This window comes from Ruegeria sp. BHSA118 (assembly GCF_059613405.1).
The window spans coordinates 1-53929 of the sequence record NZ_JBXWSM010000016.1 but is presented as its reverse complement, the minus strand read 5'-3'; the positions used below and the strand labels follow the sequence as shown (position 1 = coordinate 53929).

67 protein-coding genes and 1 tRNA gene (1 of these 68 cut by a window edge) are annotated in these 53929 nt (G+C 57.9%); 34 read left to right on the top strand and 34 right to left on the bottom strand.

The features are described from left to right. Positions 1 to 470: the start of an amidohydrolase family protein gene (locus AC2FNN_RS07260; RefSeq protein WP_171169065.1), read on the bottom strand. 928 nt of this gene lie to the left of the window's left edge; the window shows 470 of its 1398 coding nt (coding positions 1–470); the start codon lies at positions 468 to 470; the stop codon falls past the left edge of the window. A 142-nt stretch (positions 471 to 612) separates the two neighbouring features. Here AC2FNN_RS07260 and AC2FNN_RS07255 point away from each other — a divergent pair, with 142 nt between their 5' ends. Together AC2FNN_RS07255 and AC2FNN_RS07250 are read left to right on the top strand one after the other, a co-directional pair. Continuing rightward, entirely contained in the window at positions 613 to 1614 is a 1002-nt protein-coding gene (locus tag AC2FNN_RS07255; protein ID WP_480901197.1) for an AraC family transcriptional regulator, read from the top strand. A 536-nt stretch (positions 1615 to 2150) separates the two neighbouring features. Then, positions 2151 to 3149, top strand: a complete 999-nt coding sequence (locus tag AC2FNN_RS07250; protein ID WP_496757575.1) for a LacI family DNA-binding transcriptional regulator — start codon at positions 2151 to 2153, stop codon at positions 3147 to 3149. Here the strand turns inward: AC2FNN_RS07250 and AC2FNN_RS07245 are convergent, their stop codons facing one another. After that, on the bottom strand, positions 3150 to 4283 hold the full coding sequence (locus AC2FNN_RS07245; protein ID WP_496757573.1) for a Gfo/Idh/MocA family protein: 1134 nt from the start codon (positions 4281 to 4283) through the stop codon (positions 3150 to 3152). Positions 4284 to 4321: 38 nt separating this feature from the next. Beyond that, complete coding sequence (locus tag AC2FNN_RS07240) at positions 4322 to 5425, bottom strand: Gfo/Idh/MocA family protein (RefSeq protein ID WP_496757571.1); 1104 nt, start codon at positions 5423 to 5425, stop codon at positions 4322 to 4324. Between the two features lie 124 nt (positions 5426 to 5549). On the opposite strand from AC2FNN_RS07240, the gene iolC reads away from it, so the two are divergent. The 3 genes from iolC to AC2FNN_RS07225 are packed head-to-tail and all read left to right on the top strand — an operon-like array spanning position 5550 to position 8200. Then, on the top strand, positions 5550 to 6518 hold the full coding sequence (iolC, locus tag AC2FNN_RS07235) for a 5-dehydro-2-deoxygluconokinase (RefSeq protein ID WP_496757608.1): 969 nt from the start codon (positions 5550 to 5552) through the stop codon (positions 6516 to 6518). A gap of 9 nt (positions 6519 to 6527) precedes the next feature. Continuing rightward, a complete protein-coding gene (locus AC2FNN_RS07230; protein ID WP_496757570.1) occupies positions 6528 to 7364 on the top strand; it encodes a 5-deoxy-glucuronate isomerase in 837 nt (278 codons plus the stop codon). Continuing rightward, the gene (locus AC2FNN_RS07225; RefSeq protein WP_496757568.1) at positions 7361 to 8200 is read left to right on the top strand and encodes a class II fructose-bisphosphate aldolase; all 840 of its coding nucleotides are present in this window, start codon (positions 7361 to 7363) and stop codon (positions 8198 to 8200) included. The genes AC2FNN_RS07230 and AC2FNN_RS07225 overlap by 4 nt, the downstream gene beginning before the upstream one ends. A gap of 42 nt (positions 8201 to 8242) precedes the next feature. Here AC2FNN_RS07225 and AC2FNN_RS07220 read toward each other — a convergent pair whose 3' ends face one another. The 13 genes from AC2FNN_RS07220 to AC2FNN_RS07160 form a co-directional block, all read right to left on the bottom strand. Further along, positions 8243 to 8659 (bottom strand): VOC family protein, encoded by a 417-nt coding sequence (locus AC2FNN_RS07220; protein ID WP_496757566.1) that lies wholly within the window; start codon positions 8657 to 8659, stop codon positions 8243 to 8245. 90 nt (positions 8660 to 8749) lie between these two features. Beyond that, positions 8750 to 9508 carry an SDR family NAD(P)-dependent oxidoreductase gene (locus tag AC2FNN_RS07215; protein WP_496757565.1) on the bottom strand — a complete coding sequence of 253 codons (759 nt, stop codon included), beginning with the start codon at positions 9506 to 9508 and terminating at the stop codon, positions 8750 to 8752. Then, positions 9505 to 10311 carry a 5-deoxy-glucuronate isomerase gene (iolB, locus tag AC2FNN_RS07210; RefSeq protein WP_496757563.1) on the bottom strand — a complete coding sequence of 269 codons (807 nt, stop codon included), beginning with the start codon at positions 10309 to 10311 and terminating at the stop codon, positions 9505 to 9507. The genes AC2FNN_RS07215 and iolB overlap by 4 nt, the downstream gene beginning before the upstream one ends. Before the next feature lie 48 nt (positions 10312 to 10359). Next, on the bottom strand, positions 10360 to 11541 hold the full coding sequence (locus tag AC2FNN_RS07205) for a phytanoyl-CoA dioxygenase family protein (protein ID WP_496757561.1): 1182 nt from the start codon (positions 11539 to 11541) through the stop codon (positions 10360 to 10362). A gap of 47 nt (positions 11542 to 11588) precedes the next feature. Further along, entirely contained in the window at positions 11589 to 12488 is a 900-nt protein-coding gene (gene iolE / locus AC2FNN_RS07200; protein WP_496757559.1) for a myo-inosose-2 dehydratase, read from the bottom strand. Next, entirely contained in the window at positions 12485 to 14317 is a 1833-nt protein-coding gene (gene iolD / locus AC2FNN_RS07195) for a 3D-(3,5/4)-trihydroxycyclohexane-1,2-dione acylhydrolase (decyclizing) (RefSeq protein ID WP_496757558.1), read from the bottom strand. The genes iolE and iolD overlap by 4 nt, the downstream gene beginning before the upstream one ends. A gap of 151 nt (positions 14318 to 14468) precedes the next feature. Next, on the bottom strand, positions 14469 to 15290 hold the full coding sequence (locus tag AC2FNN_RS07190) for an ATP-binding cassette domain-containing protein (protein ID WP_496757556.1): 822 nt from the start codon (positions 15288 to 15290) through the stop codon (positions 14469 to 14471). A gap of 1 nt (position 15291) precedes the next feature. Beyond that, positions 15292 to 16398 carry an ABC transporter permease gene (locus AC2FNN_RS07185; RefSeq protein ID WP_496757555.1) on the bottom strand — a complete coding sequence of 369 codons (1107 nt, stop codon included), beginning with the start codon at positions 16396 to 16398 and terminating at the stop codon, positions 15292 to 15294. Positions 16399 to 16467: 69 nt separating this feature from the next. After that, positions 16468 to 17388 (bottom strand): sugar ABC transporter substrate-binding protein, encoded by a 921-nt coding sequence (locus tag AC2FNN_RS07180; RefSeq protein WP_496757553.1) that lies wholly within the window; start codon positions 17386 to 17388, stop codon positions 16468 to 16470. A gap of 124 nt (positions 17389 to 17512) precedes the next feature. Continuing rightward, complete coding sequence (iolG, locus tag AC2FNN_RS07175; RefSeq protein WP_496757551.1) at positions 17513 to 18526, bottom strand: inositol 2-dehydrogenase; 1014 nt, start codon at positions 18524 to 18526, stop codon at positions 17513 to 17515. A gap of 381 nt (positions 18527 to 18907) precedes the next feature. Then, a tRNA-Arg gene (locus AC2FNN_RS07170) sits at positions 18908 to 18984 on the bottom strand. A gap of 21 nt (positions 18985 to 19005) precedes the next feature. After that, positions 19006 to 19482: a GNAT family N-acetyltransferase gene (locus AC2FNN_RS07165; protein ID WP_496757549.1), complete on the bottom strand. Its 477-nt coding sequence runs from the start codon at positions 19480 to 19482 to the stop codon at positions 19006 to 19008. Next, positions 19483 to 19794: an ETC complex I subunit gene (locus tag AC2FNN_RS07160; protein ID WP_152459136.1), complete on the bottom strand. Its 312-nt coding sequence runs from the start codon at positions 19792 to 19794 to the stop codon at positions 19483 to 19485. Positions 19795 to 19950: 156 nt separating this feature from the next. Here AC2FNN_RS07160 and AC2FNN_RS07155 point away from each other — a divergent pair, with 156 nt between their 5' ends. After that, on the top strand, positions 19951 to 20208 hold the full coding sequence (locus AC2FNN_RS07155) for a hypothetical protein (protein WP_496757547.1): 258 nt from the start codon (positions 19951 to 19953) through the stop codon (positions 20206 to 20208). A 14-nt stretch (positions 20209 to 20222) separates the two neighbouring features. Beyond that, positions 20223 to 22409 carry an excinuclease ABC subunit UvrB gene (uvrB, locus tag AC2FNN_RS07150; RefSeq protein WP_496757546.1) on the top strand — a complete coding sequence of 729 codons (2187 nt, stop codon included), beginning with the start codon at positions 20223 to 20225 and terminating at the stop codon, positions 22407 to 22409. A 33-nt stretch (positions 22410 to 22442) separates the two neighbouring features. Here the strand turns inward: uvrB and AC2FNN_RS07145 are convergent, their stop codons facing one another. Then, positions 22443 to 23174 carry a hypothetical protein gene (locus tag AC2FNN_RS07145; protein ID WP_496757544.1) on the bottom strand — a complete coding sequence of 244 codons (732 nt, stop codon included), beginning with the start codon at positions 23172 to 23174 and terminating at the stop codon, positions 22443 to 22445. Between the two features lie 182 nt (positions 23175 to 23356). Between AC2FNN_RS07145 and AC2FNN_RS07140 the strand changes: the two genes are divergently transcribed. Both AC2FNN_RS07140 and AC2FNN_RS07135 read left to right on the top strand, forming a co-directional pair. Then, complete coding sequence (locus AC2FNN_RS07140) at positions 23357 to 24064, top strand: ORF6N domain-containing protein (RefSeq protein ID WP_496757543.1); 708 nt, start codon at positions 23357 to 23359, stop codon at positions 24062 to 24064. Positions 24065 to 24107: 43 nt separating this feature from the next. After that, positions 24108 to 24536: a hypothetical protein gene (locus AC2FNN_RS07135; protein WP_496757541.1), complete on the top strand. Its 429-nt coding sequence runs from the start codon at positions 24108 to 24110 to the stop codon at positions 24534 to 24536. Positions 24537 to 24541: 5 nt separating this feature from the next. On the opposite strand, the gene AC2FNN_RS07130 is transcribed toward AC2FNN_RS07135, so the two are convergent. Together AC2FNN_RS07130 and AC2FNN_RS07125 are read right to left on the bottom strand one after the other, a co-directional pair. Beyond that, positions 24542 to 24775, bottom strand: a complete 234-nt coding sequence (locus AC2FNN_RS07130) for a TFIIB-type zinc ribbon-containing protein (protein WP_496757539.1) — start codon at positions 24773 to 24775, stop codon at positions 24542 to 24544. A 157-nt stretch (positions 24776 to 24932) separates the two neighbouring features. After that, on the bottom strand, positions 24933 to 25355 hold the full coding sequence (locus AC2FNN_RS07125; protein WP_496757538.1) for an excalibur calcium-binding domain-containing protein: 423 nt from the start codon (positions 25353 to 25355) through the stop codon (positions 24933 to 24935). Between the two features lie 143 nt (positions 25356 to 25498). On the opposite strand from AC2FNN_RS07125, the gene AC2FNN_RS07120 reads away from it, so the two are divergent. Continuing rightward, a complete protein-coding gene (locus AC2FNN_RS07120; RefSeq protein WP_496757536.1) occupies positions 25499 to 25981 on the top strand; it encodes a HugZ family pyridoxamine 5'-phosphate oxidase in 483 nt (160 codons plus the stop codon). A 3-nt stretch (positions 25982 to 25984) separates the two neighbouring features. Here the strand turns inward: AC2FNN_RS07120 and AC2FNN_RS07115 are convergent, their stop codons facing one another. From AC2FNN_RS07115 to AC2FNN_RS07095, 5 genes are all read right to left on the bottom strand, one after another. Continuing rightward, a complete protein-coding gene (locus tag AC2FNN_RS07115) occupies positions 25985 to 26392 on the bottom strand; it encodes a universal stress protein (protein ID WP_496757534.1) in 408 nt (135 codons plus the stop codon). A gap of 65 nt (positions 26393 to 26457) precedes the next feature. After that, entirely contained in the window at positions 26458 to 26784 is a 327-nt protein-coding gene (locus tag AC2FNN_RS07110; protein ID WP_152459145.1) for an antibiotic biosynthesis monooxygenase family protein, read from the bottom strand. 143 nt (positions 26785 to 26927) lie between these two features. Then, positions 26928 to 29216 carry a glycosyl hydrolase family 28-related protein gene (locus tag AC2FNN_RS07105; protein WP_496757533.1) on the bottom strand — a complete coding sequence of 763 codons (2289 nt, stop codon included), beginning with the start codon at positions 29214 to 29216 and terminating at the stop codon, positions 26928 to 26930. A 138-nt stretch (positions 29217 to 29354) separates the two neighbouring features. Beyond that, on the bottom strand, positions 29355 to 29756 hold the full coding sequence (locus tag AC2FNN_RS07100; protein ID WP_496757532.1) for a DUF4864 domain-containing protein: 402 nt from the start codon (positions 29754 to 29756) through the stop codon (positions 29355 to 29357). A 48-nt stretch (positions 29757 to 29804) separates the two neighbouring features. Continuing rightward, positions 29805 to 31379, bottom strand: a complete 1575-nt coding sequence (locus AC2FNN_RS07095; RefSeq protein ID WP_496757531.1) for a lysine--tRNA ligase — start codon at positions 31377 to 31379, stop codon at positions 29805 to 29807. Positions 31380 to 31742: 363 nt separating this feature from the next. Between AC2FNN_RS07095 and AC2FNN_RS07090 the strand changes: the two genes are divergently transcribed. The 3 genes from AC2FNN_RS07090 (at position 31743) to AC2FNN_RS07080 (ending at position 33350) form a co-directional block, all read left to right on the top strand. After that, positions 31743 to 32468: a class I SAM-dependent methyltransferase gene (locus tag AC2FNN_RS07090; protein ID WP_496757529.1), complete on the top strand. Its 726-nt coding sequence runs from the start codon at positions 31743 to 31745 to the stop codon at positions 32466 to 32468. Next, entirely contained in the window at positions 32465 to 32839 is a 375-nt protein-coding gene (locus tag AC2FNN_RS07085) for an EamA family transporter (RefSeq protein ID WP_496757528.1), read from the top strand. Before AC2FNN_RS07090 ends, AC2FNN_RS07085 begins: the two co-directional genes overlap by 4 nt. An 88-nt stretch (positions 32840 to 32927) precedes the next feature. After that, complete coding sequence (locus tag AC2FNN_RS07080) at positions 32928 to 33350, top strand: tellurite resistance TerB family protein (RefSeq protein WP_152459150.1); 423 nt, start codon at positions 32928 to 32930, stop codon at positions 33348 to 33350. A gap of 19 nt (positions 33351 to 33369) precedes the next feature. On the opposite strand, the gene dacB is transcribed toward AC2FNN_RS07080, so the two are convergent. The 3 genes from dacB to AC2FNN_RS07065 all read right to left on the bottom strand — a co-directional run bounded on the left by dacB (position 33370) and on the right by AC2FNN_RS07065 (position 36038). Further along, positions 33370 to 34848: a D-alanyl-D-alanine carboxypeptidase/D-alanyl-D-alanine endopeptidase gene (gene dacB, locus AC2FNN_RS07075; RefSeq protein WP_496757526.1), complete on the bottom strand. Its 1479-nt coding sequence runs from the start codon at positions 34846 to 34848 to the stop codon at positions 33370 to 33372. A 66-nt stretch (positions 34849 to 34914) separates the two neighbouring features. Further along, positions 34915 to 35535, bottom strand: a complete 621-nt coding sequence (locus AC2FNN_RS07070; RefSeq protein WP_496757606.1) for a nicotinate-nucleotide adenylyltransferase — start codon at positions 35533 to 35535, stop codon at positions 34915 to 34917. A 32-nt stretch (positions 35536 to 35567) separates the two neighbouring features. Beyond that, on the bottom strand, positions 35568 to 36038 hold the full coding sequence (locus AC2FNN_RS07065) for an MOSC domain-containing protein (protein ID WP_496757525.1): 471 nt from the start codon (positions 36036 to 36038) through the stop codon (positions 35568 to 35570). A 136-nt stretch (positions 36039 to 36174) separates the two neighbouring features. Here AC2FNN_RS07065 and ettA point away from each other — a divergent pair, with 136 nt between their 5' ends. The 8 genes from ettA (at position 36175) to AC2FNN_RS07025 (ending at position 43011) form a co-directional block, all read left to right on the top strand. Beyond that, the gene (gene ettA / locus AC2FNN_RS07060) at positions 36175 to 37842 is read left to right on the top strand and encodes an energy-dependent translational throttle protein EttA (protein WP_010442471.1); all 1668 of its coding nucleotides are present in this window, start codon (positions 36175 to 36177) and stop codon (positions 37840 to 37842) included. Positions 37843 to 37962: 120 nt separating this feature from the next. After that, positions 37963 to 38820, top strand: a complete 858-nt coding sequence (locus AC2FNN_RS07055; RefSeq protein ID WP_496757524.1) for a glycosyltransferase family 32 protein — start codon at positions 37963 to 37965, stop codon at positions 38818 to 38820. A 690-nt stretch (positions 38821 to 39510) separates the two neighbouring features. Then, positions 39511 to 40353 (top strand): 50S ribosomal protein L2, encoded by an 843-nt coding sequence (gene rplB, locus AC2FNN_RS07050; RefSeq protein ID WP_170356688.1) that lies wholly within the window; start codon positions 39511 to 39513, stop codon positions 40351 to 40353. 3 nt (positions 40354 to 40356) lie between these two features. Next, complete coding sequence (rpsS, locus tag AC2FNN_RS07045; protein WP_068348022.1) at positions 40357 to 40635, top strand: 30S ribosomal protein S19; 279 nt, start codon at positions 40357 to 40359, stop codon at positions 40633 to 40635. 3 nt (positions 40636 to 40638) lie between these two features. Beyond that, positions 40639 to 41019 carry a 50S ribosomal protein L22 gene (rplV, locus tag AC2FNN_RS07040; RefSeq protein ID WP_039538267.1) on the top strand — a complete coding sequence of 127 codons (381 nt, stop codon included), beginning with the start codon at positions 40639 to 40641 and terminating at the stop codon, positions 41017 to 41019. Next, the gene (rpsC, locus tag AC2FNN_RS07035; protein ID WP_496757522.1) at positions 41019 to 41729 is read left to right on the top strand and encodes a 30S ribosomal protein S3; all 711 of its coding nucleotides are present in this window, start codon (positions 41019 to 41021) and stop codon (positions 41727 to 41729) included. Before rplV ends, rpsC begins: the two co-directional genes overlap by 1 nt. 12 nt (positions 41730 to 41741) lie before the next feature. Next, entirely contained in the window at positions 41742 to 42155 is a 414-nt protein-coding gene (gene rplP, locus AC2FNN_RS07030; RefSeq protein WP_117872242.1) for a 50S ribosomal protein L16, read from the top strand. A 235-nt stretch (positions 42156 to 42390) separates the two neighbouring features. After that, positions 42391 to 43011, top strand: a complete 621-nt coding sequence (locus AC2FNN_RS07025; protein WP_496757521.1) for a 2OG-Fe(II) oxygenase family protein — start codon at positions 42391 to 42393, stop codon at positions 43009 to 43011. A 77-nt stretch (positions 43012 to 43088) separates the two neighbouring features. Here the strand turns inward: AC2FNN_RS07025 and AC2FNN_RS07020 are convergent, their stop codons facing one another. Further along, positions 43089 to 43532, bottom strand: a complete 444-nt coding sequence (locus AC2FNN_RS07020) for a GFA family protein (protein WP_496757519.1) — start codon at positions 43530 to 43532, stop codon at positions 43089 to 43091. A 339-nt stretch (positions 43533 to 43871) separates the two neighbouring features. Between AC2FNN_RS07020 and rpmC the strand changes: the two genes are divergently transcribed. The 12 genes from rpmC (at position 43872) to AC2FNN_RS06960 (ending at position 48762) form a co-directional block, all read left to right on the top strand. After that, positions 43872 to 44078 carry a 50S ribosomal protein L29 gene (gene rpmC / locus AC2FNN_RS07015; protein WP_010437082.1) on the top strand — a complete coding sequence of 69 codons (207 nt, stop codon included), beginning with the start codon at positions 43872 to 43874 and terminating at the stop codon, positions 44076 to 44078. Positions 44079 to 44082: 4 nt separating this feature from the next. Beyond that, positions 44083 to 44313: a 30S ribosomal protein S17 gene (gene rpsQ, locus AC2FNN_RS07010; protein ID WP_171092001.1), complete on the top strand. Its 231-nt coding sequence runs from the start codon at positions 44083 to 44085 to the stop codon at positions 44311 to 44313. A 75-nt stretch (positions 44314 to 44388) separates the two neighbouring features. Then, complete coding sequence (gene rplN / locus AC2FNN_RS07005) at positions 44389 to 44757, top strand: 50S ribosomal protein L14 (protein ID WP_008757934.1); 369 nt, start codon at positions 44389 to 44391, stop codon at positions 44755 to 44757. 2 nt (positions 44758 to 44759) lie between these two features. Beyond that, the gene (gene rplX, locus AC2FNN_RS07000; protein ID WP_039523375.1) at positions 44760 to 45071 is read left to right on the top strand and encodes a 50S ribosomal protein L24; all 312 of its coding nucleotides are present in this window, start codon (positions 44760 to 44762) and stop codon (positions 45069 to 45071) included. Next, positions 45064 to 45624, top strand: coding sequence for a 50S ribosomal protein L5 (rplE, locus tag AC2FNN_RS06995; protein ID WP_496757518.1), 561 nt, complete (start codon positions 45064 to 45066; stop codon positions 45622 to 45624). Before rplX ends, rplE begins: the two co-directional genes overlap by 8 nt. A gap of 19 nt (positions 45625 to 45643) precedes the next feature. Continuing rightward, positions 45644 to 45949, top strand: a complete 306-nt coding sequence (gene rpsN / locus AC2FNN_RS06990; RefSeq protein ID WP_010437098.1) for a 30S ribosomal protein S14 — start codon at positions 45644 to 45646, stop codon at positions 45947 to 45949. Positions 45950 to 45962: 13 nt separating this feature from the next. Continuing rightward, positions 45963 to 46355: a 30S ribosomal protein S8 gene (gene rpsH / locus AC2FNN_RS06985; RefSeq protein ID WP_068340741.1), complete on the top strand. Its 393-nt coding sequence runs from the start codon at positions 45963 to 45965 to the stop codon at positions 46353 to 46355. Between the two features lie 11 nt (positions 46356 to 46366). Further along, positions 46367 to 46900: a 50S ribosomal protein L6 gene (gene rplF, locus AC2FNN_RS06980; RefSeq protein ID WP_170456135.1), complete on the top strand. Its 534-nt coding sequence runs from the start codon at positions 46367 to 46369 to the stop codon at positions 46898 to 46900. A gap of 11 nt (positions 46901 to 46911) precedes the next feature. Then, a complete protein-coding gene (gene rplR / locus AC2FNN_RS06975) occupies positions 46912 to 47271 on the top strand; it encodes a 50S ribosomal protein L18 (protein WP_039523386.1) in 360 nt (119 codons plus the stop codon). 116 nt (positions 47272 to 47387) lie between these two features. Continuing rightward, a complete protein-coding gene (gene rpsE, locus AC2FNN_RS06970) occupies positions 47388 to 47954 on the top strand; it encodes a 30S ribosomal protein S5 (protein WP_170328768.1) in 567 nt (188 codons plus the stop codon). 12 nt (positions 47955 to 47966) lie between these two features. Continuing rightward, a complete protein-coding gene (gene rpmD, locus AC2FNN_RS06965; RefSeq protein WP_050605831.1) occupies positions 47967 to 48155 on the top strand; it encodes a 50S ribosomal protein L30 in 189 nt (62 codons plus the stop codon). Positions 48156 to 48549: 394 nt separating this feature from the next. Then, positions 48550 to 48762 (top strand): DUF1127 domain-containing protein, encoded by a 213-nt coding sequence (locus AC2FNN_RS06960; protein WP_496757516.1) that lies wholly within the window; start codon positions 48550 to 48552, stop codon positions 48760 to 48762. Between the two features lie 1509 nt (positions 48763 to 50271). Here the strand turns inward: AC2FNN_RS06960 and AC2FNN_RS06955 are convergent. The 5 genes from AC2FNN_RS06955 to rpsJ all read right to left on the bottom strand — a co-directional run bounded on the left by AC2FNN_RS06955 (position 50272) and on the right by rpsJ (position 52861). After that, on the bottom strand, positions 50272 to 50742 hold the full coding sequence (locus tag AC2FNN_RS06955; protein WP_496757515.1) for a Panacea domain-containing protein: 471 nt from the start codon (positions 50740 to 50742) through the stop codon (positions 50272 to 50274). A gap of 153 nt (positions 50743 to 50895) precedes the next feature. Continuing rightward, the gene (locus AC2FNN_RS06950) at positions 50896 to 51192 is read right to left on the bottom strand and encodes a 50S ribosomal protein L23 (protein ID WP_008757532.1); all 297 of its coding nucleotides are present in this window, start codon (positions 51190 to 51192) and stop codon (positions 50896 to 50898) included. Beyond that, positions 51189 to 51806: a 50S ribosomal protein L4 gene (rplD, locus tag AC2FNN_RS06945; protein ID WP_155148664.1), complete on the bottom strand. Its 618-nt coding sequence runs from the start codon at positions 51804 to 51806 to the stop codon at positions 51189 to 51191. Before rplD ends, AC2FNN_RS06950 begins: the two co-directional genes overlap by 4 nt. Beyond that, positions 51803 to 52528 carry a 50S ribosomal protein L3 gene (gene rplC / locus AC2FNN_RS06940; protein ID WP_171638102.1) on the bottom strand — a complete coding sequence of 242 codons (726 nt, stop codon included), beginning with the start codon at positions 52526 to 52528 and terminating at the stop codon, positions 51803 to 51805. The genes rplD and rplC overlap by 4 nt, the downstream gene beginning before the upstream one ends. Before the next feature lie 18 nt (positions 52529 to 52546). Further along, a complete protein-coding gene (gene rpsJ / locus AC2FNN_RS06935) occupies positions 52547 to 52861 on the bottom strand; it encodes a 30S ribosomal protein S10 (protein WP_008756422.1) in 315 nt (104 codons plus the stop codon). Positions 52862 to 53175: 314 nt separating this feature from the next. Here rpsJ and AC2FNN_RS06930 point away from each other — a divergent pair, with 314 nt between their 5' ends. Next, positions 53176 to 53715, top strand: coding sequence for a hypothetical protein (locus AC2FNN_RS06930; RefSeq protein WP_496757514.1), 540 nt, complete (start codon positions 53176 to 53178; stop codon positions 53713 to 53715). Between the two features lie 111 nt (positions 53716 to 53826). On the opposite strand, the gene AC2FNN_RS06925 is transcribed toward AC2FNN_RS06930, so the two are convergent. Continuing rightward, a partial coding sequence (locus tag AC2FNN_RS06925; protein WP_480918583.1) for an EF-Tu C-terminal domain-related protein occupies positions 53827 to 53929 on the bottom strand: 103 nt, incomplete at its 5' end.

The following is a 53929-nucleotide window of genomic DNA, read 5'->3' as shown; positions in this document are numbered from 1 at the left end:
CGCGGTCCGACGATCTGGCCAGCGTCGATTGCGCGGCGCAAACCGCCATTGGCCCCACCTGCATCCCTGACCGTGGTGAAGCCCTGCATGAGATACATTTCCGCCATCAAGGCACCGTGAATGGCGAAATCTTCCCATGTCGTATTGGCTTCCATGGCGCCGAGGCTCGGACCCATCAGCATCAGGTGCGCGTGGTTCTCGATGAAGCCCGGCGTAAGTGTACGTCCACCGCCGTCGATCATCGTTGCGTTCGGCGCATCGATCGCCTCGGTTGAAACCGTTTTGATGAGGTTGCCTTCGACGAGCACGCTTGCGTTCTCGATGCGGGCTTCGTTAACGCCATCAAAGACGTGCACATTGGTAAACAGCGTTTGGGGTTCTTCTTGATCCTGAGCCAGCGCAGCCGCCGAAAAACCAACACTTGCCGCGACAATGACCGCCGGGCAAAGGGACATTCGCATATTGGTCATAGGGTCTCCCTTCATATTCACGTTTTGCCAAGTGTAGCCCAAAAACTCTTGGGCGGGTTGCCACTTTTGGACTAACATGTGCGAATGTGACCGCAAAAAAGGCCACTGAACGAAACCATTGGTTCAAACAAGGGTGACGGGCGTGCCACTCAACTCCACTTCCGAAGCGCATAGCGAAGGCTTTATCCGCCTCGCGCTGGCCGCCCCGTTTCTGCAATATCTCACCGACCGCAGGATCAATCCGCAACCGGCCTTGGATCAGGTCGGCTTGAAAGCCGCCCTGCTGTCCGACCCATCCGTCTATGTCCATTCAGAATTGGTCTATGGCCTGTTGAATGCCTTCTCCGAATTGTCAGGGGATCGATACCTTGGCCTGAATGTAGGAGAGACGTTTGACCTGCAAGGATGGCCGCCATTCGCCCGCTCGCTGCAATCCTCGAACACTCTGTTCGAGTTTTTTGCCCGGTTCGTCAGGCTTGTGCCACAAGAGTCAAACGCCGTCCGGCACAGCCTTGTCGTGGAAGCGGACAAAGCGATCTATCGGATCGAGCGGCAACAGGAACCAACTGTTCCGCCTGTTCAGGTTACCGGGTTTGGGGCTGCCATCTATGTGCGCCTGCTGCAAAGCGTGGTCGGAAACGCGTGGGATCCATCCCGAGTGCGATGGGAAGGCAGATACATCCTTGGCTTGCCTCGCGGTTACAAGGGTATCGAAGTTGGCCTTGGAACCAACCCCGGAATGCAGATCAGTTTTCCTGTGGACTGGCTGTTTTTACACCATGCGGCAGAGGAGACCGAAGCGCCAACAACCACGATTCGGCACAATGAAGACGTCACCGTGGTGGCCGCTTTGCGGTCTGTCTTGCGTGGAAAACTGGATGAGTCAGAACTGGGGCCGGAGGTTGTGGCCGGATTGCTGGGCATCCAGCCCGAGCGGTTTCTGAAAGCACTTCAGAAGCAACAGACAACACTTCCCCGAGAGGTAAGGCGGTTGCGGGTCGATGTCGCCAAGGAGCACCTCAGAGAAAGCAAAATGACAGTTGCCGAGATCGGTCTCATGCTTGGCTATTCCGACAAGTCCCACTTCACTCGGTTTTTTCGAAGACAGACCGGTGTGACGCCAACCGAATTCCGCCTTGGATAGCAACTGCGCTGCGAATGGGCGGGTTGGCGTTCCACTGCTTCTCTCATGTGTGTTCACCAAGGGATGGCAAGAGTTTTTGCCACGGTCATGGAGCCAATGCCAAGGGTTGAAAAAGCTATTGCCCCACCGCCCTTTTGGCAACGCATGTGCCGTCACGCATGCCTGTTGTGGCTCGGTCGGACGTGACTTTGAATACGGCAAGAAAGGATATGCCCTTGAACCGTTCCGCAGTTTATGCAACTTCAAATCGCTGACAACGCCAGGCATTTCTGAGAAATCGTGCGCTTGGCGGTAATGCAAGACGGCGTCTTGGTGCATCTGCGGATTGGAAAATGCGCTTCGGTTATGCCGAAGATGTCAGGAGTTCGAGTGTCTCATCACCCACCTTTTTGCCTCCAAAGTTTCGACATGCAAACACGGTTGAATCGTCGCGGCAGAATTGCAACCGGTTGCAAATTAAGGTCGATGATGCATAATGCTCGGGCAATGCCAGACTTATCTGTTTTCCTGCGACGTTGTTATCGGAGTCCCGCAGCGTGAGCGTGACCCTGAAAGACGTGGCCGCCTTGGCCGGTGTATCGCGATCTGCAGTGTCGCGCACCTTTACCGAAGGTGCCTCGGTTTCCGCAAAAACGCGCAGCAAGGTTGAAAAGGCCGCGCGAGAGCTGGGCTACAGCCCCAATGCTCTGGCTTCATCTCTGACGACCGGGCGCACCAAACTGATCGGATTGATTTCGAACAACTTTCACAACCCGATCTTTCTGGAAGTCTTCGACCAGTTTACCCGCGCCTTGCAGGAACGCGGCCTGCGTCCTTTGATCGTGAACCTGACCGACGAGACCGAGCCCGCCAATTCCGTGCGCATGCTGCGCCAATATTCGGTGGATGCGGTGATCGTCGCCTCGTCAACCTTGCCGCCCAGCTTTGCCAAAGCCTTCCACGATGCGAGTGTACCGGTGGTGCACACGTTCGGGCGCTCGGCCACCTCGCCCGAGGTGCATGTGGTCGGGATCGACAATGTGGAATGCGGGCGCATGGCCGCGCGAGAGCTGGTCGCGCGGGGTTATGCCAGCGTGGGTTATCTGGGTGGGCCGCAGGATGCGACCTCGTCCCTGGACCGTCAGCGGGGCTTCATCGAAGAAATGGCCAACCATCCGCAGATTCCGGTCAACCACTCCTTCGCCGGGGCTTATTCCTTCGAAGCCGGCCGCGCCGAGATGCTGCGCCTATTGGCCAACAGCCCGTCCGAGGCATATTTCTGCGGCGATGACATCCTGTCTGTTGGCGCATTGTCCGCACTGGTTGATCATGGGCTGAAACCCGGTCAGGACATTGGAATTATCGGTCTGAACGACATGGAAATGTCGCGCTGGGAAAGCGTTAACCTGACAACGATCCACCAGCCGATCAAACAGATCATCACCTCATCCGTCGATCTGGTTGTCGAGATGCTGAAAGAACCTCAGCGCTATCCCGAGGCCCGCATTTTCCCCTGCCGCGTGATCGAACGGGGCACATTGCGGCCCCGCCCCTGATCAGCGAAACATCGGCGGGCGGGCGTCCTGCCAGGCACCATCTGCTTTGCCCGACGCGACAGCCGCGTGGACGGCCGCAATGGACCGCAGCCCATCTGCCGCACCGGGCAGACCGTCGCGCCTTTCACCGCGGATCGCATCCGCCAGATCGCAATAGATATTGGCTACGGCCAGCGGGAAGCCTTCGGGGTGCGCGATAGCGACCCGAGACAGGCGTTGCACCTCGTCGTGCAGACCCCCCTCGCCCTTTTCGATGATCTGCGTACGCCCACCGACCGGAGTGTAGATCAACTGGTTGGGTTGCTCTGACGCCCAGCGCAGCCCACCGGTTTCGCCAAAGACCTGAATATCAAAGCCATGCTGGCGCCCGATCGCCACAGAAGATGTCCAAAGACGCCCGACTGTGCCGCTTTCCATCCGGAAGTTGATCATTGCATCGTCTTCCAGTTCCCGGCTTGCGATCGTCGAGGCCATATCAGCCGAAAGCGTCTTCACCTCATCATCGCAGATAAAACTGGCCATATGCAGGGCGTGGATACCACAATCGGCGAACTGCCCGGAAACCCCTGCCATCGCAGGGTCATAGCGCCAGCGTACGCGCGGATTGTCCGCGTCGGTGGCATCCCCATGATGGCCGTGGCTGAAATTAGTGACGACCAGACGCACCTTGCCGATTTCGCCTGCGCGCACCATCGCGCGGGCCTGACGCACCATGGGATAGGCGGAATAGCAGTAGTTCACCGCGCAGATCTTTCCCGATGCTTCGGCGACGCGGACAATTTCCTCACCCTCTTCCACAGTCATTGTCATTGGCTTTTCACACAAGACATTGAAGCCCGCCTCAAGATACGCCTTGGCGATCTCGAAATGTGTCGAATTCGGAGTGGCGATTGTCACCAGATCAATTCGATCATCCCGGTCTTTCTCGCCCGCCAGCATCTCTTGCCAGTCGCCATAGGCGCGATCGGCGGCAACGCCCAATCGCTGCGCGTATTCGCGGCCCACCTCGGGCCGGTGATCCAGCGCGCCAGCGGCAAATTCAAACAGCCCGTCAGCCTGTGCCCCCAAGCGGTGCGCGGGGCCAATCTGGCTGCCTTCACCACCCCCGATCATGCCCCATCTCAACTTAGCCATGGTCATTGTCTCTCATTAGAACTTTTTTGTTTGAGCGATCAGAAATCGCGGATGTCTTTCCACTGCCGCTGCTCTGACGAAGCCAAGGCGGCAGCAAGCACGCGGTTGACCTCATGCCCGTCGCGAAAGGTCGGCCAAGTGGCTTTCCCGGTGTGGATGGCCTGAAGAAAGTCTTTGGCCTCGATAATGATCTGGTCCTGATAGCCGGTTCCGTGGCCCGGACCCTGACAGAAGGGCTGGTAATCCGGATGCGCCGGGCCGGTCAGGATTTTTGTGAATCCACGGGACGCTTCGGGCCCTTCCCGCTTATACAGCCACAGCGCGTTCTGGTCTTCCTGATCGAACCGGATGGCGCCCTTTGTTCCCGATATTTCATAAGCATAGCCCATTTTCCGCCCCGTCGCGACGCGGCTGAAATACAGGTTGCCCATAACCCCGTTTTCAAAACGGCACATCATCTGGGCGTGGTCGTCATTTGTCACCTCACCACCCGGTCGGGTTTTGTGAACCGTTTCAACATCCGCCATCACCTGCGCGATCGGACCAACCAGCGCCAATGCACCGTTGACCATATGCGGGGCAAGATCTCCGATGGTGCCATTGGCCATGCCCGTCGCACGCCAGGAGGCAGGGGCGTGCGGGTCGGCATAGAAATCCTCGGTGTGTTCGCCCCGGAACCACGTGATGTCACCAATCGCGCCATCGGCAATCAACTGGCGGGCATATTGGCTGGCGGGTGTGCGGATATAGTTGAACCCCACCATGTTGACCGCGCCAGAAGCTTCGGCAGCAGCAACCATCGCCCGACTGTCTTCAAGCGATGCGCCCAATGGTTTCTCACACAAAACCGGTTTTCCCAGTGCAAAAGCTGCTTCGGCAATCTGACGATGTGTCGATTGAGGCGAGGCGATCACGATTGCCTCGACCCTGGGGTCTTCAACCAACATGCGCCAGTCATCGGTTGCCCGCTGAAATCCATAGGCCGCCCGGTAGCGTTCGGCACTGTCCGGGCTCGACGCGCAGATGACCTCAAGCCGGGGGCGCAACGCCGTGTTGAACACCGCACCGACGGCCAACATGGCAACGGAATGGGCCTTGCCCATATAACCGCCACCCACGATTCCCACTCCGATTTCAGGCATCTGCCATGGCCTCGCACATTGTGTTTGCAACCGGTTGCAAAATCAGTATCGTGTGAATCGATTCAACGCAAGGTCCAAACTTTGCCCACCCCACTTTGCCGGAGGATATGACGTGAGCGCTTTGATGGAGGGTATCAAAGGAAACCGCTTTGCCGTTCTGGGGCGTGCGGGTATGGACCTTTACGCAGACCCGATCGGTGTCAAAAGCGAAGAGGCCGATACGTTCCATGCAGATCTTGGCGGTTCGTCCGCGAATATCTGTGCCGGTCTGGTCAAGCTGGGCAGTCAGGCATCCTTGGTCACCTCCGTCTCGGACGATGCAATTGGTCGATTCTGCCTCAACCGGTTGCAACATTACGGGGTAGACACCGCTTATATCCGCGTGTTGGTGGGCGAGTATCGCACCTCTCTGGCCCTGTATGAAAGCCGGACCGAGAACTTTCAGAATGTCATCTACCGCAACGGTGCGGTCGATTTTCAGGTTACTGACGCGGATGTGGACAGGGTTGATTATTCGTCCTTCTCGGCCCTGATCTCGGCTGGCACCGTCTTTGCATCCGAACCCTCGCGCAGCGCCACGTTCCGAGGGTTTGAAAACGCGCGCAAAGCTGGTCTTCCGATCATTTTCGATGTTGATTACCGCCCCTACAGCTGGCCGTCGCCAGAAATTGCCGCTGACGTTCTGTCCCGTGCGGGCGAAGCCAGTGACCTGATTGTCGGCAATGATGAAGAGTTCGGGTTCATGGCCGGCGGCATGGAAAAGGGCTTTGCCAAGGCACAGGAGCTAGCCAGGAAACCGGGCCGGGTTGTCATTTACAAGATGGGCGAGAAAGGCGCCGTGACGCTGGCGGATGGGCAGGAAATCAAAACCGGGATTTACCCAGTGGACGCTATCAAGCCCGTCGGGGCCGGTGACAGTTTCATGGCAGGGCTTCTGGCTTCGATCGCGGCGGGGTACGCGCTGAAAGAATCGGTGATGCGCGGTTCTGCCTGCGCATCCATTGTCGTTTCCAAACCCGGCTGCGCCCCCGCCATGCCCACGACCCCCGAACTGAACGCGTTCCTCGCCACTCACCCCGGTCCGACCACATAGGAGTATCCCATGCATATCGCGCCCTATGACAATCAGAACAAGCCCATCGTTGACGCCGGTGATCCGACCGTTCCGCTGAACTATTTCAACATCGTCAAACTGAAAAAAGGCGAGGCGTTCGAATACCAGGTGCCGGGCTACGAGACGTGCATCGTCCCTGCAACCGGCAGCGTTGATGTGGATGTCGAAGGCGTTTCCTTCCCCAGGCTGGGCAACCGGGGTGAAGATGTCTGGGATGGCGAGCCCGAAGGTGTCTATGTGCCCGTCGGCGCAAAGGTACAGATGGTCTGCGTTTCTGATGCGACCGAGGTGTTTATTGCCGGCGCAAAGTATGACAAGGTGCTGGATCCGTTCGACGTGCGCGAGCACGACCTGGTGCAATACGGCAGCGACGACACCAAGACCCACCGCAAAATCAAGCACATCCTCGGCCAGAAACAGCACGACAAGGTCGGTCGCCTATTGGTGAGCGAGCTGTTCACCGTCGGTCAGGGCGGCTGGTCGGGCTTTCCCAGCCACAAGCACGACACCAACCGCCTGCCGGGTGAAACCCGCCACGATGAGACCTATAATTTCCGGTTCAAGCCCAACTGGGGCGCGGGCCTTCAGATGTTACAGCGCGAAGATAACCAGCCGGGCGACGCCTATCACATCGTGGATGGATCGACCGTTTGCATCGACAAGGGCTATCACCCCTGCTGCGTTTTGCCGGGGTACGAGATGTATTATTTCACCATCCTCGGCGGCCTGACCCAGCGTTCTCTGGTGCAGTATTTCCAGCCCACACATGCCTATCAGATCGAGACCATTCCCGGCATCAAAGACATGATTGCGAAATTCAAATGACCCTCGCTACGCTGAAAGACGTCCTGCAACCCGCTTATGAACAGGGCTATGCCGTAGGCGGGCTGGTCACACTCGGCTGGGAAGATATGCGCGCCTATGTGGCCGCAGCCGAGGCCGAGAACGCCCCGGTGATCCTGCAAGCCGGACCCAGCTGCCGCGAGCACACGCCGCTGCCGATCCTGGGCAAGATGTTCCGGTATCTGGCCGAATACGCATCGGTTCCGGTCGTTGCACATCTGGATCACGGCTATACCTTCGAGGACTGCAAGATCGCGCTCGACAGCGGGTTCACCTCGCTGATGTTCGACGGGTCGCGCAAACCCCTGCAGCAAAACATCGATGAAACCGCCGCGATTGCCGAAATGGCCCATGCCGCCGGGATCTCGTGCGAGGGCGAGATCGGCTTCGTCGGCTATTCCGGCGGTGAGGGTTCAAACGGCACGGACCCCGAGGAAGCCGCGAAGTTTGCCCGCGACAGCGGCGTGGACGCGATGGCAATCTCGGTCGGAAACGTCCACCTTCAGCAGAACAAGGAAGGTGGTCTGGACGAGGCCCGCATACGCCAGATCGACTCCATGACCGAGGTTCCACTGGTGATCCATGGCGGTTCAGGCGTGCCGGTCGAACAGCGCGCGCGGCTGGCGCGCGAGACCTCCATCTGCAAATACAACATCGGGACCGAGCTGCGCATGGCCTTTGGCAATGCGCTGCGCGAGGCCGTCAACCGCGATCCCGACAGGTTCGACCGGGTGACGATCCTGAAGGAAACGCATGACCCGGTTGAGGCTGCTACCCGCACCGTGATCCGCGCCTTCGGAGCACCGCCGCAGCGCTAATCACCCCGTCCTGAGGCGTTTTGCAAAATGCGCTGGCGGGTCCTAGTCGTCGCGCCCCGGTTCGTTGGGATTGCTGGAAAACAGCGCAATCTTGTTGCCCTGTGGGTCCCGCAGATAGCCGACATAGAAACGCGGCCCGTATATGGCGCGAAAGCCCGGCTGGCACTCGTCTGCTCCGCCGGCCCGCAGCGCGGCGGCGTGCAGATCGCTCACCTGCTGCTGATTGCGCGCCTCGAAGGCGACCATCGCACCATTCCCGGCCGAGGCAGCCGCCCCGTCAAAAGGCGGTTTGACGTAGAACTCCGGCAGAACCGGCTGCTGGTCCGGCGACACTGGCAGGGCGAAACTCAGCCCTTCGGGGCCCTCCTTCAGCGCATAGCCGAGATCCGGCAGAAAGGCGCAATAGAACCGTTTTGCGCGCGCGATGTCGTCCGCGCCGACCGTGACATAGGCAATCATGCCGCATCTTTCCTTGCGGGGTGTCGATCCGTCAACCGGCACCAGTGCATCGGTGCAAGTCTATTCCGGACGGGGAGGACCTCATGGCCCTCAGATCGAGCCACCCTCGACCATGAAGTTGCCCGCGCTGCACATGGCGGCGTCGTCCGAGGCCAGAAACAGCACCATGCGCGCGACATAGACAGGCTCAATCGGATCGGGCAGGCATTGGCGGTCGACCTGTTTGGCCAGCGCCTCGGGCGTGACCCACAGGTCTTTCTGGCGGTCGGTCATGATCCAGCCCGGCACAACCGTGTTCACACGAATGCGGTGATCGCCCAATTCGCGCGCCATGGTGCGCGTCAGGCCGTGCACCGCCGATTTCGCGGTGGCATAGGCCGGAAAACCTGCCCCAGCCTCCCACCACGAATTCGATCCGATATTGACGATCGAACCTGCGCTCTTGGCGATCATACCCGGGGCCACAGCCTGAATGGCAAAGAACATATGGCGGATATTGGTCGCCATCCGCTCATCCCAATATTCAGGCGTAACTTCGCGCCAATCATGGCGGTCATCCTGGGCGGCGTTGTTGACCAGCACATCCGCCTCGTCCAGTTCCTCGACCAGTTGCTCCAGCGCGGCCCGCATCGCTTGGATATCGCGCAGGTCGCATTGCGCAAAGACATGCTCTCCGTCCAGCTCGGAAAGCAAAGCAAGCCCGGCATCGGCGTTGAGGTCCAAAAACCCAACCTTTGCCCCCTGTTCGGCAAAGGCCCGAACGGTTTCCGCGCCAATTCCCCCGGCCCCGCCGGTGATGAAAACCGTCTTCCCTGCAAGGCTTGGGTAATTGGCGAAAGTATGGCTCATCCGTCACGCTCCATGATCCATTCGACCTCGGGGGCTGGCACGAACCGCCATTTCCGCAGAGGTCCGGCCATGACGTTCAGATAGTACATCTCGAACCCATAGGGTGCGCCGCAAGGGTGATGGCCGCGCGGGACGGTCACGACGTCGCCATCGGATACGGCCATCGTCTCATCCAACTGGCCATCATCGGTATAGACCCGTTGAATTCCAAATCCGTTCGACGGGTTGAGGCGGTGATAATAGGTCTCTTCCAGATAGGTGATACGGGGATAGTCATCCTCGTCGTGACGGTGGCTGGGATAGGACGACCAGTGCCCATTGGGCGTGAATACCTCGGTCACCAGCAGGCTGTCGGCGTAATCCTCGGCCTCCATCGCGATATTGTTGATGTATCGCGTATTCACACCCTTGCCGCGTTCGGTCAGGGTTATCCCATCAGGGCCAATCCGACGCGCCGGATGCCCGCCCTTGCCCGGCGCTGAGCAGACGGCCAAAACGCAATCGGTCTCGGCGACAGCTTCCCACTCGGTTCCGTTGGGCAGGTACAGGCAATGCGGCGGTGTTTTTTCGAAAACACTCATCCGGTCACCCAGAACGCCCCAATCCTGCCCGGCCCCGGTGATCCGTGCCTTACCTTCGACCATCACCAGAATGACTTCACGATCCGCGTTCACTTCGTTTGCGCGATCCCCGGCCTTTAGATGATAAAGCCCAAAGCCCACATATTCCCATCCAGCACATGACGGAGTGATGTCATGTACCTTGCCGCGGGTTCCGATCGGTTTCTTCAGCAGGTCTGCCATTCTTGTTCTCCTTCTTGGGCGGGCCACGTGTGCCCGCCTGTGTTGAATTCAGGCAGCTTGCCTTTGGTTCCGGGCCGATAGGGACTTGGCCAGCTGCGCCTCGGTCCATCCTTGCGCAACCGCGCGACGCAGAATATCCGCCTGGCTTTCCGGCGCATTGCCCCCGACCGGGGGGTCCGTGTCCAGATTGGTCGGGAAGGGATAGCCCTCGGCCGTGGCCGCTATCGCGGCCTCCACCTGCGCTAACTCCAGCGTCCCGCGCTGTTTCAAGGCGATCAGAGACGGGAACACCGCCACAGACATCGCCCGTCGGTCCACCGACTCCATCGCGCGCCCGAAGGCAGATGAGATTTGCAGCAGGTTTGCCATGCGATTGATGTCGGTGCTGCTGTTCGCGCCCGCCGCATGGAACAGCGCCGGATTGAAGAACACCGCGTCACCCTTTTCCAATGGCAACTGGATGCAGCTGCCTTCGAAATGCGCCCGGTGTGCCTCATCGTGGAACGCCAGATAGCCCGGCGGGTAGAGCTGCGAGAACGGCAACAACTTGGTCGGCCCGCTTTCCACCGGCATGTCACAATGCGCAACCGCCCCTTGCAGGGTCAGCGAGGCCGTCACCAGATGAGCCTGTGCCGGATATCTGGCCGCGCTGTCGGCGGTTTGAAAGCCCAGATGATAATCCCGATGCGCCTGCTGTGCCTTGCCGCCGGGGCGCACCTGATTGATTTGCGCGGTCATTTGATAGTTCGGCCCCAGCCACGCCTCGCAAGCCGCTGCAATGGCCACATTCCCGAAATAGAGCGCAAAGCCCTCGGGATCGCGCAAGCACTGTTTCTGCAATGCGTTCCATATCCGGTCATTCGCGCCCGAGGCCGCGAAGTGGTCACCTTCCCCGGCCCCGCCCTGACGTTCTTCCTCGATGATCTGATGGAACACAGCGGTCGCCCGGTCGATCACGGACGTATCCGCAAATGCGCCTTTTAGAACGATCACACCCGCAGATTTGTCCAACACGCCTGCCCATTCTGCCAGCAGTGCTTTTCTTTGATCCGCATTCTCCAGCGCCGGGCGCAGGGCGTGCATATCATAGATCGGAACGTTCTTTTGCACCGATGCGGCATGAGGCACCGCACCGGTTGTCAGGTATTGCGAGGTCAACACCTTGAACTCATCCAGATCGCAGGATTCCCGGTCAAAATAACCGACGTATCCAAGTTCTTGATGTACCATGACAAACTCCTCTTTCATGGCTTCGGTGTTGCCCCGAGGGGCGGTGATTAAACGGTGATCTCCAACCCTGCCTTGCCGCAAACCTCGACGATGTGGTCATAGCCCAATTTGGAGTACTCATAGGGCGGCGCCTTGGCGGGGTCCTGCTCGGCCTCGACCACGATCCAGCCGCTGTAATCCATTGCTTTCAACGCGTTGGCTACGGCCTGAAAGTCGATGCACCCATCACCCGGCACGGTGAACGCGCCGGCGATCACCGCATCCAGAAAGCTGCGATTGTTCTCGCGCGTGTCCCGCACGATGTCCGGGCGGATATCCTTGAAGTGGACATGGTGCACACGGTCGCCCCAACGGTTCAGTGTGGCCATCACGTCGCCGCCACCAAACAGCAGATGGCCCGTATCGAAGCACAAGCTCAATTCGGGGCCGGAACCCTCCATCAACCAGTTCACATCCTCTTCGCTTTCGATGATCGTGCCCATGTGATGGTGATAGGCCATCGGCATACCCTGATCTGCCATCCATTTGGCAAGCTCGGTCAGTTTGCCCGCATAGGCCAACACATCGTCTTTGGACAGCTTCGGGCGGTCATTGACCGGCGTTCCGATCTGCCCCTGGACGGTATTGGAACACTCGGCGTAAACGATGCAGGGGCTGTTCAGCGCAACAAATTGTTCGACCTGTTCACGCACGACAGCGATTTCGGCGTCCAGGTCATTGACCAGAGTACTACCCGAGCACCAGCCGCCACACAACGCGATGTCATTGGCCTCCAGATAGGCGCGCAACCCTTCGGTGTCGCCCGGCATCCGCTGACCCCGTTCAACACCGGTATAGCCGATCTCGCGCGCTTCTTTCAGCGCCTGCTCCATCGTGTAGGCTGCGGTCAGGTCCGGCAGATCATCATTCTGCCAGGCAATCGGAGAGATACCGATCTTCATGCTCATTTGGTGTTTCTTTCCTTGATGGCGACCTCATAGGCCGCACGTTTTTCATTAACTTCCGGGCGGATGCTGACCTCGGGCACCGCCACTTCCCACCACGTTCCGCCATATTCGGTCGAAGGATAAGGATCGGTGTCGATCACCACCACATAAGGGCCTCTGACCTCGGCGCGTTCGGCCAGTGCCTCCTCAAGCTCGGCGATCGAGCTGACCTTGACCGCGGTCGCCCCCATTGCTTCGGCATGTTTGGCAAAGTCGATCACCGAATTTTCGCCGCCAATTGCGTGATCCAGCAGGTTGTTAAACTCGGCCCCGCCGGTTCCCATCTGCAAACGGTTGATGCAGCCAAAGCCGCGATTGTCGGTGACCACAACGGTGAACGAAATCCCCATCATCGCCGCCGTCGCCATTTCGGAATTCGCCATCATGTAAGTACCGTCGCCGGTAAAGCAGATCACGTCGCGGTCGGGCTGGGCCATCTTGATGCCCATGGCACCGGCGATCTCATACCCCATGCAGCTGAAGCCATATTCCATATGATAAGCACCGGGGCGCGGTGCCTTCCACAGCTTGTGCAGCTCACCCGGCATTGTGCCCGCGGCACACATGGCAACGGTGTTTTCATTGGCCGCCCGCTGCACGGCGCCAATCACCTGCATATCCGTGGGCAGCGCATTGCTGTCCGCTGGCGCGTCGGTCAACGCGTCGACCTTGGCAAACCACTCCGACTTCAGCGTCGCGGGCATATCAGGCGCGCGGTAACCGCCCAACGCACCGCTCAGGTCACCCAGCCCAACGCGGGCGTCAGCCTGCAGCGGCATCGCGCCGTGCTTTGCCGCGTCATAGGCGGCGGTGTTCAAGCTGATCAACTCGCTCTCGGGGTTCGCGAACAAGCCCCATGACCCGGTGGTGAAGTCCTGAAACCGGGTGCCGACGCCCAGCACAAGATCCGCCTTTGCGCAGATGTCATTGGCGGGTTCGCCCCCGGTCACACCAACGGGACCAAGGTTGAGCGGGTGATCCCAGGGCAATGCGGACTTGCCCGCCTGTGTCTCGGCCACCGGGACATTGTGTGCTTCGGCAAAGCGCTGCAACGCGGCGGTTGCGTCCGAATAATGCACACCCCCGCCTGCAACGATAACGGGACGCTTGGCGGCCTTGATCGCGGCAACGGCACGGGCCAGTTCACCCTCATCCGGGCGAATGCGGCGCTGATACCAGACGCGTGGTTCAAAGAAGCTTTCGGGATAGTCATAGGCCTCGGCCTGCACGTCCTGACAAAAGGCCAGCGTCGCCGGGCCGCAATCCGCCGGGTCCGTCATCGTGCGGAAGGCACGCGGCAGAGCCGTCAACAGGTGCTCCGGCCGGGTGATGCGGTCGAAATAGCGGCTGACCGGTCTGAAACAGTCATTCGCACTAATAGTTCCGTCCGAGAACACTTCGGGTTGCTGCAAGACCGGGTCAGGGCCACGCGTGGCGAACACGTCACCGGGCAGCAACAAAACCGGCAGGCGGTTGACATGGGCCAGCGCGGCAGCGGTAACCATGTTGGTGGCCCCCGGCCCGATGGACGAAGTGACCGCCATCGCCCGCCTGCGCCCCAACTGCTTGGCATAGGCAATCGCACAATGTGCCATCGTTTGTTCATTATGACCGCGATAGGTGGGCAGGCTGTCTTTCACACCGTGCAGCGCCTCGCCCAGACCGGCCACATTGCCATGGCCGAAAATCGCCCAGACACCTGCGATAAAGGGCTCTCCAGCCTCGTTCATCTGCGCGCCCAGATAGCGCACCAAAGCTTGCGCCGCGGTCAGTCGGACTGTCTTGCTCATCATGATCCCTTTCAACTCAGCCCCGCCTTTGGCGGCCTGCGGGTTTTCTCATTTGCGAAGGTGCCAGCTTTTGTATCAAAGCTTGAAAACAGAGTGGCGTCACGTGCCACCGCCCGATGGATGCCCCATTGGGGCATCCAAATTCTGTACTTTAAACCGTGCCGCCCAGCGATCCCTCAAGCTCGGCCATTTCCTGACCGCCGGCCATCAGGTCCTGCAACTCTTCGGGTGTGATTTCACCGCGTTTGGCAGTACCCAGGGTTTTGCCGCGGTTCAGTACAGTAAAACGATCGCCCACCGCCAGCGCATGGCGCACGTTGTGGCTGATGAAAACCACGCCGACACCCTGGCTGCGCACCCGATCGATCGTGGCAAGAACATTCGACGTCTGACGCACGCCAAGCGCCGAGGTCGGTTCGTCCAGGATCAGGATCTTGGCGCCGAAATACACCGCCCGCGCGATGGCCACCGTCTGACGTTCGCCGCCGGACAATGTGCCAACCGCCTGATCCGGTGCGCGCAGATTGATGCCCATCTTGCGCATCTCTTCCATGCAGACGTCGTTTGCATGATCCACATCGAACCGCTTGAGCAATCCTTTGCCCTTGGTGGGTTCGCGCCCCATGAAAAAATTGCGCGTCACGCTCATCAGCGGGATCATCGCAAGATCCTGAAACACGGTCGCGATGCCCGCTTCCATTGCATCGCGCGGCGTGTCGAAATGCAGCGGCTGACCTTCGAACAAAATCTCGCCCTTGGTGGGTTTGTGCACCCCGGACATGGTCTTGATGAAGGTGGACTTGCCCGCGCCGTTGTCGCCCAGCAGGCAATGACATTCCCCGGGCTTGACGTCAAAGCTGACGCCAGCAAGTGCGATGATATTGCCAAAGTGCTTTTCGATGTCTTTCATCTGAACGATGGGCGCCTGATCGTCGACGGCATCGCCATGGTGGAACTTGGTGTCCTCGGTCATATCAGCGCTCCCCGGTTACGCGCTTGCGGATCGCGTTGTTGAACAGAACGGCAATCAACAGCATGGCACCCAGGAAGACCTGGAACCAATCCTGATCAAAGTCGGTATAGGTCAGTCCGATGACAACCATTCCAAAGATGATCGAGCCGAAGAACGCCCCGATGGCCGAGCCATATCCGCCGGTCAGCAGACAGCCGCCGATAACCGCGGCGATGATCGCCTCGAATTCTTTCTGGAACCCCCGCCGCGCATCGGTCGAGCCCGCGTCCATGACGGTAATGATCGCCACAAGGGCGGCACAGCAGGCCGTCAGCATGAACAGTGAAACCTTGACACGGTTCACCGGAACACCCGAATTGGATGCAGCCGTGCTGTCACCACCCGAGGCGAAAATCCAGTTCCCCACCGGGGTGCGCAGCAGCACGTAGGTTGCCGCCAGTGTAATGACAATGAACCACAGGATTTCGACCGGAATACCCGGGACCTTGGGCGCGCCGCTTTTGAATGTATCGATCATGCCGTTGGCGGCCAGCCATGCGAACAGACTGCCGAATGCTTCGCCCGAAAAGAAGGGAGCCAGCCAGTCGTTTTCGACCGCGTCGCGCACGCCGCGCAACTGGGTTGAACCGCCTGTCGCCATTTTCAGACCCACCAGTGACAGGCCACGAAGGATGAACAAAAACGCCAGCGTTACAATGAACGAAGGCAGGCCCGAACGGATCACGATATTGCCGTTGACCGCACCGACACAGGCCGCAAATATGAATGTCATTGGGATGGCAAAGATCAGCGGCAATTGCCAGGTCACGACGCAAACGCCGAAAAACAGCCCCGAGAACGCGACCATCGATCCGATCGACAGATCGAACTCTCCACCAATCATCAGCAGTGCTGCACCGATCGCCAGGATACCCAACTGTGCCGCAGGGGTCATGAAGTTCATGACACCGGCCAGAGTGAACATCGATTCATCTGCGGTGATCGCAAAGAACACGAATACCAGAACCGCACCTGCAATGGCACCCAACTCGGGTCTTTTCATCAGTTTGGTCAGGAACGGTTCTTTCTTGACCCTTTCGTCCGACAGGACGGGCGCTGATTCACTCATGGTTTCCTCCCAATTCGGTGAGACCGGCGCGTTAGCGCCGATCCTGTTGTTTGTCGGATCGCGCCGAAATCAGCGGATACCCTGCGCGGACAGTTCGATGACCTGTGCGGCCTTGTCCTGAGTGATCAGGTTCGGGCCCGAAGGCACGTCGCCGCCCGGCATCAGGCCGTATTTGGCGTGCAGACCCATGAAGTTCACCGACAGGTAGCCCTGAAGATACTGCTGCTGGTCGATGGCAAAGGCCGCGTCACCATCCACGATTGATTGGAGGAAGTTGGCCGACAGGTCGAACGAGGCAACATTCACATCCCGCCCCGAGGCTTTGGCCGCAGCGACCGAAGGCTCACCGGCCGAGCTTGCGCCCAGAGCCATAACGGTATCGACGCTTTCGTCAGCGGCCAGTGCCGCAGAAACCTTGGACTCGATCTCAGACGGATCGTTCGAGGTCGGCAGAACGGTTACTTTACCGCCAAACCCTTCAGTGAAGCCTTCACAGCGCAGGTCAAGTGACACGTTGCCGACCTCGTGGTTGACACAGATCGCATTGGTTCCACCCATCGAAGCCAGCTTTTCACCAGCCGCCTTGCCCGCATCATATTCGTCCTGACCCACATGCAGCAGAGCGCCCAGTTCCTTGGCCACTTCCGCACCCGAGTTGATCGAGATCACCGGGATACCGGCGGCAACCGCACGTTCGATCGAGGGGCCAAGCGCATCGGCATCCGGGATCGAGACAATCAGGCCATCGGGTTCCTGGTTCACGGCTGCGTCGATCAGCTGCGACATGGCAACCATGTCAAAGGTTTCAGGTGCACGATATTCCACGTTCACACCAACATCTTTTCCGGCCTGCTCAACACCGTTTTTCACGACGTTCCAGAATGCGTCATTGGCCTGGCCATGCGACACGACCACGATTTCCTGCGCAAATGCAGGTGTGGCCAAGGCCAGTGCCCCCGCAGCAAGCGCGCCTTTAACGAATTTCTTCATTTCAGTTTCCTCCCAATGGTTCAGTCTGATCTTCTGTCGGGGTACCGGCCCCGATCATCCGGCTGTGCCGAATCTCAGTGGCTGCGGCGCTGGGCCGAGCTGATGTTAGTTTGAAGAATTTCGATCATTTTGCAACCGGTTTCAAAATCTCTTCCATCCGAACGGGCTTTCCCGTCTGCGCTGACAGGGTTGCGGCCTCGGCCATCGCCAGCGCTGCAACACCGTCCTTCAGCGTGACAGGAACTTCGGATCCACTTTCAACAGCGTCAACAAATGCGGCCCATTCCACGCGGTATGCAGGCATGTAGCGTTCCAGGAAAAAATAGGTCGGCTTGGCACCCACGACGCCGTCCGCCGTTGACTTTACGACAGTGTTTTCCAGCATGTTGTGAGCCTGTAGCAACCCCTCGGACCCCAGCAATTCGACCCGCTGGTCATAACCATAGGCCGCGCGCCGCGAATTCTTGATGACCGCGATGCGGCCATCCGCGTAAGTCATTGTAACGGCTGCTGTATCCACATCCCCTGCGGCACCAATTTCAGCATCCACAAGCGAGGACCCAACCGCCGAGATTGTTTCGGGAACGTCCCCCATCAGGAAGTTCGCCATGTCAAAATCATGGATCATCATGTCCCGAAACAAACCACCAGACACCTTTACGTAGCTGACCGGTGGTGGCGCCGGGTCAAACGATGTGATCGACAAGAGCTCTGCCTTGCCGATCTCACCCGCATCCAACCCCGCCTTCAAGGTCGCAAAATTGGGATCAAATCGCCGATTGAACCCTATCATGACCGGCTTGCCGCGTTCCGAGACGGTATTCAGACAATCCGAGGCGCGTTTCAGGTCCAGATCAACAGGCTTTTCGCACAGAACGGCTTTTCCTGCGCCTGTCGCTGCTTCAATCAGGTCAGAATGCGTATCTGTTGGAGTTGCAATCAGAACCGCGCCGATTTCCGGATCCGCAATGATCTCTTCGGAACTGCGCGCTTCGGCCCCATGATCGCTGGCAAGGCTGGCCGAGGCCTCGGGCAAGGCATCGGAAACAGCAATGAGCTTGCTGCCCGGATGCGATGCAATCGCCTGCGCATGAACACGCCCGATGCGCCCGGCACCCAACAATCCGACCTTCAACATACAGATCTCCCGAATCTTGTTGTTGCGCGCAACAATGATTCTATTTGCAACCGGTTGCAATATTTTTTTCGCAACCTTGGCACTTTTACCGCCCAGGCCCCAAATCACTCTGGAGAATTCACGATATGGTCCCGGATCCCGATCCGCCGGCTGAAACCCACACGCTGAAATCCGCGCATTGGCCGTCCTACGGGAATCCCCCAATTTCGGAACATGGTGAATCAGGTTAATGTTTGGTTAAGGAACACACACTACCACTCTGTGACCCCTTAGAAGGGCTGGCATGACCCCCTCGTCCAGCCCTTCATACCTTACCCAACAACCGCGAAGAAACAGCCCGCATAGCGGCCTGACGTGTTCATCGAAATCGAAATTCGAGAATGGCGATCCCTGAAGGACTCGAACCCTCAACCTGCTGATTAGAAGTCAGCTGCTCTATCCAGTTGAGCTAAGGGACCGCTGCACCCTTCTTGCGGTTTTTACGAGCGGGGTTCAAGAGCCAAGCGCATGAATGCGCTGTTCGGATCGTCACTGTAGCCAAAGATCGGTCCGCAATAGGAATAACCCAACGCTTCGTAGAGCTTGCGGGCGGCATCATATTCTGGAAGATGCTCTGCCCCGGTTTCCAAAACCAAAGCTTCGACGCCTTCTGCGCGCGCCAGTTCGGCCAGATGAGCCATCATGACACGCGCCAGTCCGCGCCCCCGTTCCTGTGCGAGGATATGCACCGACTTCACCTCGGCCGTACCATCGGGCAACAACTTCAAGGCGCCGCAGCCCAAAGCCTGCTGATCGTCGTAAATCGCACAGAATCGAATACCCGGTCCGGCCAGTGATTCTGTGCTCATCGTATGGTTGCTTTCCGCAGGACCGGCCGCTTCGCTGTGGGCGAAATGAGCTTCGACAATCGGACGCAACACATCCGAGGTCGGGTCGGCCTCGCGAATTTCGATCATTCAGTGAGTCCAGGGCCCACGGCGGTCGGTGGCGAAGTTTTCTCCGTAACCGCGTGCGCGCAGGTTGGGTTTGCGCTTATGCGGCTCGCTGACCTGCGCATCGATACCATTGTCCCTGGCATAATCCATCGCCTCTTTCTTGGTGTCGAATTTCAGGCGTATCTGGGTTTGCGTGTCGTTGGATGACGTCCAGCCCATCAGCGGATCAACCTCACGTGCCGAAGCCGGGGCATATTCCAGAACCCACTTGCGGGTCTTGGCCATCCCTGAAGTCATCGCATTCCTTGCAGGCTGGTAAATCCGTGCGCGCATGTCGCCTCTCCGTACTCACTTGGCTGGACCTGTTTATGCGTCAGAGCGCAGCCCGGGACAAGACAACAATTGTCGCGGATTGTCGAAGCAAACCAATGACAGAAACTGTCATCAGGGCCAACTATGATCTTCGAAAATCAGCCGAAGGATAAACAGATGGTCCATCGTGAATGCACTCTGGGCATCGACGCAAACCCCGGGAACATCCGGGCGATACCCTCGACCGAAGCCCATGCCTTGATTACCGTCAAACCGATGATGGCGAAGGCTCTCATCAGCGAGCTTGCTGCGTTGGCCGGTAAGGTTGGTTCGGATCACAATCCGGATGCGTATCTGCCCAGTATCGAAACTGGGGGATTTGTACCGGATCAACCCTTGCAGTTGGACAAAATAAGAACAAATGTAAGGGCCTGATCCGGAGCCTGCCCATGCCATACGCCCATTCCGACAAGACCCAAATGACAACCGAAGATGTTCGGGCCCGCCTGAAACTCGAGGGCGGCAAACAGTTCGTAATGCACACCGAGTTCGCCCCCGCTGGTGATCAGCCCACGGCGATCAAAGAACTGGCCGGAGGTGTTCTGGACGGCGAGCGTGATCAGGTTTTGCTAGGGGCAACCGGCACCGGTAAGACCTTCACCATGGCCAAGGTGATCGAGGAAACCCAACGCCCGGCGATCATCCTCGCCCCTAACAAGACGCTGGCGGCGCAGCTGTATGGTGAGTTCAAGGGCTTCTTCCCTGAGAACTCGGTCGAGTATTTCGTGTCCTATTACGATTACTACCAGCCCGAGGCCTATGTGCCGCGCTCGGACACTTACATCGAGAAAGAATCGCAGATCAACGAACAGATCGACCGGATGCGCCACTCGGCCACCCGGGCGCTGTTGGAGCGGGACGATGTGATCATCGTCGCTTCGGTCTCATGCATCTACGGTATCGGTTCGGTCGAGACCTACGGCGCGATGACACAGGACCTGAAGGTGGGTCACGAATATGACCAGCGGCAGGTGATGGCTGATCTGGTCGCCCAGCAATACCGCCGCAACGATCAGGCGTTTCAGCGCGGGTCCTTCCGGGTGCGCGGCGACAGCCTAGAAATCTGGCCCGCCCACCTTGAGGACCGCGCGTGGAAGCTGTCGTTCTTCGGCGAGGAACTGGAACAGATCACCGAATTCGACCCCCTGACAGGCGAACGCGCCGCGACGATGGAGCATGTGCGCGTCTACGCGAACTCGCACTACGTGACGCCGAAACCGACGATGCAGCAGGCCATCATTGGGATCAAAAAGGAACTCCGCATCCGGCTCGACCAACTGGTGGGCGAAGGCAAACTGCTGGAAGCGCAACGTCTGGAACAGCGCACTAATTTCGATCTGGAAATGCTCGAAGCCACCGGCGTCTGCAACGGGATCGAGAACTATTCGCGCTACCTCACGGGCCGCGCTCCGGGTGAACCACCCCCAACCCTGTTCGAATTCATCCCCGACAACGCCATTGTCTTCGCCGACGAATCCCATGTTAGCGTGCCACAAATCGGCGGCATGTACCGTGGCGACTATCGGCGCAAGTTCACACTGGCCGAACACGGGTTCCGCCTGCCGTCCTGCATGGACAACCGCCCCCTCAAGTTCGAGGAATGGGACGCCATGCGCCCGCAATCCGTCTTTGTCTCGGCCACCCCGGCGAAGTGGGAGATCGAACAGACCGGCGGCGTCTTCACCGAACAGGTGATCCGCCCCACCGGCCTGCTGGACCCCGAGGTTGAAATCCGCCCCGTGTCGATGCAGGTAGACGACCTGCTGGACGAGGTCCGCAAAGTCGCCGCCGATGGCTACCGCACGCTGGTCACGACGCTCACTAAACGCATGGCCGAGGATCTGACCGAATACCTGCACGAACAGGGAATAAAAGTCCGCTACATGCACTCGGATATCGACACGCTGGAACGCATCGAGATTCTGCGCGACCTGCGTCTGGGCGCGTTCGACGTGCTGGTCGGCATCAACCTGCTGCGCGAAGGACTCGACATTCCAGAATGCGGTCTGGTCGCCATTCTGGACGCGGATAAAGAGGGCTTCCTGCGGTCCGAGACCTCTCTGATCCAGACCATCGGCCGCGCCGCGCGCAACGCTGATGGCCGAGTGATCATGTATGCCGACAAGATCACTGGTTCGATGGAGCGCGCCTTGGGCGAAACCAACCGCCGCCGCGCCAAGCAGCTCGCCTATAACGAGGAACATGGCATCACGCCGGAGACGGTGAAGAAGAATGTCGAGGACGTTCTGGCCGGTCTCTACGAAGGCGACGTCGACATGAACCGCGTCACCGCCACCATCGACAAACCAATGCACGGGGCGAATTTGGAGGCCCATCTGGACGGGTTGCGCGACCAGATGCGCAAAGCTGCTGAGAACCTAGAATTCGAAGAGGCCGCCAACATCCGGGATGAGATCAAACGTCTGGAAGCGGTCGACCTCGCCGTCGCCGACGACCCCATGGCACGCCAATGGGCGGTCGAGAAAGCCTCGGAAGACGCAGTGAAATCGCGTGGTCGGTCGACGGCTGGTCGGCCGGGGCAGAGGGGCGGGAATGTGAAGAGGCGGAAGCGGTAACTCAGACGGTTGAAAGCTACCAGCGACTGGGAACTAGCTTCTTAAGGCCCAAATTCCCACTCCTTTGCCCTCAGGCAAGCAAAACCAATCCTCTCCTCGCACTGCGTCATAAACTTCCGAGTCAGATGATCGCATTTCCAGTTCTTTCCGAACCACTTCCTCTAGACTCTTAGGCGTAGATCTACCTGCACCTTGTCTGATTTCTTCCACTTTCTCGTAAATCTTCGACAGGTGCGCCCTGCCACCCAATTCATTTAAGGCTGACCTAACATCGTCACACCATCTTGCATCGGCCTCCATCATGTCATCATTACTCCTTTGAGGGTTCGCTTTTTTTTGGTTTCTAGTGGTGACAGTATTTGGGTCTCGAAGAACCGAAACAGGTTGGCGTTGACCGGACGCATCAATAAAAAACCAATTGACCCATGCGTTTTCAGTTTTTGTTCCAATCGCGCGGCTTAACTCATTTAGCGTTGAATATCTGCCATTTAATCCGGAAATCTGCCACTGCCCGCCAACGACGATTGCTTGGTACTCTGTTCCCAGATACGTTCTGTGTATCTGGAAGCCTTCGCTGAACTGCACTCCAAATCGACGATCAACCAAACCGTGTCTATCATTAGACTTTTGCTGCGTTGACTCTGGTGATTTGTTATTCTCCCGACTCAAAACCCTTCTGAGAATATCGTCTTCGTTTTCTTCGCCGCAAATTCGCAACGACCAGATCAAGGCAAAGACGTCGATTGATACTTGGATTTCTTTCATCTAGAATCTCCAATCTAAGTTCTAGATAATATAGATAGATCTAGAATTCAAGGACAATCGTGCGTCTGATGAAATCACCATACCGTCACAGTCGCGCTTATACCTGTTCATATTCCACTCTTGCAGCCCAGCGCCCTCTCCTCCACGTTTGAAATCACAAATTGTGATTCCAAACGGTTACCATGACGAACCCCAACACCCTGCCCTCCACGCATGAGGTCGAACGCGCCATTCACCGGGTGCGCGACACACGCGTGGTGCTGGCCGAGGATCTGGCACGGTTCTACGGAAAATCCGTCAGCGCCTTCAATCAGGCCGTCTCGCGCAACAAGGACCTGTTCGAGGGCTACCGCTTTCAGCTGACCGATGCCGAGGTGGCCGATTTGATATCACAGAATGTGATTTCAAAGCCCAAGGGTCGCGGCGGGCGGCGGGTCAACCCGTGGGTCTATACCGATTACGGCGTGGCCATCGCCTCGACCCTGTTCAAGGACCCGCGCGCGATCAAGATCACCCGCATGATCACCGAAGCCTTCGTCGACGGCGCAAACGCATTGGCCGAAACCCCGCGCAGCGCGCCCGAGATCCTGCCGCCCGAGGGCACCCCCGCCCCGCTATTGCCCAATGGCGAGCAGTTGCGCGATCTGGCCGAAAACATCCTCGATTCCGGTCAGCAGAGCCTTGTCGATTACATCGCCAACCCCACCACCAAGCGCCAGCAGGCGGTGGCGGTGATCATGAAAACCCTGGCCGAAACCGCCGGCGAAGAGGTGCGCACCCAGCACGAGCGTCTGCGCCTGCGCATCGCTGAACGGTTGGCCGCGGGCGATTATGCCGATGATGACGACCGCAAGGGGTTGCTGGAGCTGCTGAATGCGATGAAAGGCTGAGGCAGCCCTTGCCCCCGACCTTTCGGCCGCTAGACTCCGCCCCATGCGCGTTGTCCTGTTATCACTGACCCTCGGCACACCCGCCACCGCGTGGGAAGCAACGGTGGGCCAGATCTGCACCCTGTCACACGTGACGGACACGGCAGAGATATTCCTGACCTATGACCCGGCAAAACCGCTCTATACCCTGTCCGTTACCCGCAAGACCGAAGGTTGGACCAATACTCCATGGTTCGCAATGCGGTTCGAGGGGCCGAACCCCATCGAAATCGCCACTCCGCATCATGTCCTGTCTGACGGTTCGTCGTCTCTGACAGTCACTGATACCGGCTTTGGAAACGTGCTGGACGGGCTGGAATACAACCTGACCGCCTATGCGTTTACGCAGGACAGGGTGACCGAATTTCCCTTGGACGGTGCGGCGCCCCAGGTTCGCATTTTCCGCGATTGTGCCGGGGCTCAGCTGTCCTGACCGGGTCAGAAATCGAACAGATCTTCCAGAAAACCGCCACGTTTCTTTTTCTTGCGATAACCGTGATCCGCCCGGTCATCATAGCCGGATTGTGGCGAAGAATACGCCGTCGACCGATCGATGATCTTGTCCAGTTCGCCCCGATCCAACCAGACACCTAGGCATTGCGGGCAATAGTCGAATTCGACCCCGTTTCGGTCCGCGATGACCAGTTGAGTTCCGTCAATCGGGCATTGCATCATACGATATCCAGTTTTGCCATCAGTATGAGATGGGATCGATCCGCTGCATTGCCATCCCTCTGTGACAGGACGCCCGTTCGCTTGGGTCAAGCTGGATGACACAGGCAACCGGCCCTGGCCCGAGCAGATTTTCTGGACATCGCAATTACAACCGTCAGGGGCGCACGAACTTGGCCGTTCCAAGAGACCGCTGTTGCGGTTCGGGACTGTCGTGAACTGGCGGCGCAGTTGACCGCGGCACGCTGGCAGCGCCACAGGCGACCCCGTCGCCATCCGGGTCATTGCGCTTGTGATAACCCGCCTGCCCCTCGTAAAACGGCCCCACCCCCAGCGACTGGGTTGCATCACAACCTGCCAATGCGATCAGGTGAATCACCGCCTCTTCCCGCTCAAATTCAGACAGGCGCAGAAAAACACCCGTGGCGATCAGCACGGTGGTCAGCGGCAACAACAGAACCATGACCAGAATGCGTACCGGAGACAGCGCATGCCTGCGCGTCGCCTCTGCGCGCCGGTGTCGTCTGGACGGCTGCGGCTTCGGATCAGGTGTATTCTGCGAGGGTTTCTTGAACAGCATTGTCTGATCTGTAACGTCGATTTGTGGCAAAGCCGAGGCAATCCCATATCGACTGAGGTAAAACAAATGGTACAATCCATTGCAGACACTTAAGGTGACAGGGAACCATCATCCGCCCGATTTTTTGCTGCCAAACCGATATAGTGACCCAATCCGATCCTTATCAGACGCCCGACGCATCGGCGCGCTCGCAAGCACAGAACCTTCTCTTTCAGGCCAAATTTGCTGCACTGGCCTTTCTGCGCCCTGACACTGGGTTACCGTCTGTCTCGCGGATCGCGCTGGCCACGGATGAAGCAGGTTGCCCTGTTTCACTGATTTCAACCCTTGCGGAGCATACGCGCGCGCTGAGCACTTGCCCCAACTGCGCCCTTCTGATCGGAGAGCCCGCAGACAAGGGCGACCCGCTGACCCATCCTCGCCTGACATTGCACGTGATCTCTCAGCCAGTTCACCGGGATATGGCAGGTTATGGTGACTTGCGCGACCGGTACCTGGTGCGGCGGCCCAAAGCGAAACTCTATGTCGATTTCGCCGATTTCGGGCTGGTCCGGTTCGCAATCAAAGACGGCCTTTTGAACGCCGGATTTGGCATGGCCTATCGCCTTACCGCACAGGATTTCTAGCCATCAGCGGACCACATGTACGGCGCATCCCGCATGACGAACGACATGAGATGCGGTTGAGCCCAACAGCAGGTCCTGCATCCCCGGCCGGTGGGACGCAATTATGATCAGATCGGGTTTGTTCGCCTCGGCCCAATCCAGAATGGTCCGGCCGGAATGTCCTTCGATCACCAAACCCTTTGCATTCGGCAGCTGCGATGCCAGTTCATCCAGTTCTGCCTGAATCGCCTTGCGCGCCTCTGTCAGGTATTCGGACGGCATGTACGAGATTGCATAGTTGGGAATATGCTCGACCACATGCAACAAGGTCACCTGCACGTCTGGCGTGGCCAGAATCTGGGCCAGCTTCAAAGGCCCGGATGTATCTCTTTCGGGATCGAACGAGATGGGGACCAGAATGTTGTGATACATGATGTGAGCCTCCATTTTTGCAGGCTCACTTTGAAACAGAAATGAATTCCAGGCTTTGATTCAGGTCAGGAACTGCCGAATGTCTCGGCGACGTCATACATGACCGGCTCAAAGCTTTTGCAGAGTTCGTTGATCTTGCGGTTGCGATCGCGCATTTCAGGCGTGCGCAGCATGGCAAGAAAATCTTCGCGGCGTTCCCATTGCGAATAGTTTGCTATTCGGGTTTGCGCGTCATTGACGTGCAGCCCGGCGGAAACAAAACCTGGTTGCTTGGAAATGAACTCGGCATAGGCATCCGTCAGAGCTTCCAGAAGGTCCTGACAGGTGCCGGGCGTCATTTCAAAGGTCGTGATAACTGTTTGAACACTGGCGTTTTTGGCGATTTTCAGCATCGGGATTCTCCACTTTCTGTCCCAAGCCTAACACATCAAAATGAAACGTCGCCTATTTCCTGCCGGCCTTGCAAACCGGGTCAGTCATTTACGGCCAGATCAGAGTGAAATGGCCACCCGTTTCGGGGTGGCCAGACAGCTTTCTAACGTTCCATGCGCATCAGAACCGAGGCCGTACCCTTCACATGCTCTGGCCAACGCAACAGAAAACTGTCGCCTGTCGCCCCCTGTTCGACCTCAACATGAGGCGCGCTGAAGACGTGATTGTTGAACACCCCCGAAAGCACACCGATCGTCGCAACCCCATCGCAGCTTCTTGCTTTGCCGTCGAAAGGCAACTGCCCGTTTGCCGAAACAGGCCAAAGATTGGACACCGAGTTCTGCGTATAACGAACCCTCAACGGGTTTGCGGATTTCCTTGTTACGCCATGATACGTATTGTTCTGGAAGGTCACGTTCGAGTGCCTGTCTTTGTTCAAGTCGGCGAAGCTTGTATCCACCCGATCCGCTCGAAAGATTTCACCGCTCGTGGCACGAAACTTGTTGCCGGTCACGACCAGGCCATTGAGAAAATGCCCGGGCCCATAGGGACGAATGACGATGAAACTGAACCAGGACGGGGCCTGACTGGAATAAAAGATGTTGTCCGTGATGCTCATCGCACTGAACGAAAAGCCACTCGTGTAGGTCGGCGACGGGTCGCGTTCATTCGTCCATTCGACGAAACAGTTGTCGACATAATTCTCGGCGATAGTGGAACTGTTGTAGGTGCCGACCATGATCAAACCGGCCGTACGCACACCTTGCGGGATGCTATCGCCCTGAAAGACATGGTTGCCCAGGATCATGTTGTTGTCACCGCCCAGAACGGCGAAATGTCTGAAACGCACCGCTCGGTTGTGGCGCAACTTCACATCGTTAGAATTGGTATTCAACGCAATGGAATGCCGGTCCGTTACGACAATGGATTCTTCTGCTGACAGGAACTGGCAATTGTCGATCAGCATGCCCTTGCACCCCGTTCCAGTCGATGTGATCCCCCGGTTTTTCGGGCGGCTGATAAAACAGTCGCTCAACGAAAACGTACTGCCGGAGGCCGCCAAACGAATTCCGCTGCATCGGCTGTTGCACTGAAATTCGATCTGTTCCATGCCGAATTTCCGAAGCGTGCTGAAGCCGCTGAAATCCAGCAGGTACTTGAGTGAATAGAATGTGAAAGACTGGGTCCCCGAAGCCCCCACAAGAGGCGCGCTCAGTGTGATCTCACCCGCACCGACATTCTTTGACCGTACATAGATTTCGCGCCCGACTCCGCTGCCGGCAACGTAGGACCCAACAGGAATGTTGGCGACATTCGCGACATTGGTCAGACGCGTTTTGTCCGACGGATCATAGGTCGCAGTCGAGGTGAACGTTTCCGTATCCCACGCCGAACTGCTTTTGACATCAAACTGACCATTCCGGATCACGCGACGGGTTGAAAAACCACTTTGCTTGTTGGGAACCGCTGCGGCCATATCGATCGGCGCGGTGACGGAAATCTTGCGACCACCCAAATCCAGCGAGTCATGATCCGAATTGTTCAGAAGGGCCTGAAACGCTTTTTTGAACGCCAGTTCTTCGTCTCCGAAAGCCGAAATGTAAGCCGGCAGATGGAAATCCTTTGTCAGCAACAACATCTTGTCATCCGGCATGGTGACTGTGCCTTCAAAGTCCATCTCGGACGTCATACTGGTGTTTTCGGCCAGATGATAAGTCCCTTGCGGAACGTAAACCCGACGGCCACCCGCCGCCTGATCGGCCGCTTCAAACGCAGCCGAATCGTCCGTCACACCGTCGCCGATGGCCCCGTAGTCGCGTACATCCACGACACTGATCATCTCACGCAGGAAGACACCGGTGACATCCGTGATCTCCAGGTCGTCGACGCGAACCAGCGCCCCATTCGCGCCCTCAATATCCAGACCGAAATGGCCATACAGGGCGGCCAACCCCCAAGCCATGTCCACGCCGGGGCGCTTGCCGGTTCCGACAATCGCCGTTATTTCATGCACGCTTCCATAGCCCGACAGCTGTGTTGCAGGCCCCTGCTCCACGACACCTGCCACATGCGTGTCACCTGCGCCCCCGGCCCAGGCCGCTATGCGCACCGACGGCAAAGGACCGCTGATCGCCTTGACCCGCGCTTTGATCTGCAAATAGCAACCGGGCAAAATCGGCGTCTGGCCCATGTATCGAAGCTGTTGGGTGGTTTGGACTTTCAGGATCTCCAGACAGCCACCAAAATCGGCATCCGCAGGTACGAAAACCCCCGTGCCAGATCCACCATATGTGGGCGAGCCGGGCGTTCCGTCCCCCGCAGACCAAACGGTCAGGCCATTCGCGAATTGAGGCGGCATGAAGACGATGCCGTCAGTGATTGCCTTGTTCATTGAAAACCCTTTCTAAATCGCGCCGCACCAATCTGGCGACGCGTCCAAACCCCGTGTTCAGGTCCACCCCGAACGCGACAGTCTGGATATCGAAAAGGAATTAACCACGGCTCATATCACCGTGACGGTGGTGTTGCCTCAGGCCGCAGGGTCAGCGTTGCCCAACAATTGGACGCCGTTGATTTTCCAACCGCCTTCCAGAGGGATCATCTGATAGTCCAGTATGTGCACACGCCCGTTTGCATCCGTGATCATCACCTTCTGCCACAAGGCTCCGGCAATTTCACGCAACTCCAGAAAACGTATGTCGGCAGGACGCCAGACCATCGGATATCCACTGCGCACCATCTGTCCGAAATTGTCGGGGTTCTGAAAAAGGCGCTGGATGCTTGGGCTGGCAAAGGTGAAAGCCGTGGCAAAATCATCCGCCTTGAAGGCCTGTATCTGCGCCAAAATGTTTGCTTCGATCTCTGCGTTTTGCGCAAATGCGCCCGACCCCAGCCCAACACTTAGGGATACAGCAAGCAAAAATCGACGCATGGGGCCACCTCCTGTTCCAAGGTTAGCCCCATGCCGGTTCAGGTCAAATCAGACCAGCTCCCCGGCCAGCGCCTTGTCGATTAGGGAAATTGTCTCTGGCACACCGTACAGCGCGATAAAGCCGCCAAAACGTGGGCCCTGTGATGCACCCAGAAGCACTTCGTACAACGCTGTGAACCAACCACGCATGGGGTCGAACCGCTCACGCCCGATGGAATAGACCACCGATTGCAGCGCCTCGTCCTCGGTCGGGCCATCATAAGCCTCAAGCGCGGCTTTCAGCGCTTCCAGCGCCTCACGCTCCTGATCCGTGGGGGCGCGATGTTTGCGCGTTGGTTTGACGAAATCGTTGAAGTAGCGAACCGCAAAGCCCGCGGCCTGATCCAGATCGGGATGGCTTTCCGCTGTTGCTTCCGGCGCATAGCGGCGAATAAAGCCCCACAGCGCCTCTTTGTCTTCGGCACCGGAAACCGATGCCAAATTCAGCAGCATTGCAAAGGGTACGATCAGGGTCGATTCAGGCACTTCGCCGCCGTGGATATGCCAGACCGGATTGTTCAGCCGAGCTTTCAGGTCCTGCCCCGGATAGGCGCGCAACTGTTGATGATATTCGTCATAAGCCTTCGGGATCACGTCGAAATGCATCCGCTTGGCCGTCTTGGGCTTTTGATACATGAAATACGCCAGGCTTTCGGTCGGCGCATAGGTCAGCCATTCGTCAATCGAGACACCATTGCCCGACGATTTCGAAATCTTCTGTCCGTTCTCGTCCAGAAACAGCTCATAGCTGAAATGCTCAGGCGCGCGGCCACCCAAAGCCCGGCAGATTCCGTCATAGATCTTTTCGTTGGTCGCGTGTTCCTTGCCGTACATCTCGAAATCAACGCCCAGTGCCGCCCAGCGCGCCCCGAAATCCGGCTTCCATTGCAGCTTCACGTTGCCACCGGTGACGGGCACGGTCCATTCCTTGCCGTCTTCATCATCGAAGGTGACGGTATAGGTCTCGGCGCAGACCTTTTTCATCGGCACATACAGAACCCGCCCGGTTTCCGGGTGGATCGGCAGGAAGATCGAATAGGTCTGCTGGCGTTCTTCCCGCAGGCTTTTCAACATGATGGCCATCACGTCGTTATAGCGTTCAACCGCACGCTTCAGAATCTCGTCGAACTGGCCCGAGCGATAAAAGTCGCGCGCCGAATAGAACTCGTATTCGAACCCGAAGGTATCAAGGAACCGGCGCAGCATCGCGTTGTTGTGCTCGCCAAAGCTGTCATACTCGCCAAACGGATCAGGAACCGAGGTCAGCGGGCGCTGCAAATGCTCTTCCAACGCCTCGGGGTTCGGCACGTTGCTGGGCACCTTCCGCATCCCGTCCAGATCGTCCGAGAAACAGATCAGCTTGGTCGGGATGTCCGACAGCGCCTCAAAGGCACGCTTGACCATCGTGGTCCGCGCCACCTCGCCGAACGTGCCGATATGCGGCAGGCCCGACGGGCCATATCCGGTTTCAAACAGCACATACCCCTTTTCCGGAGCACCTTTCTGATAGCGTTTAAGCAACCGGCGCGCCTCTTCAAAGGGCCAGGCCTTGGACGACATCGCGGTTTCGCGCAGTTCAGACATTTCAATGTGCTCCATTGGGGAAACGGTCGCGGCTGCACCACGCAACCCGACCGGCCCCTCCTATTGTGCCAGTGCAGCATGAGTCAATAAAGCAGTGGCGCAATTCGCAACACACTGCGCCAAAAACAGTCGCCCTCGGGCCGGTAGGGAAACGTTCTTTGGCCCGCAAACACTCCGCCCGGGATATCTGCGCCGCATATTCACCGGCCAGCCTTGCTCAGGCCACAATGGTGGGCCGATTGTTCCCCCGAAACAAAAAAGACACGGGCGCGCATGCAAACTTGACCTGGTTGTTTCGCACGCTCACCGGGCAGTGTTAGACAAAGGCGACACGGGGGATTTCCCCGGACCAGAGGAAACGGGATGCGACGCGAAACCACCAACCGTATACGCTTTGTACTCGAAGATATCGTGCCGCCTATCCTGCGTGACAGCGCCGCCTTTCATTGGCTGGCATGCAGGGTTTGGGGCGACCATATCACGCGCCTTGCCGAATTCCGTGAACGCGCAACCTATCTGACGGATGACGAATACGAAAAACTCTACCGCGATCATCCGCGCGTGCATCAGGGCACCGACAATTCCGAAGCCTGCATCAAGCGGATAGCCAGTGATATCGTCGGGCAAAGCATCTGCGATATCGGCTGCGGCACCGGAGTTCTTTTGCAACGCATAAAGGCCGCCCGGCCCGACATCACGCAACTGACAGGAGTGGATTTCGTCGTCGATGATGCGGCAGCCATCGACAATATCGACTATGTCGCAGCTCGGATCGAAAAGCTGCCGTTTGAAGACAACAGCTTTGACACCGTAATCTGCACCCACGTGATCGAGCATCTTCTGGATTACCGGCAAGCAATCGCTGAACTGCGTCGTGTCGCGCGAAAACGCGTCATCATCGTCGTCCCGCGTGAACGCGAAAGCAGGTACACCTTCAATCCGCATTTCAACTTTTTCCCCTACACCCACAGCTTTCTGCGCGCCGTGCATCCCAGCCCGGACATCCATGTCTGCGAAGATCTGGGACGCGACATCTACTATTGCGAAGACCGCCCCGGGGAAAAACCTGAACCGGAGCACCCAAGATGACTCCGCCCGCCCCAACAACACTGGTCTGGGCTGGTTTGCTGTGCACACCAGTTATGATCTCGGTCGGGCAAATCCTGTTCAAACTGGCAGGAAACCGGATTGATGGGCGCGAAGTGACCGGAGTGGCGGGCCTCATCCAGACGCTGTTCGATCCTTTCCTTCTTACAGCCTTTGCCATCTATGGCTCGGCAACGGTGCTGTGGGTGTATGTCCTGCGGAATCTGACTCTGTCCCAGGCCTACCCTTTCATGGCCCTCAGTTTCGTTCTTGTGCCACTGGCCTCGCACGTCTTCTTCGGCGAAACACTTGGGCTGCGCTACTGGCTGGGCGCTGCGCTTTTGATTTCCGGAATGATGGTCATGAATACGTGATCGCGCGGGGTGGATGAAACAAGGTGTTGAACCTGACCCGCTGCGCTCATATCGTGCGTCCTCGAACGACCCCAATCAGGACCATCCCATGACCGAGCAAGTGCCCCACCCGATGTCCCCGCAGGATTGCCTTGTGGCGATCATGGTTGCAGTCTCGGCCTCTGACGAAAACATCCGAACCGCCGAGCTGGTCAAGATCGAGGTCGCCGTGAACATGCTGCCGGTCTTTGCCGGTTACGACATCGATCGGACCCGTCGTGTTTCACAGATTGTTTTTGACCTGTTCGAACAGGAAGACGGCCTGGATGCGCTGTTTGGCCTGATCCGCGAAAACCTGCCCGAGCGTCTGAACGAAACGGCCTATGCGCTGGCTTGCGATGTCGCAGCCGCCGACGGTTCGTTGGCCGAAACGGAACTGCGCCTGCTGGAGGAAATTCGGTACGAACTGAATATCGACCGTCTGCATGCCGCCGCAATCGAACGCGGGGCACGCGCGCGCCACACGGTCTGATCCGAGCACTCTACGGGTTTCAGCTTCCGTAGAGCGCGCCCCAACGTTCCAGCAAGGCCCGTTGCAGTTTCCGCGACCTGCGGTTCCAGCTGCGCGCGCCTTCAGGCCGTTCGCGTTGTGCGCGTGGAATCCTGGCGCGATGGGCCACGTCGGCCGTAAAAATGGCAAAGGCCAGATCGACCCCGTCCGCCGTTGTCAGGAAACCGCCCAAACCGGATACGAAGTTCAATGTGCCTGTCTTGGCATCGACCTTGATCGGGTGGTTCTTGACCGGCCGTCCATTGCGATCCGTCAAGGCAAAAGGCTTCATCAATGGGCGCAATGCGCCCATTTTCCGGGCCGCAACAAGGGCTGCGACCAGATCCGCCGGCGCCATACGCGAGGCATCGCCAAGACCGGAATGATCGACCATCGAGATCCCGTTTACGCCAAAGCTCTGAGACGCCCAAAGATTCATCTCGGCCGCCGACTCCGCCAGGTTTCGCGGGTCAACGCCCCGTGCTTTGGTTGCGGCCAGCCCGACCATCTCGGCCGTCAGGTTGGTCGAGTATTTCAGCATCCCGCGCAGAATACTGTCCAGTGCATCGCTGCGAAGCACCACAAGGTCTACGCCTGTCGGCGCCTCTCGTGTCACCTGCACGTGGTTCAGAACGATTCCATTGGATCGGGCCAAAGTACGGAACACATCACCTGCGTACAATGCGGGTTTGCGCACAGGCAGCCAGCGCGCCCCGCCATTGCCCAGCGCGCCCTTGGCCACGGTCCAGCGGTCCTGCCGCGCGCTTGGCTGATAGGTATAGATCGGCAAGCTGCGGTTCTCGACCCGCATGGCTGCCACATCAACTGCCGGCACATATCGCGCGCTGCGTGCATCCATGGTCACATCGTAACCCTTACCGGCACGCTTCCACTCGAAATGGACCCGATTGAAATTCAACGATATCCCACTTACCGCCGGGCTGTACCCCACATGATCCGGCTGACCGGGATCAATGCTGAACACGAAGGGCAGCGCCCCGTCATAAACCTTGAAGGCTCCTCGAACCTCGGTGATTCCGGCCTCGCGCAGGTTGGCCGCCATCGTGGCCAGCGCATCCGTATCCAAAAGCGGGTCACCCCCGCCTGCCAGTATCAGATCGCCATGCAAAATCCCGTTTTCAATTGGCCCATCTGCGATCAAACGGGTTTCGAACCGGTGGTCGGGCCCCAGAACGTCCAGCGCATAAAGCGCGGTCATCGCCTTGCCGACACTGGCCGGGGGCAAGCCCGCACCTTCACCAAAAACCTCCAGCGGCTTTCCGGTCGCCACATCCGCGACGGCGAAAACAACTTCGCCCGTCAATCCTGCGGCTGCAACCAAACGCTCGGCACCACTCAACAGCGCCGCACGCGCGCGCGGCCTGAGCGAGACCAGCGGCGCCTGCGCCAGACCAGCTGCCGGGATCAGAGACGCCCCCAATCCTCCCAGAAACACACGACGTGAAAAACGACCAGCCATAGTTGGAATAAAATCCCACAGATCAAATGCGCGCAACCACTCGCTGCGATTATGCGCCGGGCAAGGCTATTCCGGCAACACTTCCGCGCGCCATTCGCCGCGCGTCCGAATTTCGGTGGAACTGACATCAACCATCGGCACATTCACGAAACACCAGGCCGGAGCCTGCGCCCGCCCCAAAAGATGCCGCGCCTGCCCGTCGATCCTGTACTTGGCATAGACCCGCGCCGCCCTGGACATCCGGGCGGATATCCGGTCGCCGGGCCGTGCGACCACACCGACAGGGACACTGTCCATGATCCCCCGCCAGTCTTTCCAGCGGTGAAACTGCGCCAGATTGTCCGCCCCCATCAGCCAGACAAATCGCACCTGTGGATACAATCGCTGCAACGCTGTCAGAGTATCCGCTGTCGCGCGTGTACCTGTCAGCGCCTCGATGTCCGTCACCTCGACACGCGGATGCTGCATCACATTCCGCGCTGCCACCATTCGCCTGTCCATGGGCGCGGGCCCGCGTTCCTTCAACGGATTGCCCGGCGATACCAGCCACCAAACCCGATCCAGCCCGAACGCCTTCATCGCCTCAAGCGTGACATGCACATGGCCCTGATGCGGTGGATCAAACGACCCGCCGAACAGACCGACGACCTGCCCAGGTCGCGCATAGGGTATGCCGTACCGCTCCATACCCTGCTGATGTTCAGAACTGCGGGGCGTTGTCAATCAACAGGTTGCACCACATCGCCCAGCCGAACCCGCCCGGGTCGCACGACTTCGGCACACCATCCTCCGTGCCCACGCACGGCGGAATAGCCACCCTTGCCCAGCGCTTCTTCCATCCGGCTGCACGGCGCACAAATCACGGTAAGGCGCAAAATTGCCTCGCCCACCTGCACCTCGCGCCCTTTGAGCGCCGTCAGATTGATCCCCGAAACCACCAGGTTGCGCCGTAGGATTTCAGGCGCAACCGGCCCCTGCCCCAGATAAGAGCCAATCGCCGCCAGATGCTCCTGCTGGATCAGGGTTACCGCCCGCTTGCCAACGCGGGCGCGGTCAATGATCAGACCGGCCTCAGTTATCACAGATTCCTCCAGTGACACCATCTCGGCCCGGCGCTCTGGTCGCGCTCCGATCCAAGTGACGCAACCGGGCTGCGCCCAACCCGCAATCAATTCCGCCAGTTCTGACATAACACCCCCATTTTCAGCGCGGCCACACTATGCTGCCCGACCCAAAGACGAAATTCACAATACCACCAGCTTGCCCCGCCCGCCCGGCTCGGATATCCAGCGTTTCAACCAAATTCCCCGACCCAGAGGACGCGACATGGCCGCCTATCAATATGTCTACCACATGCAGGGTGTCTCCAAGACCTATCCCGGTGGCAAGAAGTGCTTTGAAAACATCCACCTCAGCTTTCTGCCCGGTGTGAAAATCGGTGTCGTCGGGGTCAACGGCGCGGGTAAATCGACGCTGATGAAGATTATGGCTGGCCTCGACACCGACTTCACCGGTGAGGCATGGGCCGCTGAGGGTGCCAAGGTTGGTTATCTGCCGCAGGAACCGCAGCTGGATGAATCGCTGACTGTCCGCGAAAACGTTATGCTGGGCGTGGCCGCGAAAAAGGCCAAGGTCGACCGGTTCAACGAGATCGCCATGGAGATCGCCGAGAACTACTCAGACGAGCTGATGGAGGAAATGACCACCCTGCAGGACGCGATCGACGCCGAGAACCTCTGGGATCTCGACAGCCAGATCGACGTCTCGATGGAGGCGCTGCGCTGCCCGCCGGACGATGCCAACATCGCCAACCTCTCGGGCGGTGAGAAACGCCGCGTGGCGCTCTGCAAGCTGCTGCTGGAAGCGCCCGACATGCTGCTCCTGGACGAACCGACCAACCACCTCGACGCCGAAACCATCGCCTGGCTGCAACAGCACCTGATCGACTACAAGGGCACCATCCTGATCGTCACCCACGACCGTTATTTCCTGGATGACATCACCGGCTGGATCCTCGAACTCGACCGCGGCCGTGGTATTCCGTACGAGGGCAACTACTCTGCCTGGCTGGAACAAAAAGCCAAACGGCTGGAGCAGGAAGCGCGCGAGGACAAGTCCAAGCAGAAGACTCTGCAACGCGAACTGGAATGGATGCGCCAAGGCCAGAAGGCCCGTCAGGCCAAATCCAAGGCCCGGATCAACGCCTATAACGAGCTGGCCGAGCAGTCCGAACGCGAAAAGCTGACCCGCGCCCAGATCGTCATCCCCAACGGCCAGCGCCTTGGCGGCAAGGTGATCGAGGTCGAGGGCCTGTCGAAGCACATGGGCGACAAGCAACTGATCGAAGGGCTGGATTTCGCCCTGCCCCCCGGCGGCATCGTCGGCGTCATCGGCCCCAACGGCGCGGGTAAATCGACGCTGTTCAAGATGCTCACCGGTCAGGAACAGCCCGACAGCGGCACCATCACGCTGGGCGACACGGTCGAGCTGTCTTATGTCGACCAGTCCCGCGACGACCTGAAAGACAACGACACCGTGTGGGAGGCGATCACCGGCGGCGCCGAGATCATTCAGCTGGGCGACGCGCAGGTCAATTCCCGCGCCTATTGCTCGTCCTTCAACTTCAAGGGCGGCGACCAGCAGAAAAAGGTCTCGCTGCTGTCAGGGGGTGAGCGCAACCGCGTCCACATGGCCCGCCTGTTGAAAGAGGGCGGCAACGTCCTGCTGCTCGACGAACCCACCAACGACCTTGACGTCGAAACCCTGCGCGCACTGGAAGACGCGCTGGTCGATTTCGCCGGCTGCGCCGTCGTCATCTCACACGACCGCTTCTTCCTCGACCGGATCTGTACGCATATTCTGGCCTTCGAAGGCGACGCGCATGTGGAGTGGTTCGAGGGCAACTTCGAGGACTACGAAGAGGATAAGAAGCGGCGGTTGGGACCGGATGCGCTGGAGCCTAAGCGGTTGAAGCATAAGAAGTTTGCGCGGTGACGCACCGCTGGTGTTCATCGTGATCACGAAACAAGCCGCCCTGCCCGGGGCGGCCTCTTTCACCCCCAAAAATACAAGCGCGCGGGTTGAATGGCCCGTCACACCACATGAGGCCAGGTCATGGACCATAACGGATACGGAACATTCTGGCGTGGCCCATCCCTCGGACCGCTGGAACAGGCCTGCCTGTCATCTTTCGTGCAGGCAGGTCTACCGATCACCCTGTATTCCTACGACCAGCATATCGCGGGGGTCCCGGACGGGGTCGCCCTGCGGAACGCGTCAGAGGTTCTGGCCCTGACAGACGGTTTGGAACACGTTCTGTCAATGTATACAGCCCGCTTTTCCGATCTGTTCCGACTGAAGATGATGCAGGTGGAAAACATGGTCTGGGTCGATTGCGATGTATACCTTTTGAAGCCGGTCAACTTCCAGGATAACCTGATCACGATTGGGCGCGCGTTTCGAGATGGCACCCGTTTCCTGTGGAACGGTGTCATGTATCTGGACCCGGCCTCGGATCTGTTCGCCGACTACCTGTCGCTGACCACCGCCGACACAATCCAATTTCGCGACAGTTGGGACACCAATGTGGAAACCGGCGTCGAAAACAAGTCGGCACGGGACATGTTCACCAGATTGGGAGAGGTGAATTTCTTTTCCGACGACCTTCCGCGAAACTTTTTCGGCCCGATCTTGTTGACTCTGCTGGCCCGGGATCACCAGCAAGCGGAACTCATTCCCCCTCGGGTCCACTATCCTTTCGGGGCACCTAAACTGCGAAAGAACACGCACGATCCCATCGGGTTTCCGCTGGCCTATCCGAAGCAAAGCGAAACCATACACTTCTTCGGCTCAATGGTGCGCAAGACGTGCGGCACGTATTGGAACCCCGAGACAAAGTCCTATGACCGGCTTCCTTCCGGAAGCCTGCTCGACCAAGCGCTGAACGGGACACTTGCCCGGAACTGCCTTTAGGCGGTGAAGCCTGGCGTACGTGGCTGGCAGGAATACCCCCAGAATTGAAGCCTTTGGATGAGATAATACCCCATCTTGAGCAACCAAACGCTCCCTCAGTCGCACCGCCGTCCCATTCTGGATCAACCTAACCCGCGCGGATATCGCGATAGATTGACGCAAACGGCCACTCGGTAGAGTGCTTCCCCGGCCCGCTCATGAATGCGACCGCCAAGAAGCAGCGGCTCAGCATAAAATACATTGGACTGATTGCAGGGGCAGCACCTTGCCAGATCGGTTTCCGCGAAACCTTCTGGCCCGGCACCAATAAGCCCGGCCTCCGAGCCTCCCCATAGGGGCTCACTGCACCAAAGTTTACAGGAAACGATTTCAACCTTTTCTGTCAGGTCCTGTTCCCGCTCTGTGAGTTCCAGCAACAGTTCGTGCATTTCTGGGTTTAACATCCCAGCCGTAAACCACGACGCGTTCGGCCAGGGTGTGGTTTTCACGGCCACAGAAGAAGTTTGATACTCTCTCTTGTCACCCGGTCCCAACACTGCTAAATGCACCCAATCTTACGGCCTCGGATTCGTTCCGGGGCCTTAGATATTTTGAACCGGGGACCTTCGGGGCCCTATACCCTTGGCACCTACGGGGGCCTATCACATAGCGGGGAAACTCCCTGCACTTGCTAAACGGAAGACAGAAAGCATGGCACTCAAGTCGTACAAGCCGACGACGCCGGGCCAGCGCGGGCTGGTGCTGATCGACCGTTCGGAGCTTTGGAAAGGACGTCCGGTCAAGTCTCTCACTGAGGGTTTGACCAAATCGGGCGGCCGGAACAACACCGGACGGATCACTTCACGCCGCCGCGGCGGTGGCGCAAAGCGTCTCTACCGGATCGTTGACTTCAAACGGAACAAATTTGATGTCGCGGCAACCGTCGAGCGGATCGAATATGACCCGAACCGGACCGCATTCATCGCACTGGTAAAATACGAAGACGGCGAGCAGGCATATATCCTGGCTCCGCAGCGTCTGGCTGTTGGTGACAAGGTCATCGCGTCGGCAAAAGCTGACATCAAGCCGGGCAACGCAATGCCATTCTCGGGCATGCCGATCGGTACCATCGTCCACAACATCGAGATGAAGCCCGGCAAAGGCGGTCAGATCGCACGTGCGGCCGGTACTTACGCTCAGTTCGTTGGCCGCGATGGCGGCTATGCTCAGATCCGTCTGAGCTCGGGCGAACTGCGCATGGTCCGTCAGGAATGCATGGCCACCGTTGGTGCCGTGTCCAACCCCGACAACAGCAACCAGAACCTCGGTAAAGCCGGTCGTATGCGCCACAAGGGCGTTCGTCCGTCGGTTCGTGGTGTTGCAATGAACCCGATCGATCACCCGCACGGTGGTGGTGAAGGTCGTACCTCGGGCGGCCGTACGCCGGTTACTCCGTGGGGTAAGGACACCAAGGGTAAGCGTACCCGCAACAAGAACAAAGCGTCCCAGAAGCTGATCATCCGCTCGCGGCACGCCAAGAAGAAGGGACGTTAATCTATGTCTCGCTCTGTTTGGAAGGGTCCTTTCGTCGATGCTTACGTGCTTAAGAAAGCCGAAGCAGCGCGCGAGTCGGGCCGCAACGAAGTCATCAAGATCTGGTCGCGTCGTTCCACCATTCTGCCCCAGTTCGTGGGTCTGACCTTTGGTGTGTACAACGGCCAGAAGCATATCCCGGTAAACGTCACGGAAGACATGATCGGTCAGAAGTTCGGTGAATACTCGCCGACCCGTACCTATTATGGCCACGCCGCTGACAAAAAAGCGAAGCGGAAGTAAGTCATGGGCAAGGAAAAGAACCCCCGCCGCGTGGCTGAAAACGAAGCAATGGCGAAAACCCGCATGCTTCGCACCAGCCCGCAGAAACTGAATCTGGTTGCGCAAATGATCCGCGGCAAGAAAGTTGAGAAGGCTCTGACCGACCTGACTTTCTCGAACAAGCGTGTCGCGCAGGACGTCAAGAAGTGCCTGCAGTCCGCAATCGCGAATGCCGAAAACAACCACAACCTGGACGTTGACGAGCTGATCGTCGCCGAAGCCTGGGTTGGCAAGAACCTGGTCATGAAGCGCGGTCGCCCGCGTGCCCGTGGCCGTTTCGGCAAGATCATGAAGCCGTTCTCGGAGATCACCATCAAGGTGCGTCAAGTTGAGGAGCAAGCCTAATGGGTCATAAAGTAAATCCGATCGGCATGCGCCTTCAGGTCAACCGCACCTGGGACAGCCGCTGGTACGCAGATACCAAAGACTATGGCGATCTTCTGCTGGAAGACCTCAAGATCCGTGAGTTCATCCAGAAAGAGTGTAAGCAGGCCGGTGTTGCCCGTGTGATCATCGAACGTCCGCACAAGAAGTGCCGCGTTACGATCCACACTGCACGCCCGGGTGTCATCATCGGCAAGAAAGGTGCAGACATCGAAGTTCTGCGCAAGAAGCTGGCTCAGATGACCGACAGCGAACTGCACCTGAACATCGTCGAAGTGCGCAAGCCCGAGCTTGACGCGCAGCTGGTTGCCGAGTCGATCGCTCAGCAGCTGGAACGTCGTGTTTCGTTCCGTCGCGCAATGAAGCGCTCGGTTCAGAACGCCATGCGCATGGGCGCCCTGGGTATCCGGGTGAACGTCGCTGGCCGTCTGGGCGGCGCCGAAATCGCACGGACCGAATGGTATCGCGAAGGCCGCGTGCCTCTGCACACCCTGCGTGCCGACATCGATTACGCACATGCCGAAGCGATGACCCCCTACGGGATCATCGGGATCAAGGTCTGGATCTTCAAAGGTGAGATCATGGAGCACGATCCGCAGGCACGTGACCGTAAAGCACAGGAACTCCAGGACGGCCCTGCACCTCGTGGTGCTGGTGGCGGTCGTCGCTAAGGAGGGAAAGATATGCTTCAACCAAAGCGTACTAAATTCCGCAAGATGCACAAAGGCCGGATCAAGGGCGAAGCCAAGGGCGGCTCTGATCTGAACTTTGGCACCTACGGTCTGAAAGCCCTGCAGCCCGAGCGTGTCACCGCACGCCAAATCGAAGCTGCACGTCGTGCCATGACCCGTCACATGAAACGTCAGGGTCGTGTCTGGATCCGTATCTTCCCCGACACTCCGGTCACTGCAAAGCCGATCGAAGTTCGTATGGGTAAAGGTAAAGGTTCGGTGGACCGGTGGGTTTGCAAGGTCAAGCCCGGTCGCGTAATGTTCGAGATCGACGGCGTCAATGACGACATCGCCCGCGAGGCCCTGCGCCTGGCCGCGATGAAGCTGCCGATCAAGACACGCGTCGTGGTTCGCGAAGACTGGTAAGTGATTGGGGCCTCGGCCCCGATCGGCGACATTGAAGCCCCCGTCGAGAGATCGGCGGGGGTTTTTCCACAGGAGCTCTGCCCCCGCCGCGCGTGCCGCGCGCCTCCCCCGGGATATTTTGGGCCAGATGAAGCGGGGATCCGTTCTTCATCTGGCTGCAAATATCCCGGAGCGCGAGGCAGAGCCTCGCAAAAGAGCCATCGCAATCGCGATGAGGCTGCGTTAAGAGGGCGCTATGGCACAGATTGAATCACTCTTCGTAACCCGTCTCTACCGCGCTGCTTTGTCTGAGTTTGATCCCAAGATCGACCCGGAAGAGCTGGAAAGCTCGTGCCTTGTCATTGCCGAGGATGACGAGGCCGGGCAGGATTGGTGTGAGGAAAACGGCTATCCCGGTTATACCAGTTATGCCTCGCTGACCGATCTGCCATGGCGGTTCCCGATCTTTGCTGATCTGGTCAAAGTGCTGGATCAGCATGTGGCGGCCTTCGCCAAGGATCTGGAGTTTGATCTGGGCGAGGGAGAGTTGAAGCTCGAGGACCTCTGGATCAATATCCTGCCCGAGGGCGGCATGCATTCCAGCCACCTGCACCCGCACAGCGTGATCTCGGGCACGACCTATGTGGCAATGCCCGAGGGGGCGAGCGCGCTGAAGTTGGAAGACCCCCGCTCAGGCCGCATGATGGCGGCCCCAACGCGGATCAAAGGCGGGCGGCGCGATTTGCAGCCCTTTATCTATATGAAGCCTCAGGTTGGCGAAGTGCTGCTGTGGGAAAGCTGGCTACGCCACGAGGTGCCGATGAACATGGCCGAGGAAGAGCGGATATCGGTCAGTTTCAACTATCGGTGGGACTGAACGCTCCCACCGAATACCGGCATCTTGAATGTCGGCGAACACCGTTGGTACTTCGCTCAGAATAAGCGTAAGTCCTGTCAGGTGGCAGGTGAAGGCCAAGCAAATTCTGGACGAAGCGCTTCATATACCGGTCGTCCGTCATCAGGCTTGGGGTACCCTTTGCTGTCATCGTAAAACGCGTGGTAAGTCGCTGCCGGAAACTGGCTGTCATCATACCCCATCACGTTGGGTACAGCCACGCGTATGCGTTTTTGCTTGTCATCCAGCATCAGCGCGGCCCCGCACTCTGAACATGTGCAAAGCTCTAAAGGGCCATCGGGATTGTTGGCGTTGAATGGTTGACGGTTCATCTTTTCTTCGGGGTCTGCCGACAGGTCTGAGTAGTTAAAGAACGCAACATGGGTTGTGTGCTGGCCGGTCACGGACTTACAGACATTACAGTGGCATTCATGGTTGTCTATCGGTTCTGCCATCGCGACTATCTTGACGTGTTCACATCCTCCTGAATAAGGACTGGTCATTTTCTTACCTCCTCTGTGAACTTCAGGCTTTTGGGCCTGCTCTATTGGGCGCCGAACGCGGCCCGTTGGCAATACAGACCTTGGCCTGAGTTTGGATGAGGAATACTTCGAGGAACCTTTGTGGTTGGTCACCCACTCAGCGACCGGGAGCAACTTATTCCCTTGCCGTAAAGAAGACGTCAAACTTTCCCTTGCCACCCACCCCCTAAACCCTTATACGGCGGCATCCTGCAAGTCCCCCGGCCGAGTCGGGGGATTCGTATGTCTATCATTCATCCACCAGGTCCAAGGTGACCCTGCAAGGGGGCCTTCTGGTGTTTTGAGCAAAGGAAAAAGGCGATGAACGCCCAAGAACTGCGTGACAAGACCCCGGACCAGCTCCGCGAGGAACTGGCCAACCTGAAGAAAGAAAGCTTTAACTTGCGCTTTCAACAGGCAACCGGTCAGCTGGAAAATACTGCTGGTATCAAAGCGGCCCGCCGCAATGCTGCCCGCGTCAAAACCATTCTGAACGAAAAGGCCGCTGCCGCGGCATCGGAGGAGTAATCCTATGCCCAAGCGTATCCTGTCCGGAATCGTAACCAGCGACGCCAATGAGCAGACCGTGACTGTTTCGGTTGAACGCCGTTTCAAGCACCCGCTGCTGCAAAAAACCGTTCGTAAGTCCAAGAAATACCGGGCTCACGACGAAAAGAACGCCTTCAAGGTCGGCGACACCGTACGCATCATCGAATGCGCGCCGAAATCGAAGACGAAACGTTGGGAAGTTCTGGAAGCGTAAGCTTCCGGGATTTTTCATTTGTCGAAACCCTGGGGGATCTAATCAGACCAGCCCCCACAGGTCGGGAGAAACCACATGATCCAGATGCAGACCAATCTGGATGTCGCTGACAACTCCGGCGCACGCCGAGTTCAGTGCATCAAGGTTCTGGGTGGTTCCAAGCGTAAATACGCCTCCGTCGGCGACATCATTGTCGTCTCGGTGAAGGAAGCCATCCCGCGCGGCCGCGTAAAGAAAGGTGACGTCCGTAAGGCCGTCGTCGTGCGCACCGCCAAGGAAGTCCGTCGCGAAGACGGCACCGCGATCCGTTTCGATCGCAACGCCGCCGTCATCCTGAACAACAACAACGAGCCCGTAGGTACACGTATCTTTGGCCCCGTTGTTCGCGAACTGCGCGGCAAGAACTTCATGAAAATCATCTCGCTGGCTCCGGAGGTGCTGTAATCATGGCTGCTAAACTCCGCAAAGGCGACAAGGTCGTCGTGCTGGCCGGCAAGGACAAGGGCAAAGAGGGAACCATTTCCTCGGTTGACCCCAAGGCCGGTAAAGCTGTTGTCGATGGCATCAACATCGCCATCCGCCACACCCGTCAGTCGCAAACCTCGCAAGGTGGCCGCCTGCCTCAGGCAAACCCGATCGACCTGTCGAACCTGGCGCTGCTGGACAAGAACGGCAAAGCAACCCGCGTTGGCTTCCGCATGGAAGGTGACAAGAAGGTCCGCTTCGCCAAGACCACAGGGGACGTGATCGATGCTTGATTCCGCAACCTACACCCCGCGTCTGAAAGCTCAGTACGTTGAAACCATCCGTGCCGCTCTGAAAGAAGAGTTCGGCTACAAGAACGACATGCAGCTGCCCAAGCTGGAAAAAATCGTTCTGAACATCGGTTGTGGTGCTGAGGCCGTCAAAGACTCGAAAAAAGCGAAAGCCGCTGTCGAGGATCTGACTGCGATTGCTGGTCAACAGGCCGTTGCAACCAAGGCGAAGAAGTCGATCGCGGGTTTCCGCGTCCGTGAAGACATGCCGCTGGGCGCGAAAGTGACCCTGCGCGGTGACCGGATGTACGAATTCCTGGATCGCCTGATCACCATCGCGCTGCCGCGCGTTCGTGACTTCCGCGGTGTTAAGCCTTCTTTCGATGGTCAGGGCAACTTTGCCATGGGCATGAAAGAGCACATCGTGTTCCCGGAAATCGACTTCGACAAGGTCGACGAGGTCTGGGGCATGGACATCGTAATTGCCACCACAGCGAAAACCGACGCTGAAGCAAAGGCACTGTTGAAAGCATTCAACATGCCGTTCAACGCGTAAGCGCCGGGAGGATTGAGACATGGCTAAAAAAGCAATGATCGAACGCGAGAAAAAGCGCGAACGCCTGGTGGCCAAATATGCCGCAAAGCGTGCCGAGCTGAAAGAAATCGCGAATGACGAGAGCAAGCCGATGGAAGAGCGTTTCAAAGCGCGTCTGAAACTGGCGAAACTGCCGCGCAACAGCTCGGCTACTCGTTTGCACAACCGCTGTCAGCTGACCGGTCGTCCCCACGCTTACTACCGTAAGCTGAAGGTCAGCCGTATCGCGCTGCGCGAGCTGGGTTCTGCTGGTCAGATCCCCGGCATGGTGAAATCGAGCTGGTAAGGGAGACATAGATATGAATGATCCTATCGGCGATATGCTCACCCGTATCCGCAACGCGCAAATGCGCGGCAAGTCCACCGTTTCCACCCCGGCTTCCAAGCTGCGCGGTTGGGTTCTGGACGTGCTGGCGGACGAAGGCTACATCCGTGGCTATGAAAAGACGACCGGTGAAAACGGTCATCCGGCCATCGAAATCAGCCTGAAATACTACGAAGGCACCCCTGTCATTCGCGAACTGAAGCGGGTCTCCAAGCCCGGTCGTCGCGTATACATGGGCGTCAATGACATCCCGCAGGTCCGTCAGGGTCTGGGCGTGTCGATTGTCAGCACTCCGAAAGGTGTGATGTCGGACGCAAACGCTCGCTCCAACAATGTTGGCGGCGAAGTGCTCTGCACCGTCTTCTAAGGAGGTCTGCAATGTCTCGTATTGGTAAAAAACCGGTCGAGCTGCCCAGCGGCGTTACCGCCTCTGTGTCGGGTCAGACCATCGAAGTGAAAGGTCCGAAAGGCACCCGCAGCTTCACCGCCACCGACGACGTAACGCTGTCGGTTGAAGACAACGTGGTCAAGATCGACCCCCGCGGCATGTCCAAGCGTGCCCGCCAGCAGTGGGGCATGAGCCGCACCATGGTTGCCAATCTGGTAACCGGTGTGACCACAGGCTTCAAAAAAGAGCTGGAGATCCAGGGTGTTGGTTACCGGGCTCAGATGCAGGGCAACACCCTGAAGCTGAACCTGGGTTATAGCCACGATGTTGATTTCACTGCTCCGGAAGGTGTCACCATCACCGCGCCGAAGCAGACCGAAATCGTTGTGGAAGGTATCGACCAGCAGCAGGTGGGCGAAGTCGCGGCCAAAATCCGCGAATGGCGCCGTCCCGAGCCGTACAAAGGCAAGGGCATCCGCTATAAGGGCGAGTTCATCTTCCGCAAGGAAGGCAAGAAGAAGTAAGGACGCAAACAATGGCAAACAGCAAAAGAACCCTGTTTCTGAAGCGCCGCCTGCGCGTTCGGAACAAACTTCGCAAAGTCAACGCCGGCCGTGTACGCCTGTCGGTTCACCGCTCGAACAAGAACATCAGCGTTCAGCTGATCGACGACGTTCGTGGCGTGACCCTGGCCTCGGCCTCGACCCTGGAAAAAGACCTGGGTGTTGTTGGCAAGAACAACGTCGAAGCGGCCACCAAAGTGGGCGCGGCCATCGCCGAGCGTGCCAAGAAGGCAGGCGTCGAAGAGGCCTATTTCGATCGTGGCGGCTTCCTGTTCCACGGCAAGGTGAAGGCAGTTGCCGACGCTGCGCGTGAAGGTGGCCTGAAGATCTAAGACTTGCGGGCGGGTTTCGATCCGCCCCGATGATCCGGGGGCCCTGACATCAGTCGGGGCTCACTTGGATTGAAGAAAACGGCGCCGTATGCGCCACATGAGAAAAGGGATGCCAAATGGCAGAACGTGAAAACCGTCGGGGCCGTGGCCGCGACCGTGAAGAAGCACCGGAATTTGCAGATCGCCTGGTCGCAATCAACCGCGTGTCGAAAACCGTAAAAGGTGGTAAGCGCTTTGGCTTCGCCGCTCTGGTGGTTGTCGGCGATCAGAAAGGCCGCGTCGGCTTTGGCAAGGGTAAAGCGAAAGAAGTACCTGAGGCCATCCGCAAGGCGACTGAGCAAGCCAAGCGTCAGATGATCCGCGTGCAGCTGCGCGAAGGTCGGACCCTGCACCACGACATCGAGGGCCGTCACGGCGCTGGTAAAGTGGTTATGCGCACCGCACCTGAAGGTACTGGTATCATCGCCGGTGGTCCGATGCGTGCCGTGTTCGAAATGCTGGGCGTTAAGGACGTTGTGTCCAAGTCGCTGGGCTCGCAGAACCCGTACAACATGATCCGCGCCACCATCAACGGCCTGCAGAAAGAGCAGAGCCCGCGTTCGGTTGCCGCACGTCGTGGTAAAAAAGTTGCCGACATCCTGCCCAAGCGGGACGAAGCACCGGCTGCTGAAGCCGAAGCGTAAGGAGAGCGACCCATGGCAAAAACCATCGTCGTCAAGCAGATCGGTTCTCCGATCCGCCGCCCCGCCGAACAGCGCGCAACCCTGATCGGCCTGGGCCTGAACAAGATGCACAAAACCCGTGAACTGGAGGACACTCCTTCGGTCCGCGGCATGATCCGCAAGATCCCGCATCTGGTAGAGATCGTCGAAGAGCGCGGCTAAGCGTAGTCTCTTTGAAGAACTAGAAACGCCTCTGACTTCGGTCAGGGGCGTTTTTTCTTGCGTTTACCGCATCGGAAGTATCGTTTTGATCCATTTTGATTAGAAAGTTGAGACAACATGAAACTGAACGAGGCGGGTGTCTAGGAAACCCGGGGCACCTCAATGCCCTCTACGACCGTTTCTGAGTACTTCTGACACACGCCAAAACTTCCGAGTGTCTTACCCCATCCGATTTGCGTTGGGAGCAACATTTGTCATACCGAGAACGCATAGCGGCTAGACCGAAACCACCGTTGTTAGCGATAACCATCAGCCTTATCTCAGCCTTGTCCAAATAAGGAACACACAAGGAAACGTCAGGGAATTCGCCCTGATTTGAGAAAGGAACACAGAAATGACAACCGCAACACTGACAAATACCGGCTTCAACTTCGGCATCCGGATCATGGACATGATCACACGCCTCAAAACTGCCCGTGCGCGTGCCGCTGAGTATCAGCGCACCTATTCCGAGTTGCAGCGCCTGACCAACCGCGAACTGGATGACATCGGCATCCGCCGCTGCGACATTGCAGATATTGCGCACAAGCATGTTTACTGCTCTTGATCGCGGATATCCCAGTGCAAGACACAAAGGCGCCGAACGGCGCCTTTTCTATTTCCGGAAGAAGCCCGCAGAACGGCCATAGAGCGCCTGAGCGCCTCCACAGTGCCGAAGTACGCTACCCCTACTGTATGACGCTAAAATCGGGCCTATGTCCCCTTCTTGATGTCGAGCGGGGGTTATAGCGCTATCTCAAAGCTCGTGACTCGACCGTACATGGTAAGGCCGCATGTTGCGTGTGTGCTCTGCTGACGCGCCGGAGGCCACCGGGCCCAATGGCCGCCTGCGGCAGCTGCTGGCGCATCTCACGGCCGAAACGTCTTGAAACACACGGTGTCCGGATTGGCATTCCACACTTGAACAGGTTGATCGGGTGGTTTGTCATCTGCACCTTTATCTTCTGCACTGCGCAGTCCTGGTCACAGTGATCCACGAACCGACGAGCCACGTGCGTTGGGCCGAGCAGGCAATGCCCCTGCGGACGAGCCTCGGTGTAACGGGCAGCCCAAAAGGGGACGTGGCCGGTGCATGAAACCTGGAGATAACCAGGCGCAGATCTGCCCTTGCGTGTTCCAACAACGTGCCAGAAGTCTGGACGAACCCGGGCGGATCAGTCATTCCGACCGCATGGCGACCCTTCATCAAAGAAATCGTATCCACATCGGCACGGCCCTATTTCAGGCTATCAGAAACAGAAAACGGCCCCGACGGGTGAAACCGCCGGGCCGTGATCAGCCGCTCATGTAGGGTCAAAAACCGGTGCTCAGATCGATTTCATTGCTCTTTTCCAGAACTGCACCTGACGTCCAACCGTCTTTGCGGCGATCAAAAATATCGCGCTTATACGACTTAAGTGCCTTGCTTTCTGTCTTCCGTTTAGCAAGTGCAGGGAGTTTCCCCGTTATGTGAGAGGCCCCCGCAGGTGCCAAGGGCATAGGGCCCCGAAGGTCCCCGGTTCAAAATATCTAAGGCCCCGGAACGAATCCGAGGCCGTAAGATTGGGAGCGTGAAACACGGGTTGGGGGTGGGTGTCTATAGGGGAAGAACTACTTTCCTTGCTCGAGAGCGAAAGCTCACTCCCTGCATATCTCAAAGCTATCCACCTATCCGCCACGCATGAAACTAGCCGCCCCAACTATACCGCTTCCGGCAGTTTCGAGGTCCTTGTCATCAAATCTCCGAAACGCACCGACAAACAGGACTACTGTGATTGTTGTTATCGAGATAATAGGAGCTGTTATCATCGCCACCGATAGAGCCGGCCCTACGAAAACGAATGGCCCCCAAAAAACGTTGTGGACGAGGTGCCAGAGAATCCCAGCCATACCCAATATCACTACCACACCGGTCACCACTGCGACCCACTTGATGACACGCCGCTGGCCAATCTCTCGCCGCGTCAACCTACTAAGTGCAGCCTCCGCTTCTAAAAGCTCAAACTCTAACTCTTCGCGCCGCGTGTCACGCGACGCGCCTTCAGGAGGCAGGTCGGGATCAATCGGTGGAATTGTGTCAGGCATTCGCGGCTTGTTTCTGAGCCTCAATACGTTTCATCACATAATGCTGCTTGATTAAGTCATCAGGGATTCGCGCGTAATTTCCTCCCATTTTTGTAGCCACATCCCAGGGCCCACCAGGAACATGTGTCAACTCTGAAAGCTGAAAGGCCGTAAGGCTTCCGTATATGTTGTACACTTGATCAAGCAGATTCTCGTCCTCAGGAGACATCTGAACAGCCGCAGCTGGCACAATGTTAGAGACATTAATGCCTTGCTGCCTGAATGCGCTATACACTTCGGGAATAACAGGACCATATTGCCAAGCCTCAATCCGGTTAGCAATTAAAGGCGCGTTCTTTGTTTCCAGAGTCCACCCATGCGCTATGTAAACAAGCTTTAGGAGCGACATAATAGACAAAGTTCTATTGTCCCGCTTGGCGCGAGTTACAAACCAATTTGCAACTTGACGGGCGTCATAAATCAAACTTCGGACCTCCTAGTCCATTTTATATAAGCATTAGTTCACAAAATGTGAATCTAAGAACGTTCCACGGCCACTAAATGTCACAACTATTAACAGAACAAAAAAACCCCCGCTTTCGCGGGGGTCTTCCATTCATTCCAAAGACCGTTCCGATCAGAGACCGGTGGACACGTCGATGGTGTTCCCCTCTTCCAGGGTCACATATGCTTTTTTGACGTCTTTCCGACGGCCCAGCTGGCCGCGGAACCGCTTGACCTTGCCTTTGGTCACGGTGGTGTTCACCGCTTTGACCTTCACACCAAACAGCGCCTCAACGGCCTCTTTGATCTGCGGCTTGTTGCTGTCGATCGCCACTTCAAAGACAACCGCGCCGTTCTCGGACGCCATGGTCGACTTCTCGGTGATGATCGGCTTGCGGATCACGTCGTAGTGTTCTGCCTTCGCGCTCATTTCAGACGAGCCTCCAGTGCTTCGACAGCCGCTTTGGTGAGCACCAGAGTGTCACGCTTGAGGATGTCATAAACGTTTGCACCCATCGACGGCAGGATATCCAGACCTTCGATGTTGCGCGACGCCTTCAGGAAACCTTCGTTCACGGTCGCGCCGTCGATGACCAGAGCGCGTTTCCAGCCCAGGTTTGCAACCTGTTTGGCCAGAGCGGCAGTCTTGCCTTCGGCTTCGGCGTTCTCGATCACAACCAGTTCACCTGCCTTGGCTTTTGCCGACAGAGCGTGGCGCAGGCCGAGCTTGCGGAACTTTTTCGGCAGGTCGTGGCCGTGCGAACGAGGGGTCGGGCCCTTGTAGATACCACCCTTGCGGAAGATCGGCGCGTTACGGTCACCATGGCGTGCGCCACCGGTGCCCTTTTGGCGATAGATCTTCTTGGTCGAGTAGCTGGTTTCCGAGCGGGTCTTCACCTTGTGGGTGCCGGCCTGCGCGTTGTTGCGCTGCCAACGGACCACACGGTGCAGGATGTCCGCACGCGGCTCGAGACCGAACAGATCGGCGTTCAGCTCGATGTCGCCGGCCTTGCCGCCGTCCAGTTTGATTACATCAAGTTTCATGCTTCACCACCTTCCGCGGATACTTCTTCCGCAGGTGCTTCGGTTGCAGCCGATTTCACAGCAGCCGGGAAAGGCAGGCCTTCCGGTGCTTTCTTCTTCACGGCGTCCTTGACGGTGACCCAGCCCGATTTCGGTCCGGGAACGGCGCCTTTGATGAAGACCAGACCACGGTCGGCGTCGGTTTTGACAACCTCGAGGTTCTGGGTGGTTACACGGGCAGCACCCATGTGACCGGCCATCTTCTTGCCTTTGAACACCTTGCCCGGATCCTGACACTGACCGGTCGAACCGTGCGAACGGTGGCTGATCGACACACCGTGCGAGGCGCGCAGACCACCGAAGTTGTGGCGCTTCATCGCACCGGCAAAGCCTTTACCGATCGAGGTGCCCGACACGTCAACCTTCTGACCAGCCAGGAAGTGCTCTGCCGAAATCTCGGCGCCCACTTCGATCAGGCCATCTTCGGAGACGCGGAACTCGGCCAGCTTGCGCTTGGGCTCGACCTTGGCAGCGGCGTAGTGGCCGCGCATGGCTTTCGAGGTGCGTTTTGCCTTGGCAGCACCAGCGCCCAGCTGAACGGCGGTGTAGCCGTCTTTTTCAGCGGTCCGCTGTGCAACAACCTGCAGGTTGTCCAGGTGAAGAACGGTCACAGGGATCTGCTTGCCGTCTTCCATGAACAGGCGGGTCATGCCAACTTTTTTTGCGATAATACCAGAGCGCATAATCTATACCCTCCGATCTTACGACTGCAGCTTGATCTCGACGTCCACACCAGCAGCGAGGTCGAGCTTCATCAGCGCGTCCACGGTCTGGGGGGTCGGATCAACGATGTCGAGCAGACGCTTGTGCGTACGGATCTCGAACTGGTCGCGGGATTTCTTGTCAACGTGAGGGCCACGGAGAACCGTGAACTTCTCGATCTTGTTCGGCAGCGGGATCGGGCCGCGCACGTTCGCGCCGGTCCGCTTGGCAGTGTTGACGATCTCTTGCGTGCTGGCATCCAGAACGCGATAGTCAAATGCCTTCAGCCGAATACGGATGTTTTGGCTTTGCATATTAACAGCCTTTTTTAGGCGTTGAGGTTGAGAGGAGGACAGACGCGCATCGCCAACCCTCTTCGAACCCAAAAGGCGGGAATCACCCCGCCTTGATGTTCTTGATGAGAACTCGCGCGTATTAATGGGGTTGGTGGGGTTTGGCAAGGGGGAATATGAGCTTGTGCTGACATGCTCCACATCGGTCAGATGTATATCGCGCACAAATTTTGAGGTAGTTTGAGCCCCACTTATCTCTTTTAGATTGAGACTTGACCACATTTTGTTAGCAGTATCTCCAAAGAAAAATCTTTCAGATTTCAGAAGGAACACAAATGCGAAAAATAACAGGCATTCTGACATCGACCATGTTGGGTAGCGTAAGCTTTCTTTCAACCACTTCGACGTCAGTAGCGCTGGAACCGAATCTGCGCTCCCAGATTATCGAAAAGGTGGGAAATTATGTAGAAGCTGTCGGCTGTTCATACGAAGCTGATAATCAGGATGATCTTTTAATTGCTAATCTTGGCGGAGAGGAATTGGAAGGTTCAACCTATGTGGCCTTTCCAATGTACGATGAAGGTTGCGTTGGCGGATCCGGGACTATCTTCTTCTCACCTGTCGTTCTCAAAGCGACAGAATTCGGTTCTCAGACCCCCTATGTAGACGTTTGGGCGACGACTGAAATTGATTTTATCAACATGCCGGCAAGAAATTTGGAAGCCGTGGAAGTTCTGACTGCTGACCGTATCCGTATTGTTGGATACGAATATGGAGAAGACGATCCGACGTGTTGCCCGTCCAAACGCGTGGATAGGGTTTACAAACGCTATTTGGGAAGAGGACAAGATCTGTGGGTGCCTGAGTTAGACTGACGGCAAACTTTCGCGACCAGGACACCGAACAACGTAGTTTGAAATTCTCAAATCGTAGCAAAAAAGGGCGCCCATTTGGGCGCCCTTTCTGTCGGTATTCGCGGGTGCGAATTACTCGATGATTTTCGACACAACGCCGGCGCCGACGGTGCGGCCGCCTTCGCGGATGGCGAAACGCAGACCGTCTTCCATCGCGATCGGAGCGATCAGCTCG

Coding starts and splice junctions, on each gene's coding strand:
- AC2FNN_RS07065 (WP_496757525.1), bottom strand. CDS start 36,038: ATGTCAGAACTGGCGGAATTGATTGCGGGTTGGGCGCAGCCCGGTTGC.
- rpsN (WP_010437098.1), top strand. CDS start 45,644: ATGGCTAAAAAAGCAATGATCGAACGCGAGAAAAAGCGCGAACGCCTG.
- rpsJ (WP_008756422.1), bottom strand. CDS start 52,861: ATGCAAAGCCAAAACATCCGTATTCGGCTGAAGGCATTTGACTATCGC.
- rplN (WP_008757934.1), top strand. CDS start 44,389: ATGATCCAGATGCAGACCAATCTGGATGTCGCTGACAACTCCGGCGCA.
- rpmC (WP_010437082.1), top strand. CDS start 43,872: ATGAACGCCCAAGAACTGCGTGACAAGACCCCGGACCAGCTCCGCGAG.
- rplB (WP_170356688.1), top strand. CDS start 39,511: ATGGCACTCAAGTCGTACAAGCCGACGACGCCGGGCCAGCGCGGGCTG.
- dacB (WP_496757526.1), bottom strand. CDS start 34,848: ATGGCTGGTCGTTTTTCACGTCGTGTGTTTCTGGGAGGATTGGGGGCG.
- rplR (WP_039523386.1), top strand. CDS start 46,912: ATGGCAAACAGCAAAAGAACCCTGTTTCTGAAGCGCCGCCTGCGCGTT.
- AC2FNN_RS07135 (WP_496757541.1), top strand. CDS start 24,108: ATGCGCGTTGTCCTGTTATCACTGACCCTCGGCACACCCGCCACCGCG.
- AC2FNN_RS07145 (WP_496757544.1), bottom strand. CDS start 23,174: ATGAAAGAAATCCAAGTATCAATCGACGTCTTTGCCTTGATCTGGTCG.
- rpsH (WP_068340741.1), top strand. CDS start 45,963: ATGAATGATCCTATCGGCGATATGCTCACCCGTATCCGCAACGCGCAA.
- rpsC (WP_496757522.1), top strand. CDS start 41,019: ATGGGTCATAAAGTAAATCCGATCGGCATGCGCCTTCAGGTCAACCGC.
- AC2FNN_RS07185 (WP_496757555.1), bottom strand. CDS start 16,398: ATGAGTGAATCAGCGCCCGTCCTGTCGGACGAAAGGGTCAAGAAAGAA.
- AC2FNN_RS07055 (WP_496757524.1), top strand. CDS start 37,963: ATGGACCATAACGGATACGGAACATTCTGGCGTGGCCCATCCCTCGGA.
- rplD (WP_155148664.1), bottom strand. CDS start 51,806: ATGAAACTTGATGTAATCAAACTGGACGGCGGCAAGGCCGGCGACATC.
- AC2FNN_RS07160 (WP_152459136.1), bottom strand. CDS start 19,794: ATGCGCGCACGGATTTACCAGCCTGCAAGGAATGCGATGACTTCAGGG.
- AC2FNN_RS07070 (WP_496757606.1), bottom strand. CDS start 35,535: ATGGAGCGGTACGGCATACCCTATGCGCGACCTGGGCAGGTCGTCGGT.
- AC2FNN_RS07190 (WP_496757556.1), bottom strand. CDS start 15,290: ATGACCGAGGACACCAAGTTCCACCATGGCGATGCCGTCGACGATCAG.
- AC2FNN_RS06930 (WP_496757514.1), top strand. CDS start 53,176: ATGCGAAAAATAACAGGCATTCTGACATCGACCATGTTGGGTAGCGTA.
- rpsS (WP_068348022.1), top strand. CDS start 40,357: ATGTCTCGCTCTGTTTGGAAGGGTCCTTTCGTCGATGCTTACGTGCTT.
- rplV (WP_039538267.1), top strand. CDS start 40,639: ATGGGCAAGGAAAAGAACCCCCGCCGCGTGGCTGAAAACGAAGCAATG.
- AC2FNN_RS07095 (WP_496757531.1), bottom strand. CDS start 31,379: ATGTCTGAACTGCGCGAAACCGCGATGTCGTCCAAGGCCTGGCCCTTT.
- rplX (WP_039523375.1), top strand. CDS start 44,760: ATGGCTGCTAAACTCCGCAAAGGCGACAAGGTCGTCGTGCTGGCCGGC.
- AC2FNN_RS07240 (WP_496757571.1), bottom strand. CDS start 5,425: ATGCCTGAAATCGGAGTGGGAATCGTGGGTGGCGGTTATATGGGCAAG.
- ettA (WP_010442471.1), top strand. CDS start 36,175: ATGGCCGCCTATCAATATGTCTACCACATGCAGGGTGTCTCCAAGACC.
- AC2FNN_RS07025 (WP_496757521.1), top strand. CDS start 42,391: ATGGCACAGATTGAATCACTCTTCGTAACCCGTCTCTACCGCGCTGCT.
- AC2FNN_RS07085 (WP_496757528.1), top strand. CDS start 32,465: ATGACTCCGCCCGCCCCAACAACACTGGTCTGGGCTGGTTTGCTGTGC.
- AC2FNN_RS07225 (WP_496757568.1), top strand. CDS start 7,361: ATGACCCTCGCTACGCTGAAAGACGTCCTGCAACCCGCTTATGAACAG.
- AC2FNN_RS07155 (WP_496757547.1), top strand. CDS start 19,951: ATGGTCCATCGTGAATGCACTCTGGGCATCGACGCAAACCCCGGGAAC.
- rplF (WP_170456135.1), top strand. CDS start 46,367: ATGTCTCGTATTGGTAAAAAACCGGTCGAGCTGCCCAGCGGCGTTACC.
- rplC (WP_171638102.1), bottom strand. CDS start 52,528: ATGCGCTCTGGTATTATCGCAAAAAAAGTTGGCATGACCCGCCTGTTC.
- rplP (WP_117872242.1), top strand. CDS start 41,742: ATGCTTCAACCAAAGCGTACTAAATTCCGCAAGATGCACAAAGGCCGG.
- AC2FNN_RS07125 (WP_496757538.1), bottom strand. CDS start 25,355: ATGCTGTTCAAGAAACCCTCGCAGAATACACCTGATCCGAAGCCGCAG.
- rpsQ (WP_171092001.1), top strand. CDS start 44,083: ATGCCCAAGCGTATCCTGTCCGGAATCGTAACCAGCGACGCCAATGAG.
- AC2FNN_RS06950 (WP_008757532.1), bottom strand. CDS start 51,192: ATGAGCGCGAAGGCAGAACACTACGACGTGATCCGCAAGCCGATCATC.
- uvrB (WP_496757546.1), top strand. CDS start 20,223: ATGCCATACGCCCATTCCGACAAGACCCAAATGACAACCGAAGATGTT.
- rpsE (WP_170328768.1), top strand. CDS start 47,388: ATGGCAGAACGTGAAAACCGTCGGGGCCGTGGCCGCGACCGTGAAGAA.
- AC2FNN_RS07020 (WP_496757519.1), bottom strand. CDS start 43,532: ATGACCAGTCCTTATTCAGGAGGATGTGAACACGTCAAGATAGTCGCG.
- AC2FNN_RS07205 (WP_496757561.1), bottom strand. CDS start 11,541: ATGGTACATCAAGAACTTGGATACGTCGGTTATTTTGACCGGGAATCC.
- AC2FNN_RS07105 (WP_496757533.1), bottom strand. CDS start 29,216: ATGAACAAGGCAATCACTGACGGCATCGTCTTCATGCCGCCTCAATTC.
- AC2FNN_RS07245 (WP_496757573.1), bottom strand. CDS start 4,283: ATGGCTAAGTTGAGATGGGGCATGATCGGGGGTGGTGAAGGCAGCCAG.
- iolE (WP_496757559.1), bottom strand. CDS start 12,488: ATGAGCATGAAGATCGGTATCTCTCCGATTGCCTGGCAGAATGATGAT.
- AC2FNN_RS07110 (WP_152459145.1), bottom strand. CDS start 26,784: ATGCTGAAAATCGCCAAAAACGCCAGTGTTCAAACAGTTATCACGACC.
- AC2FNN_RS07130 (WP_496757539.1), bottom strand. CDS start 24,775: ATGCAATGCCCGATTGACGGAACTCAACTGGTCATCGCGGACCGAAAC.
- AC2FNN_RS07220 (WP_496757566.1), bottom strand. CDS start 8,659: ATGATTGCCTATGTCACGGTCGGCGCGGACGACATCGCGCGCGCAAAA.
- AC2FNN_RS06960 (WP_496757516.1), top strand. CDS start 48,550: ATGACAACCGCAACACTGACAAATACCGGCTTCAACTTCGGCATCCGG.
- AC2FNN_RS07180 (WP_496757553.1), bottom strand. CDS start 17,388: ATGAAGAAATTCGTTAAAGGCGCGCTTGCTGCGGGGGCACTGGCCTTG.
- AC2FNN_RS07140 (WP_496757543.1), top strand. CDS start 23,357: ATGACGAACCCCAACACCCTGCCCTCCACGCATGAGGTCGAACGCGCC.
- iolC (WP_496757608.1), top strand. CDS start 5,550: ATGGAGGGTATCAAAGGAAACCGCTTTGCCGTTCTGGGGCGTGCGGGT.
- AC2FNN_RS07230 (WP_496757570.1), top strand. CDS start 6,528: ATGCATATCGCGCCCTATGACAATCAGAACAAGCCCATCGTTGACGCC.
- AC2FNN_RS07080 (WP_152459150.1), top strand. CDS start 32,928: ATGACCGAGCAAGTGCCCCACCCGATGTCCCCGCAGGATTGCCTTGTG.
- iolB (WP_496757563.1), bottom strand. CDS start 10,311: ATGGCAGACCTGCTGAAGAAACCGATCGGAACCCGCGGCAAGGTACAT.
- rplE (WP_496757518.1), top strand. CDS start 45,064: ATGCTTGATTCCGCAACCTACACCCCGCGTCTGAAAGCTCAGTACGTT.
- iolD (WP_496757558.1), bottom strand. CDS start 14,317: ATGAGCAAGACAGTCCGACTGACCGCGGCGCAAGCTTTGGTGCGCTAT.
- AC2FNN_RS07115 (WP_496757534.1), bottom strand. CDS start 26,392: ATGTATCACAACATTCTGGTCCCCATCTCGTTCGATCCCGAAAGAGAT.
- AC2FNN_RS07100 (WP_496757532.1), bottom strand. CDS start 29,756: ATGCGTCGATTTTTGCTTGCTGTATCCCTAAGTGTTGGGCTGGGGTCG.
- AC2FNN_RS07215 (WP_496757565.1), bottom strand. CDS start 9,508: ATGAGCCATACTTTCGCCAATTACCCAAGCCTTGCAGGGAAGACGGTT.
- AC2FNN_RS07165 (WP_496757549.1), bottom strand. CDS start 19,482: ATGATCGAAATTCGCGAGGCCGACCCGACCTCGGATGTGTTGCGTCCG.
- AC2FNN_RS07090 (WP_496757529.1), top strand. CDS start 31,743: ATGCGACGCGAAACCACCAACCGTATACGCTTTGTACTCGAAGATATC.
- rpmD (WP_050605831.1), top strand. CDS start 47,967: ATGGCAAAAACCATCGTCGTCAAGCAGATCGGTTCTCCGATCCGCCGC.
- iolG (WP_496757551.1), bottom strand. CDS start 18,526: ATGTTGAAGGTCGGATTGTTGGGTGCCGGGCGCATCGGGCGTGTTCAT.